General features: G+C 34.6%; 54 protein-coding genes (2 of these 54 cut by a window edge). 24 read left to right on the top strand and 30 right to left on the bottom strand.

The annotated features are described in order from the left end of the window. Both FNW17_RS11175 and FNW17_RS11170 read left to right on the top strand, forming a co-directional pair. On the top strand, positions 1–1068 hold the 3' portion of the coding sequence (locus tag FNW17_RS11175; RefSeq protein ID WP_144071671.1) for an outer membrane beta-barrel protein. 1698 nt of this gene lie to the left of the window's left edge; only the last 1068 of its 2766 coding nucleotides appear in the window; the start codon falls outside the window, past its left edge; its stop codon occupies positions 1066–1068. 73 nt (positions 1069–1141) lie between these two features. Next, a complete protein-coding gene (locus FNW17_RS11170; RefSeq protein ID WP_143389517.1) occupies positions 1142–1606 on the top strand; it encodes a hypothetical protein in 465 nt (154 codons plus the stop codon). Positions 1607–1673: 67 nt separating this feature from the next. Here FNW17_RS11170 and FNW17_RS11165 read toward each other — a convergent pair whose 3' ends face one another. The 10 genes from FNW17_RS11165 to FNW17_RS11120 all read right to left on the bottom strand — a co-directional run bounded on the left by FNW17_RS11165 (position 1674) and on the right by FNW17_RS11120 (position 10947). Beyond that, positions 1674–2846, bottom strand: a complete 1173-nt coding sequence (locus FNW17_RS11165; RefSeq protein ID WP_144071670.1) for a chromate transporter — start codon at positions 2844–2846, stop codon at positions 1674–1676. An 89-nt stretch (positions 2847–2935) separates the two neighbouring features. Then, complete coding sequence (locus FNW17_RS11160; RefSeq protein WP_143389519.1) at positions 2936–3676, bottom strand: DUF2490 domain-containing protein; 741 nt, start codon at positions 3674–3676, stop codon at positions 2936–2938. 153 nt (positions 3677–3829) lie between these two features. Beyond that, entirely contained in the window at positions 3830–6385 is a 2556-nt protein-coding gene (locus FNW17_RS11155) for a TonB-dependent receptor (RefSeq protein ID WP_144071669.1), read from the bottom strand. Between the two features lie 321 nt (positions 6386–6706). Further along, positions 6707–7120 carry an RrF2 family transcriptional regulator gene (locus FNW17_RS11150; protein WP_143389521.1) on the bottom strand — a complete coding sequence of 138 codons (414 nt, stop codon included), beginning with the start codon at positions 7118–7120 and terminating at the stop codon, positions 6707–6709. Between the two features lie 47 nt (positions 7121–7167). Further along, a complete protein-coding gene (locus FNW17_RS11145; RefSeq protein ID WP_143389522.1) occupies positions 7168–8046 on the bottom strand; it encodes a TPM domain-containing protein in 879 nt (292 codons plus the stop codon). Beyond that, the gene (locus FNW17_RS11140; protein WP_144071668.1) at positions 8046–8483 is read right to left on the bottom strand and encodes a TPM domain-containing protein; all 438 of its coding nucleotides are present in this window, start codon (positions 8481–8483) and stop codon (positions 8046–8048) included. The genes FNW17_RS11145 and FNW17_RS11140 overlap by 1 nt, the downstream gene beginning before the upstream one ends. Before the next feature lie 48 nt (positions 8484–8531). Next, positions 8532–9119 carry a LemA family protein gene (locus tag FNW17_RS11135; protein WP_144071667.1) on the bottom strand — a complete coding sequence of 196 codons (588 nt, stop codon included), beginning with the start codon at positions 9117–9119 and terminating at the stop codon, positions 8532–8534. Between the two features lie 107 nt (positions 9120–9226). Beyond that, the gene (locus FNW17_RS11130) at positions 9227–9559 is read right to left on the bottom strand and encodes a MerR family transcriptional regulator (protein WP_143389525.1); all 333 of its coding nucleotides are present in this window, start codon (positions 9557–9559) and stop codon (positions 9227–9229) included. 71 nt (positions 9560–9630) lie between these two features. After that, a complete protein-coding gene (locus FNW17_RS11125) occupies positions 9631–9891 on the bottom strand; it encodes a hypothetical protein (RefSeq protein ID WP_143389526.1) in 261 nt (86 codons plus the stop codon). A 78-nt stretch (positions 9892–9969) separates the two neighbouring features. Further along, positions 9970–10947 (bottom strand): M23 family metallopeptidase, encoded by a 978-nt coding sequence (locus tag FNW17_RS11120; protein WP_143389527.1) that lies wholly within the window; start codon positions 10945–10947, stop codon positions 9970–9972. A 537-nt stretch (positions 10948–11484) separates the two neighbouring features. On the opposite strand from FNW17_RS11120, the gene alaS reads away from it, so the two are divergent. The 6 genes from alaS to FNW17_RS11095 all read left to right on the top strand — a co-directional run bounded on the left by alaS (position 11485) and on the right by FNW17_RS11095 (position 17393). After that, positions 11485–14115 (top strand): alanine--tRNA ligase, encoded by a 2631-nt coding sequence (gene alaS / locus FNW17_RS11115; protein WP_144071666.1) that lies wholly within the window; start codon positions 11485–11487, stop codon positions 14113–14115. Between the two features lie 232 nt (positions 14116–14347). Continuing rightward, entirely contained in the window at positions 14348–15136 is a 789-nt protein-coding gene (locus tag FNW17_RS11110) for a hypothetical protein (RefSeq protein WP_144071665.1), read from the top strand. A 24-nt stretch (positions 15137–15160) separates the two neighbouring features. After that, positions 15161–16120: a GSCFA domain-containing protein gene (locus FNW17_RS11105; protein ID WP_143389530.1), complete on the top strand. Its 960-nt coding sequence runs from the start codon at positions 15161–15163 to the stop codon at positions 16118–16120. 119 nt (positions 16121–16239) lie between these two features. Next, the gene (locus tag FNW17_RS16555; RefSeq protein WP_235892924.1) at positions 16240–16473 is read left to right on the top strand and encodes a hypothetical protein; all 234 of its coding nucleotides are present in this window, start codon (positions 16240–16242) and stop codon (positions 16471–16473) included. After that, positions 16386–16724: a response regulator transcription factor gene (locus FNW17_RS11100; protein ID WP_235892925.1), complete on the top strand. Its 339-nt coding sequence runs from the start codon at positions 16386–16388 to the stop codon at positions 16722–16724. The genes FNW17_RS16555 and FNW17_RS11100 overlap by 88 nt, the downstream gene beginning before the upstream one ends. Positions 16725–16772: 48 nt before the next feature. Further along, positions 16773–17393 (top strand): DUF4230 domain-containing protein, encoded by a 621-nt coding sequence (locus FNW17_RS11095; RefSeq protein ID WP_144071664.1) that lies wholly within the window; start codon positions 16773–16775, stop codon positions 17391–17393. An 8-nt stretch (positions 17394–17401) separates the two neighbouring features. Here the strand turns inward: FNW17_RS11095 and FNW17_RS11090 are convergent, their stop codons facing one another. Together FNW17_RS11090 and FNW17_RS16345 are read right to left on the bottom strand one after the other, a co-directional pair. Continuing rightward, entirely contained in the window at positions 17402–19384 is a 1983-nt protein-coding gene (locus FNW17_RS11090) for a urocanate hydratase (RefSeq protein ID WP_143389532.1), read from the bottom strand. A gap of 46 nt (positions 19385–19430) precedes the next feature. Beyond that, positions 19431–19607, bottom strand: a complete 177-nt coding sequence (locus FNW17_RS16345; RefSeq protein WP_185964768.1) for a DUF5522 domain-containing protein — start codon at positions 19605–19607, stop codon at positions 19431–19433. A 27-nt stretch (positions 19608–19634) separates the two neighbouring features. On the opposite strand from FNW17_RS16345, the gene FNW17_RS16550 reads away from it, so the two are divergent. From FNW17_RS16550 to hemL, 4 genes are all read left to right on the top strand, one after another. Further along, entirely contained in the window at positions 19635–19961 is a 327-nt protein-coding gene (locus tag FNW17_RS16550) for a hypothetical protein (protein ID WP_143389533.1), read from the top strand. An 87-nt stretch (positions 19962–20048) separates the two neighbouring features. Next, entirely contained in the window at positions 20049–20951 is a 903-nt protein-coding gene (locus tag FNW17_RS11080) for a 1-aminocyclopropane-1-carboxylate deaminase/D-cysteine desulfhydrase (RefSeq protein WP_144071663.1), read from the top strand. Then, positions 20948–21754, top strand: coding sequence for a glucosaminidase domain-containing protein (locus FNW17_RS11075; RefSeq protein WP_144071662.1), 807 nt, complete (start codon positions 20948–20950; stop codon positions 21752–21754). Before FNW17_RS11080 ends, FNW17_RS11075 begins: the two co-directional genes overlap by 4 nt. 165 nt (positions 21755–21919) lie before the next feature. Next, positions 21920–23206: a glutamate-1-semialdehyde 2,1-aminomutase gene (gene hemL / locus FNW17_RS11070; RefSeq protein ID WP_143389535.1), complete on the top strand. Its 1287-nt coding sequence runs from the start codon at positions 21920–21922 to the stop codon at positions 23204–23206. 140 nt (positions 23207–23346) lie between these two features. On the opposite strand, the gene FNW17_RS11065 is transcribed toward hemL, so the two are convergent. Further along, positions 23347–23817: a Spy/CpxP family protein refolding chaperone gene (locus FNW17_RS11065; protein ID WP_143389536.1), complete on the bottom strand. Its 471-nt coding sequence runs from the start codon at positions 23815–23817 to the stop codon at positions 23347–23349. 170 nt (positions 23818–23987) lie between these two features. Between FNW17_RS11065 and FNW17_RS11060 the strand changes: the two genes are divergently transcribed. The 7 genes from FNW17_RS11060 (at position 23988) to FNW17_RS11030 (ending at position 30834) form a co-directional block, all read left to right on the top strand. Then, positions 23988–24461 carry a c-type cytochrome gene (locus FNW17_RS11060; RefSeq protein WP_143389537.1) on the top strand — a complete coding sequence of 158 codons (474 nt, stop codon included), beginning with the start codon at positions 23988–23990 and terminating at the stop codon, positions 24459–24461. Between the two features lie 31 nt (positions 24462–24492). Beyond that, positions 24493–26469 (top strand): Sec-dependent nitrous-oxide reductase, encoded by a 1977-nt coding sequence (gene nosZ, locus FNW17_RS11055; RefSeq protein WP_144071661.1) that lies wholly within the window; start codon positions 24493–24495, stop codon positions 26467–26469. A gap of 122 nt (positions 26470–26591) precedes the next feature. Further along, the gene (locus FNW17_RS11050) at positions 26592–27608 is read left to right on the top strand and encodes a nitrous oxide reductase accessory protein NosL (protein ID WP_143389539.1); all 1017 of its coding nucleotides are present in this window, start codon (positions 26592–26594) and stop codon (positions 27606–27608) included. A 45-nt stretch (positions 27609–27653) separates the two neighbouring features. Next, positions 27654–28883: a nitrous oxide reductase family maturation protein NosD gene (locus FNW17_RS11045; RefSeq protein ID WP_144071660.1), complete on the top strand. Its 1230-nt coding sequence runs from the start codon at positions 27654–27656 to the stop codon at positions 28881–28883. Continuing rightward, positions 28880–29587: an ABC transporter ATP-binding protein gene (locus FNW17_RS11040; protein ID WP_144071659.1), complete on the top strand. Its 708-nt coding sequence runs from the start codon at positions 28880–28882 to the stop codon at positions 29585–29587. Before FNW17_RS11045 ends, FNW17_RS11040 begins: the two co-directional genes overlap by 4 nt. Before the next feature lie 96 nt (positions 29588–29683). Continuing rightward, positions 29684–30451 (top strand): ABC transporter permease subunit, encoded by a 768-nt coding sequence (locus FNW17_RS11035; RefSeq protein ID WP_144071658.1) that lies wholly within the window; start codon positions 29684–29686, stop codon positions 30449–30451. A gap of 11 nt (positions 30452–30462) precedes the next feature. Further along, positions 30463–30834, top strand: a complete 372-nt coding sequence (locus tag FNW17_RS11030) for a group III truncated hemoglobin (RefSeq protein ID WP_144071657.1) — start codon at positions 30463–30465, stop codon at positions 30832–30834. Between the two features lie 217 nt (positions 30835–31051). Here FNW17_RS11030 and FNW17_RS11025 read toward each other — a convergent pair whose 3' ends face one another. The 3 genes from FNW17_RS11025 to FNW17_RS11015 all read right to left on the bottom strand — a co-directional run bounded on the left by FNW17_RS11025 (position 31052) and on the right by FNW17_RS11015 (position 33492). After that, complete coding sequence (locus tag FNW17_RS11025) at positions 31052–31600, bottom strand: fasciclin domain-containing protein (RefSeq protein ID WP_143389544.1); 549 nt, start codon at positions 31598–31600, stop codon at positions 31052–31054. A 66-nt stretch (positions 31601–31666) separates the two neighbouring features. After that, entirely contained in the window at positions 31667–32863 is a 1197-nt protein-coding gene (locus FNW17_RS11020) for a hypothetical protein (RefSeq protein WP_144071656.1), read from the bottom strand. A 35-nt stretch (positions 32864–32898) separates the two neighbouring features. Continuing rightward, on the bottom strand, positions 32899–33492 hold the full coding sequence (locus FNW17_RS11015) for a Crp/Fnr family transcriptional regulator (RefSeq protein WP_144071655.1): 594 nt from the start codon (positions 33490–33492) through the stop codon (positions 32899–32901). 122 nt (positions 33493–33614) lie between these two features. Here FNW17_RS11015 and FNW17_RS11010 point away from each other — a divergent pair, with 122 nt between their 5' ends. From FNW17_RS11010 to FNW17_RS11000, 3 genes are all read left to right on the top strand, one after another. Next, positions 33615–34010, top strand: coding sequence for a hypothetical protein (locus FNW17_RS11010; protein ID WP_235893273.1), 396 nt, complete (start codon positions 33615–33617; stop codon positions 34008–34010). Between the two features lie 172 nt (positions 34011–34182). Further along, positions 34183–35022 (top strand): hypothetical protein, encoded by an 840-nt coding sequence (locus tag FNW17_RS11005; RefSeq protein WP_144071654.1) that lies wholly within the window; start codon positions 34183–34185, stop codon positions 35020–35022. Positions 35023–35081: 59 nt separating this feature from the next. After that, the gene (locus FNW17_RS11000) at positions 35082–37079 is read left to right on the top strand and encodes a TonB-dependent receptor plug domain-containing protein (RefSeq protein ID WP_144071653.1); all 1998 of its coding nucleotides are present in this window, start codon (positions 35082–35084) and stop codon (positions 37077–37079) included. Here FNW17_RS11000 and nadB read toward each other — a convergent pair. Next, positions 37069–38595: an L-aspartate oxidase gene (gene nadB / locus FNW17_RS10995; protein ID WP_144071652.1), complete on the bottom strand. Its 1527-nt coding sequence runs from the start codon at positions 38593–38595 to the stop codon at positions 37069–37071. The two genes, FNW17_RS11000 and nadB, sit on opposite strands and share 11 nt — an antisense overlap. Then, a complete protein-coding gene (gene nadA / locus FNW17_RS10990) occupies positions 38595–39524 on the bottom strand; it encodes a quinolinate synthase NadA (protein WP_144071651.1) in 930 nt (309 codons plus the stop codon). Before nadA ends, nadB begins: the two co-directional genes overlap by 1 nt. 226 nt (positions 39525–39750) lie before the next feature. On the opposite strand from nadA, the gene FNW17_RS10985 reads away from it, so the two are divergent. Beyond that, positions 39751–41565 (top strand): hypothetical protein, encoded by a 1815-nt coding sequence (locus tag FNW17_RS10985; RefSeq protein ID WP_144071650.1) that lies wholly within the window; start codon positions 39751–39753, stop codon positions 41563–41565. A 354-nt stretch (positions 41566–41919) separates the two neighbouring features. Here the strand turns inward: FNW17_RS10985 and FNW17_RS10980 are convergent, their stop codons facing one another. The 11 genes from FNW17_RS10980 to ric form a co-directional block, all read right to left on the bottom strand. After that, positions 41920–44028, bottom strand: a complete 2109-nt coding sequence (locus tag FNW17_RS10980) for a response regulator (protein ID WP_144071649.1) — start codon at positions 44026–44028, stop codon at positions 41920–41922. Between the two features lie 182 nt (positions 44029–44210). Next, positions 44211–44648: a response regulator gene (locus FNW17_RS10975; protein WP_143389553.1), complete on the bottom strand. Its 438-nt coding sequence runs from the start codon at positions 44646–44648 to the stop codon at positions 44211–44213. 6 nt (positions 44649–44654) lie between these two features. After that, the gene (locus FNW17_RS10970; protein ID WP_144071648.1) at positions 44655–45746 is read right to left on the bottom strand and encodes a sensor histidine kinase; all 1092 of its coding nucleotides are present in this window, start codon (positions 45744–45746) and stop codon (positions 44655–44657) included. Between the two features lie 40 nt (positions 45747–45786). Further along, a complete protein-coding gene (locus tag FNW17_RS10965) occupies positions 45787–49392 on the bottom strand; it encodes a response regulator (protein ID WP_144071647.1) in 3606 nt (1201 codons plus the stop codon). Between the two features lie 11 nt (positions 49393–49403). Further along, positions 49404–49970: a chemotaxis protein CheB gene (locus FNW17_RS10960; protein WP_143389638.1), complete on the bottom strand. Its 567-nt coding sequence runs from the start codon at positions 49968–49970 to the stop codon at positions 49404–49406. Beyond that, a complete protein-coding gene (locus FNW17_RS10955; RefSeq protein WP_143389556.1) occupies positions 49970–50815 on the bottom strand; it encodes a CheR family methyltransferase in 846 nt (281 codons plus the stop codon). The genes FNW17_RS10960 and FNW17_RS10955 overlap by 1 nt, the downstream gene beginning before the upstream one ends. Before the next feature lie 745 nt (positions 50816–51560). Continuing rightward, positions 51561–51992: an RrF2 family transcriptional regulator gene (locus FNW17_RS10950; RefSeq protein ID WP_126563177.1), complete on the bottom strand. Its 432-nt coding sequence runs from the start codon at positions 51990–51992 to the stop codon at positions 51561–51563. A gap of 24 nt (positions 51993–52016) precedes the next feature. After that, complete coding sequence (locus FNW17_RS10945; RefSeq protein ID WP_235893272.1) at positions 52017–52733, bottom strand: anaerobic ribonucleoside-triphosphate reductase activating protein; 717 nt, start codon at positions 52731–52733, stop codon at positions 52017–52019. Then, positions 52690–52860, bottom strand: a complete 171-nt coding sequence (gene nrdD, locus FNW17_RS10940; RefSeq protein WP_108723451.1) for an anaerobic ribonucleoside-triphosphate reductase — start codon at positions 52858–52860, stop codon at positions 52690–52692. Before nrdD ends, FNW17_RS10945 begins: the two co-directional genes overlap by 44 nt. A gap of 79 nt (positions 52861–52939) precedes the next feature. After that, positions 52940–55051, bottom strand: coding sequence for a ribonucleoside triphosphate reductase (locus FNW17_RS10935; protein ID WP_144071646.1), 2112 nt, complete (start codon positions 55049–55051; stop codon positions 52940–52942). 35 nt (positions 55052–55086) lie between these two features. Next, positions 55087–55818 (bottom strand): iron-sulfur cluster repair di-iron protein, encoded by a 732-nt coding sequence (gene ric / locus FNW17_RS10930; RefSeq protein WP_235893271.1) that lies wholly within the window; start codon positions 55816–55818, stop codon positions 55087–55089. A gap of 399 nt (positions 55819–56217) precedes the next feature. On the opposite strand from ric, the gene FNW17_RS10925 reads away from it, so the two are divergent. Continuing rightward, positions 56218–57147 (top strand): glycerophosphodiester phosphodiesterase family protein, encoded by a 930-nt coding sequence (locus FNW17_RS10925; protein WP_218043866.1) that lies wholly within the window; start codon positions 56218–56220, stop codon positions 57145–57147. Positions 57148–57212: 65 nt separating this feature from the next. On the opposite strand, the gene lysS is transcribed toward FNW17_RS10925, so the two are convergent. Next, positions 57213–57671, bottom strand: the end of a protein-coding gene (gene lysS / locus FNW17_RS10920; protein ID WP_144071644.1) for a lysine--tRNA ligase. Its footprint extends 1251 nt past the window's final position; only the last 459 of its 1710 coding nucleotides appear in the window; the start codon falls outside the window, past its right edge; the stop codon is at positions 57213–57215.

Raw genomic sequence — 57671 nt, 5'->3', positions numbered from 1 at the left:
AACAATTTTACTTTCAATTTGAATTCGAGTACATCAATTATTGATTTTGACAATCATTCATTATACCTTAATAAAATTACCGATTTGAATCAAAAATATGTTTTGCCTTATGGAAGAGCACAAATACGATATAAGTTGGATCGCTCCAAATTCCTTACTTTGAGATACGATTATTCCAATAGCCTTCCTTCTTCAACTCAATTGATGTCAGTAGGAAATTTGGCTAATCCATTAAATACGATTATAGGAAATCCAAATTTGAATCCAAACGAAAAAAATAGTGTCAACATCAATTACAGGAATTTTGATATGCGAACTCGTTCAGGTTATAACTTGTATATGCGAGGAGATTTTTTCAATAGCGAAGTAGTTTCGACTTCGGTTTATGATGAAAGTGGAAAAAGAACAACAACTTATAAAAACGTTTCTGGAACATACACCACATCCTTGGGAGGAAATTGGAATCAAACTGTAAAAAGTGAAGCTCATGTATTGCGTTATGGATTGAGCCTAAGTGGAAACTATTCATTGGACAAAGGATTTACCAATACTGTTTTGTATGACGCAAAATCGTTAGGGGTTACTCCAAGAGTCTATTTTTCTTATGATTATGGCGAGTTGCTTACCATTGCACCTTCGTATAATTTGTCTTATAATGAGTCCAGATATACGAATTCATCCCTTAAAGCCAGTTCGAATGTGGTGCACAGAATCAATTTGCAAACTACCAACTATTGGCCTAAAAATTGGATTTTCGGAAATGATTTTGGTTATGCCTACAATTCGAATATTTCGGACGATTTCAAAAAAGATTTCTATTTATGGAACACAAGTTTGTCGTATGGATTTTTCGATAAAAAAATGACTTTGAAAGTAAAAGTCTATGACGTTTTGAATCAAAACCTAAGTGCTACCAGAACCATTTCGCCAACGACTATTCGCGATGAAGAAAATACCGTTTTGAAACGCTATGCAATGTTTTCGTTGGCATATAAATTAGGAAATTTTGGAGGAAAAGAAAATCGTTCCCGAGGATCAAGAAATAGAGGAATGGATAATGAGGATTAATGTTCTTAATTTTGGATTAAACCATTTCGATATATTACAGTCTTATAAACCTAAACTTAAAAATGAAAATAGAATGAAGAAATTAATTATCGCAGCATTATTGGTTATAGGCATTTCCTCTTTTGCACAAGAAACCCAACCAGAGAAAAAATCAAACAAAGGACAACAAAGAGAAAAAATGTCCCCAGAGCAAAGAAATCAGGTTTCGTTAGATAGAATGACGACCGAATTGAAATTGGATGCCAACCAACAAGAGCAAATCAAACCGATTATTGCAGAGCAAAGTGCCCAACTTCAAGCTATGAGAGACCAACGAATGGCTAGCAATGCCAAAGAGTTGACCAGCGAAGAGCGCAAAGCCCTAATGCTGAAAAGAAACGAAGAAAAAACAGCAACCGACACCAAATTAAAAGCCATATTGACTCCTGAGCAATTCAAAAAAATGAAAGAAAATGAAGCTGCCAATAGAGAAAAAATGAGAGAAGCTAGAGAAAGCAGACAAAGTGGTGAAGGTAGAGGAAATCAACCACAAGAATAGTTAGTTTTTTCGGAACAAATTAAATAAAAATTCCCAAACGCAATCTTATCTCGTGTTTGGGAATTTTTTATAAAATCATTTTGATTGTGATACCTAAAACAGCTGCAATACCAATAATGTGGGGTTCTTGTATTTTTTTAATATAAATTAAAATTAATACAGTTCCTATGGCAATTAGTGCTGTTGGAAGATCTACAATTGTCCTGACTGCAATTACAATTACTGCACCCATCAAAGCACCAATTACTCCAGCAGTTATTCCGTCAACAAATGCTTTGATACTTTTGTTTTGGGAAATTTTTTTGAAATAAGGAGCAGGTATAACCGTAAATAAATAACAAGGAAGAAAGGTAGCTAATGCCGCAATGCAAGCCCCTGTAAATCCTGCCACTAAATAGCCAATGAAACCCACGGTAATCACAACTGGGCCAGGAGTAATCATAGCCACCGCCACCGCATCGACAAATTGATTTTCGGTTAACCAGCCGTGTTCATTTACAACTCCGGCGTGTAAAAAAGGAACAATAGCCAGCCCACTACCAAAAACAAAAGCTCCAGCTTTAGTGAAAAACCAGGCAATGTCGCCTAATTTTCCAAGTTCGATAGTCGAAAAACCAGCAGTGGTAAGTATAAACATGGAAGCTGTTTTTGGTCGTTTAATCCATTCAGGGGGTGCTTTTACTATCATATAAATGAATCCCAAAGCTAGAAACAACAACATTTCTTCTTTTTGAGTTACGACCGTAAGAATTGTTGCAGTGATATAAAATACCCAAAGCAGCCAATTATTTTTTATGGATGGAACTTCAAATTTGCCAATGGATTTAATTGTGAGTTTATAAGAACTTAAAATAATAATGCCAATTACTGCTGCACTTATTCCGTAAAAAATGGCTTGCATCCACGGTAAACCGCCGTAGGCTTGGTAGGCCATTCCTAATAAAACTACCATTATAAAAGAGGGAAGAACAAAGGCTAATCCCGAAAGAGTTGCGCCTAAAACTCCAAAGTGAACAAAACCAATATAAATCCCCAATTGTGCGGCCAATGGGCCTGGAGCTAATTGTGATAGAGCTAATCCTTCCTTGAAATCGGAATCGTTAATCCATTTTTTATCCTCAACCAAGTCGCGATGCATATAGCCAACCAAAGCCACCGGGCCTCCAAAACCCGTAGTGCCCAGTTTGAGAAAATATTTTATTAAATCTATTAAGGTGTAATTAAGTTTTTCTATACTCATATTCGTAATTTTTAAAAGAAAGACAAACTAAAAACGAACCAGGTAATTTAAACATTGGAATATATTCCTTATATCCTTGGTTTTTTATGTTACTCCTTTTTGTAAAGGTTTATTTTGTGAAATAAGGTAAACCTAATAATATCCCGATTGAAATAATCTACACCGCTCGCACGCTGCTGGAAACTTTTTAAATAACCCAATTCCAAAGCAATATTTTTGTTGACGCCAAACTGTAAAGCGGCATAAATTCGGTTTTGGTCAAAAGTATTTTTAGCTACATTTTTTCCGCCATTAATCATCAATTCATCATTAATAATGGCTTTTAAATACTGGTTTTCCTTTTTCCAAAAGCTATATTCTCCTTGAAGCCGGTATCTAAATCTCCAAAAAAAAGTTGTTCCTGGAAGTAATCCTTCTTTATTGGCATTATGAAAAAAGCGTTCTTCTACCTTAAATCTTTGGTTCAGCGTAAATTTGCCGTGTTCTTTTTTCCAAGTGAGATCCTGCTGTCCTCTGTATTCTGGTACATTAAAGCCATAAGTAACCTCTGGGTCTTGAGTTGCAACCGAAAAATAAACATATCCAGCACCTATTTCTATTTCAGGGTTTATTTTGTAGCGTCCTTGAATTCGAATTACATACAAATTTTGTTCAAAAGAATTTAGGAAAACCCGATTGTCAAATTCGCTATGTAATGACCATTTGTTGGTTATATTCAAAATATTGTAATAGCGTGTCCAAAGCAAACTTTGGTGATCTACATTTTTTTTGGTTTGGGCATTTAAAAAACCGCAAGCTAAAAATAGAAAAAGGGTATATATAAATTTCATTAAGTTCAATTCAAATTTTGGCAAATTTAAACAAACTTAATTTAAGAGGGATTTATTTTTTATATGCAAATTTGATCGTAAATTATATAGATGTAGAAACGAAATACCTGTTAAAATAAACTTTATGGGTTTGATAATCAATAGTTATAAGTCTTACAAAGCATATTTTAAAGTGATTCCAATCGTTCTTTGATCTCCTAATACTCCGGCATAGTGTCCTGAATTTCCACCAGCAGGTAATAACTGTTCGTAATAATCCTTGTTTAAAATATTACGTCCCCAGAAGTAAACAGACGAACCTTCGGAAGTACGAAAACCGAAACGGGTATTAAAAATAGCATAGCCATCTACAATTAAATATTTTGAAGCGGAAGGACTTGAAGAAAATTTTGAACGAGCATAACCATCTACTGCTACAAAAAACTTACCTGTATTTCCAAAGAATTTCGCAGTTTTAGTGTATTCTCCTCCTAAAGATCCAGCCCATTTTGAAGCACCGGGTAAATCCGTTCCTGAAACATCTTTGAACGATACTGTAGATCCAGTTTCTTCTAACGGAAGTGGTGCATTGGTAAATTTTACATATTTACCGTCTGTATATGTTGCAGCTCCATTAATGGTAAAATGATGGTTGATTATAATACTAGCATCTAACTCAGCACCTTTGACACGTACTTTGTTAGCATTGGCAAGATAGCCACGATTTATACCCAATTCTGCTGCTTGTACGTTAGTTTGAAAGTCATTAATTTCGGTGTTAAACAAAGTCAAATTCAAAATTGAGTTTTTGAAAGGAGATGTTTTTATACCCAATTCATAATGATTTACATCTTCGGGTTTAATTACGGCAAGATCAAGTGCTGGTTGACCTGAGACAGTTGGCAACCCTGCTACATTCACACCAATTGGTTTATAACTTTTTGCATAAGTGGCATAGGCATTGATTTTATCGGTTGCTTTATAGGTCACAGTTAAATTTCCAGAAAAGTCAGTATCATCAGCGCCAGCTACAAAAGATTGGTCGGTATAAACCAATTTTTTTAAAGCAATTAGAGCCGGATCATTAGTTTGAAGACCACCATACGTTTTACGGTCGTAATCGGCATCTTTATTATCGTAATTATATCTTAAACCCGGTAATACGTGCAAGCGATCGGTTATAGCCCAATCCAATTGACCAAATACTGCCGCGCTTGTTGAATGTATTTTTGCATTGGTATGAATTCCGTATCCTTCAAATAGGCCAGGTGTTTTCCACAATGCAGTATTGGTAGTACTTTGAGAAAAACGCCATTGCGCATTTCCAGATTCTTCTGTACCATCGATTTTGACAGTTTGGTCAATGAAAAATACACCAACAACACCACTTAATTTTGAGCTAAGTTGTCCTGCATAACGAATCTCTTGTGTAAATTGTTTGTGTTTTGCAGGGTTTTGTGATTTTGCAAGAACTTGTAAGCCTGTAAAATCCCTATCATTTGATGGATCCCAATTCCAGAATCTCCAAGCGGTTGTTGAAGTAAGAGTTCCTATTCCAATTTTTGTATCAACATTAAGAGAAACACCACCTAAATCTTGTCCCGAACGCCAAGGTGTATCTTGATCAATTTTGCGATCAAATGCGTTCAAGCTTGGAAGCTGGTAATTCAAATCGGCAATAATAGCATTAAATTGGCGGTAAGCTGCCCTATTTGTAGGAGCAACTCCAGCAACTACTTGCGCATATCCATCAGGGCGTTGCGTTGTAATATCTGCTGCCAAAGTAATATTGGTGTTTTCCGTTGGAGTAAAAAGGATTTGCCCTCTGATTCCTTGATTATTAAGCGTGTTTGTCGATTTTCCGGTTGCTATATTTTCAATTAAACCATCACGTTGCGTACCTGAAAAGGATAGACGACCCGCAATTTTTTGACTCAAAGGTCCTGTAATTGAAGCTTTGGCTTGAAGGTATTGGTAATTTCCATAGCTCACTTCAAAATCAGCTCCCGAAGTAAAACTTGGTTTACGGGTTGTTATGTTGAAAGCTCCCGAAGTCGTATTTTTTCCAAACAGGGAACCTTGTGGACCACGTAATACTTCAATTCGTTCTATATCAATAAAATCAAGTGTAGTTGCTGCTGGACGAGCATAATAAACTCCGTCAACATAGAATCCAACACCTGGTTCTATACCATCATTTGTAAGTCCAAAAGGAGAACCCAGACTACGAATGTTGATTCCAGTATTTCTTGGATTGGAGGAATATAATTGTACCGACGGAACCAGTTCTTTGATACGATTCACATTGAAAGCTCCAGCTTGTTCAGCTTGTTTGCCTGTTATAACTGAGATCGCAATTGGAACATCCTGTACTTTTTCTATTCTGCGTCTTGAAGAAACAACTACTTCGGATAGAATTTTTTCCTCACCCGTAGTAATAACAATTTGTAATGGACTAGTGGGTAGTTCGGTTATTTTAATTTCTTTAGTGTTAAATCCTGCATATTGTACAATAATTGTAAATGGAAGTTCTTTGGCCTCAATGGTAAATTTACCATTAACATCTGAAGTTGAATTAGTGGTAGTTCCTTTTAGAACTACATTAACACCTTCTATAGGTGAATCTTGTTCGTTTTTCAAGACTCCTTCTAGAGTACTTTGAGAATAAGAGGTGGTGAATATTAATATAAAAGTTATAGTCGAAATTGTTTTTGTATAGATAGTTTTCATCTGTATATAATATTTTTTTTATTGGAAGATGGAACGCCTTTAATCATATCCCTATTTTTTAATGATAATTGTCGTGGGCGTTTCATTATTATATTAATTATATGTAATTAGTAGAGTTTGTATTAAATTTTTTTTAAAAGCAACACGTACACATCATCATATAATCTTGTTTTTTAATTTTTATTAATTCTTTTTCTAAAAAGGCGAATTTGTTTGGACTCATTTTCATACTTTTAAATGGGTAATGTTATTAATGTTTTAAATTCTGGGACAAATATATAATTAATTCTATATAATTAGTAGAGTTTAGAAAATATTTTTTTATTTTTTTGCTAAAGATGCGATAGTAATGCCTTCCATCGCTACTAAAGTTTTTTCTCGAACAGCTATTAATCCCAGTCTTAATAGGCATTCCGACTCCGTTTTGCAATCGTGGCAAGGTTCGTAAAAATTTAATGAAGCACAAGGAAGAAGTGCGATTGCACCATCAAATAATCGATGAATATCGGCCAATGTTATCGTATTTTTCGATTTTATCAGATAATAACCTCCTAATTTTCCTTGCTTGCTGCTCACAAAATGTCCTCTTTTTAACTCCAATAAGATTTGTTCCAAAAACTTTTTGGGGATATTGGCACCTTCGGCAATTTCGATAGTCCTAGCAATGTAACTTTCTTCTTGCTGGGCTAAATAAAGTAGGGCTTTAAGTGCGTATTTGGTTTTTTGTGATAGCATTGGGAATGTTTTTTACAAATATAATAGTTATTTGATAGAATTAAAAATCACCAACTTCCACCAGAACCGCCTCCAGAGAAACCACCTCCGCCAAATCCTCCACCGAAGCCACCTCCACCAGAAGAACCGCCAAAGCCGCCTCCGCCAAAACCACCACCGCCACTGTTTCGACCCAAACTACTCAGGAGAATTACATCCAATAAACTTGGTCCGCCACCAGAATTTCCAGAATTTCCGCCGCCACCTTTTTTATTTCTAGACGCAAGTACAAGAACGATGACAACTATAATTATTATCGGTAAAATTGGAAAATTTTTGTTTTTATTTTGTTTTCTTTCGCCTTTGTATTTTCCTTTGAAAACATCAAACAGCGCATCGGCACCTTTGTCTAATCCTCTGTAATAACTACCTGCTTTAAATTCGGGAATGATGATGTTTCTGGTAATTTCTCCACCAATTCCAGCGGTTAATTTATCTTCCAGCCCATAACCTGGAGAGATCCAAATTTTTCTTTCGGCTTTCGCCAATAGAATAAGTACACCATTATCATTTTCTTTACTTCCTCCAATTCCCCAGGTTTGTCCCCATTTTGGAGTCAAAATCCCGATGTCTTCGCCTTTCAAACTTTCGATGGTAATAACGACGATTTGAGTTGAGGTAGAATCAGAATAGCGAATGAGTTTTTGTTCTAATTGCGTTTTCTCATCCGCGCTTAAAACATTGGCATAATCATAAACCGAAGTTTGGAAATCTGGTTTTGCAGGAATGTCAAATTGGGCAGAAACAACCTCGCAATGCAGAAAAAGAAGGGCTGTTAAATATAATAATAACTTTATATTTAGATAAGGTAACTTGTCTTCTCTTGTTTTTTTACTTCCCACTTCCCACTTCTGACTTCCCACTTCTAACTTCTGACTTATTTTCATTATCCTTTAGATATTTCGTTTGATAATTCATTCGTGTCACCTTCTTGATAAGGAAAGTATTTTTGCAATTGTTCGCCAGCTCTTGTAATGCCGTCAATTAATCCTTGCTTGAAATTCCCGATTTTGAATTCAGCAGCCATTGCCTCTTTGGTACAATCCCAAAAATCGGCAGGAACTACTTCGTTAATCCCTTTGTCTCCGCAAATAACAAAATTATGGTCTTCTACAGCCACATAAATCAAAACCCCGTTTTTGAGTTCGGTTGCATCCATTCCCAATTCGTGAAAAACTTCCAAAGCCCTGTCAAAAGGAACTTTGGAAGTTGTTTTTTCTATGTGAACTCTAATCTCGCCAGAAGTCGCTTTTTCAGCCATACGAATAGCTTCAACAACTGCTAGTTCTTCTTCTTTGGTTAAAAAATCTTCAACTTTTGACATTTATTTTGTTTTTTTTTAAGCCCCTCCTTTGGAGGGGTTGGGGAGGTTTTAGAATTTTACTTCAACAGGTTTATCAGCACCTTCAACCGCTTTGAAATAGGGTTTTTCTTTGTATTTTCCTAAGAAGATACTTTGTGGCATTGCCAAAACATAACCATTATATTCTAAAACCGATTCGTTAAAACGAGTTCTGGCAGTTAGAATTTGATTTTCTGTACTGGCTAATTCGTCTTGCAATTTCAAGAAGTTTTCGTTTGCTTTCAATTCAGGGTAACGTTCTACGGATACTAATAATTTTGATAAAGAACTGCTAACACCACTTTGAGCCGAGTTAAATGCAGCCAATTGTTCTGGAGTTACATTAGCAGGATCAATTGTTACAGATGTAGCTTTTGCTCTAGCTTCGATTACTGCTGTCAATGTACTTTTTTCGAAATCGGCAGCACCTTTTACCGTGTTTACTAAGTTTCCAATAAGGTCATTTCTTCTTTGATAAGCTGTGTTTACATTACCCCATTCTTTATTGACAGCTTGGTCTTTTTGCAAACCTGTATTCATTATTCCCATTACCCAAAAAGCAATGACTAAGATTAATCCAATTCCAATAATCCAAGGTAAAAATTTTTTAAAATCCATTTTTGTTTAATTTAAAGTTTAGTATTTATTTTTTGTTTTTAAAATCTGCAATGCTTCGCCAGTTTGCTGACGCTCGGTTCAAAAATCGTTAATCTACAATCAAAAATCTAAAGTTCATTTTTGATATTCGTCAACTGTACTTTTATGGTTTCCAGTTTGCTGATAATGTCAAATTTGTCCAAGGTTTTCTTTTGTCCTTCTTTCAAATGTGTTCTGGCGCCTTCGAGTGTAAAACCTCTTTCCTTTACCAAATGATAAATTAATTGCAGGTTTTTCACGTCTTCGGGAGTAAACATCCGGTTGCCTTTGGCGTTTTTCTTTGGTTTGAGAATGTCAAATTCACTATCCCAAAACCGAATAAGCGAGGCATTCACATCAAAAGCATTGGCGACTTCGCCAATGCTGTAATATCTTTTGTCTTTAGAAAGTTCAATATGCATATTATTTTAGTTCTTAAATATTATGAAATTCAGGTTTATTTCAACTTATTTCTAACGTGGTAATTTGTTCTCTATCTAGTTTGTTTCAATTCTACTTTTTTGTTGTCAATAAATAATCTGCAACTTACAGTAAAGAAACCTGATATATTTGCTTTAATACTAAGTTTTTCTCCTTGTTTATTGACTAAATTTCCTGTCATATTACTTGGAGTAATAAAATTTAGTTGTTCATCTTGCAATTCATTGTTTATATAAAGTTTTTCACCACTAATCCAACTATTAGTTATTTTAATTTCAGTCTCTTCGTATTTTGTATTCCATTCACTTTTCATTATTTAATATTTTTTAGTTTAGTTTTTCTTTTTTATTAAGCGATTAAATCTGAAGTTTTTCAACTTTAAACCTGAAAACTAGTCAAACGATTGGTTTTCCTGATTCGCCAATTTCGCAATAGCAACATATTCCACCGCCGAAATGTTTCCGTAATAAAAGTTGAGCGGATTGACCACTTTCCCATTTTTATGCACTTCGTAATGCAAATGTGGACCTTCTGATCTTCCGGTGCTTCCTACATAACCTATGATGTCACCCCGTTTTATGTGCTGTCCAGCTCTGCATTTGTACTTGCTAAGATGCGCATATAAAGTTTCATATCCAAAACCGTGTCGAATCACGATATGATTTCCAAATCCCGAAGCTGTATTGTCGGCTCTTGCCACAATGCCGTCTCCTGTGGCATAAATTGGAGTTCCCGTTTTAGAGGTGAAATCCATTCCTTCGTGCATTTTTCTCGCCTTGGTAAAAGGATCCGTTCGATATCCAAAACCCGAAACTCTACTTTTTAAATTCTCGTTTCTCACGGGTTGAATGGCCGGAATAGCTGCCAATAATTTATCTTTTGCCTTGGCCATTTTCAAAATATCGTCCAACGATTTCGACTGAATGGCGAGTTCTTTTCGGAGTACGTCAATCCTTTTTGTCGTATTGGTAACCAATTGCGAATTGTCGTAACCTTCTAAATCCTTGTATCGATCGACGTCCTTAAAACCTGCTTTTCGTTGCTCTTCAGGAATAGGCGAGGCATTAAAATAAACCCTGTATAAATTATTGTCTCTTTCTTCAATCAACCCAATAACATTATCCACTTCGTCCATTTTTTTGTCCAAGATAGCATAACGCAATTTTAAATTCTCGATTTCGCGAGCTTGTTTTTTATTTTTTGGAGTTTCAAAATAGGGAGTATTCAATAAAACAATGAAACTTAAAAGACCAAACAATGCCGAAGCCACTAAAAACAACAAAACAACTCCAATTTTCTTCCTGGTTTTGGTTATTATCTTTCTATAGGCTAGATTTTCGGAATCGTAATAATATTTTACTTTCGCCATATTTTAAAATACCCTATTTTTGCACATCGTAAAAAGGTTAGTCGAACAAATTTAGTAAATGTTTCATTTCTCACACCCTTTTTTCGATAATAAATATTTTAGTTACTGTTTTGAAATAAAGCGTCCAAATTTAGCGACGTTAGTTTGTTCTTTTTCAAGGCAAAAAATAGTTTAATAGTTTTTGCTATTGAAATATTTTTTAACAAAGAAAAAGGGCAAATGAGCAAGATAAATAGGATGGTTTTTAAAAAAATAGTAACTTAATGTGCCTTTTCCAGCTATTCGTTGCAAGTTCTCGTCTTGTAATCTTTTTTCTAATGAGCCAGCAGTAGCTTCCTTTGGTCGCTCTGCCACCTCAAGAAAAAATAGATTCCAAAACTTCGAAGCTTTCCACTGCAAACACAAAGTGTTCAGTGAACTCCGATGACAATAAGAGCGTGTGAGATAATCTGGGGCAAAAGTTGGTTCGTTGATTGACTTTTCGTAGATGCGAAAACCAATTAATCGATTAACCAAATAACCGAATAAACAATAAAAATGAAATCACAAGACGTACGCAAACAATTTCTAGATTTTTTCGAAAGCAAAGGACATCTAATCGTTCCTTCAGCGCCAATAGTTCTCAAGAACGATCCAACCCTGATGTTCAACAACTCAGGAATGGCGCAGTTCAAAGAATATTTCTTGGGTAACGCCACGCCGAAAAGCAAAAGAATAGCCGATACTCAAAAATGTCTTCGTGTTTCAGGAAAACACAACGATTTAGAGGAAGTAGGAATTGATACTTACCACCACACGATGTTCGAAATGTTGGGCAACTGGTCGTTTGGCGATTATTTCAAAAAAGAAGCCATCAACTGGGCTTGGGAATTGCTGACCGAAGTCTACAAAATACCAAAAGACATTCTGTACGTTTCCGTTTTTGAAGGAAATGCAGAAGAAAATGTTCCTTTCGACCAAGAAGCATATGATATCTGGAAAACCTTAATCGATGAAGACCGCATTATTCTTGGAAACAAGAAAGACAACTTCTGGGAAATGGGCGATCAAGGACCTTGCGGACCTTGTTCAGAAATTCACGTGGACATTCGTTCTGCCGAAGAAAAAGCCTTGGTTTCTGGAAAATCATTGGTAAACAACGACCATCCACACGTTGTCGAAATTTGGAACAACGTATTTATGGAATTCAACCGTAAAGCCGATGGTTCTTTAGAAAAATTACCAGCACAACACGTCGATACTGGAATGGGATTCGAACGTTTGTGTATGGTTTTGCAAGGTGTTCAATCCAATTATGATACGGATGTTTTTACACCATTAATCAGAGAAATCGAATTAATTACAGGAGCAAAATACACCATCAAAGCTTCCAACGAAGAAGAAGATAAAGTGAATATTGCCATTCGTGTCATTGCCGATCACGTTCGTGCCGTAGCTTTCTCTATTGCCGATGGTCAATTACCGTCGAATACGGGAGCGGGTTATGTAATCCGCAGGATTTTGCGTCGTGCGATTCGTTACGGTTTTACCTTTTTGAATACCAAAGAACCTTTTATATATAAATTGGTCGAAACTTTGAGCAACCAAATGGGAGATTCTTTCCCAGAAATAAAATCACAAAAAACACTTTGTACTAACGTGATTCGGGAAGAAGAAAATTCTTTTTTAAGAACATTAGATCAAGGTTTAGTTTTGTTAGAAAATATAATTACCAATTCAAAAGAAACTGTTATTTCGGGCAAAAAAGCTTTCGAATTGTATGATACTTATGGTTTTCCAATCGACTTGACGGCTTTGATTCTTTCGGAAAAAGGACTGAGTTTAGACGAAGCTGCTTTCGAATCGGAATTGCAAAAACAAAAAGAGCGTTCTCGTGCCGCTTCTAAAGTGAAGGCTGGCGATTGGCAGATTTTGTTAGATGATGAAGAACAGGAATTTATTGGCTACGATTATACTGAAGCCAAAGTGAAAATTACCCGTTACAGAAAAGTGGTAAGTGTAAAAGACGGAGAAATTTACCAATTGGTTTTCAATATGACGCCTTTTTATCCAGAAGGAGGAGGGCAAGTAGGAGATGCAGGAGTTCTAGAAACAGCTAATGGTGATGTGATTTATATTATTGACACCAAAAAGGAAAACAACCAAATCATTCATTTTGTAAAAGAGTTGCCGTCTAATTTGACCGAGATTTTCAAAGTTGTTGTAGCTCCAGATCGCAGAAGAAAATCCGCAGCGAACCATTCTGCTACACACTTGATGCACCAAGGGTTGCGAAGCATTCTGGGAACTCACGTCGAGCAAAAAGGATCTTTGGTTAATTCAAATAATTTGCGGTTCGACTTTTCTCATTTTTCTAAAATGACAGACGATGAATTGAGTCAAGTGGAAAATTTTGTAAATGCTCGAATTCAGGAGCAATTGCCTTTAATCGAGAGAAGAAGTATTCCAATTCAACAAGCTTTAGACGAAGGAGCTATGGCTTTGTTTGGAGAAAAATATGGAGATACCGTTCGCGCTATCAAATTTGGTGAAAGTATGGAACTTTGTGGAGGAATTCACGTGAAAAATACGGCTGAAATTTGGCATTTTAAAATTATCAGCGAAGGTGCAGTTGCAGCAGGAATTCGTCGTATTGAAGCGATTACGAGCGATGCGGTACAAACGTATTTTGAAACCCAAGAAAATATTTTGAGTGAAGTTAAGTCTGTTTTGAAAAACCCTCAGGATGTGGTAAAAGCGGTTCATTCGTTGCAAGATGAAAATGCAAAATTAAAAAAACAATTGGAAGTTTTATTGAAAGATAAAGCCAAGAATATGAAAGGCGAATTAGAACAAGAATTACAAGATGTTAACGGAATCCAATTTTTGGCCAAACAAGTCGATTTGAGTCCAGAAGGAGCAAAGGATTTGGCTTATGAATTGGGAACTTTAGGCAAAAATATTTTCTTAGTTTTGGCTACAGCCGAAGAAGGAAAACCAATGTTAAGCTGTTATATTTCGAAAGAATTAGTTGCCGAAAAAGGCTTGAATGCTGGACAAGTAGTTCGCGAATTAGGAAAATATATCCAAGGTGGAGGCGGTGGTCAGCCGTTTTTTGCAACCGCAGGAGGAAAAAAAGTGGAAGGAATTCAGGAAGCTTTAGACAAAGCGATTGATTTTGTGAAATAAAAAAATAAGTTTTTTAGTTAAAACCCTTTGAGTGCAGTTGTACTGAAAGGGTTTTGTTTTTAATATAAACATAGTTGACATTTTAAAGTGTTGGATGCAGGTTGAAATAGTAGTTCACCCGAAATATTGGGTTTGTAACGGTGAATATTGTAGTTTTTATTTTTATGAAGTTGATTTGCAAGCCAAAGAGAAGTCTTGATATTCAGAAAAGGCAAATTGGTTTTTATGTTTTATGAAAAAAGTAAAAGAAATAGTTTGCATTGTGATAGTTACTTTGATAACACTTTCTTCTTGTACAACCGAAGCTATTGGGCCTGTATTGATGTTAAAAAAGATTGTCGAAGTTTCAGTCGATGGCAGCTCTAGCAACACAAATCTTAATTATAATGGTAATAAAATCGTCAATATTGATAAAGTAGATGTTCTTTTGGAATTTTATTATACAGGAGATTTAATCACCAAAATAGTTGAGTTTAACAAATTAGCTTCTCATAAAAATACCTTAGAATATTCCTATTCAGATGGTAAATTGACCAAAATAATTTCGTCGGATGGTTACGTTATTAATTATATTCACAATAATGACGGCACAATTTCTTATGAAAAGCGTACAAAAGAGGCTGCTAATCTCGAAGTGAAAATCTATCACGGCGTTTTATCTTTCCAAAATGGAAATCTTATTAAAGACGATCAAATTTTAGACAATACAGGGAATGGAATTTTGTCAAAAAAGGAAATTAGTCTAGGATATGATAACACACAGAATCCTTTAAATAACATAGTTGGATTCAGTAAATTATTAAATTACCAACAAGCTATTTCGTTGAATAATAGTGTCGTTTATGTCGAAAGCTCAACGGTACAACTTATCAACGACGATCAAATTATTTCTTCCATAAAAAGAATCGACAGTAAATACCAATATAATTCAAATGGTTATCCAACCGAAATTGTATCAGAGAAAATTATATTTGGCGATACAGATTCTAAACATTTAAAGTCGCAATTATTCTACAATTAATTCTATTTTTGTAAAAAATAATTGATGCAATTCAGAACTAAAATTTCCATTCTTAAAAGCGACTACCCAATTGATTATAATGCTAAAATTATGTCTTTGGGTTCATGTTTTGCTGAGAATATGGCGGAGAAATTCGATTATTTCAAGTTCGAAAACTCTTGCAATCCATTCGGGATATTATTTCACCCTCTCGCAATCCAAAAATTTATTGATTTTGCTGTTTCTGGGAAACAATTTAGCGATGAGGACATCTTCTTTTATAACGAGCGTTGGCATTGTTTTGATGTGCATTCAGATATAAGTAATTCCAACAAGGAGAATTTTATTGCTAATTTGAATGCAATAATCTTATCTGCAAAACAACAAGTGCAAGAAGCTTCCCATATAATTATCACTTACGGAACTTCGTGGGTTTATCGTAATTTAGAAAGTAACGCTATCGTTGCCAATTGTCATAAAGTTCCGCAAAAGGAATTTAAAAAAGAACTATTGTCAGTTGAAACCATCAAAAAATCGATGCAAAATACTTTGGATTTAATCCAAAAAATCAATCCAAACGTCAATTTTATTTTTACGGTTTCACCAGTTCGTCATCTTAAAGATGGGTTTGTTGAAAATCAATTGAGCAAAGCCCATTTAATTACTGCTATTTATAAAATCTTGCAATCTGAAATCTGCAATCTGCAATCTGCAACCTATTTCCCTAGCTACGAAATAATGATGGACGAACTTCGCGACTATCGATTTTATGCCGAAGATATGATTCATCCCAATTCCGTTGCGATAGATTATATTTGGCAACGATTTTTTGAAACTTGTATTTCAGAAGAAAGTCATTCGATAATGAAAGAAGTCGAAACAATTCAAAAAGGATTGCAACACAGACCTTTCAATCCAAATTCTGAAAGTCACCAGCAATTTTTATCGAAACTCCACGATAAAACGGTGAAACTTCAAAATCATTTTCCTCAAATTCAATTTTAAAAAATACGTATTTCGTCGTATTGTTCCAATTGAGATAGATACATTTCTTTGTGTTTTAACTTTAAATAAAAAACACAATAAAAAAATTAATTCTAGCCACTTTAACCATCGTGGTTGCTTTGAGCAGTTTTGCACAAAATGCAAACGACCGGAAAAAGAACTTTGATTCTACCATAAAATGGTCTAAAATATCCGATGCGGGCATCCTAGTGGTTTGTACCAAAGAGGCGCTGAACGGAATAAATCCGGCTGACGGTAAAGAAATTTGGAAAGAAGTGAACCCAAAATATTTGCATCAGGGAATTATAGAAACGATGAATGGTGGTGCCACAATGCCCCCTTCGATTGGATAAAAACCCTGAAATTATTTCGAAATCCAACCGTTTTCGAAAATATTTTAGACCAAGAAGAATACAATTTAACGCCACTTGAAATCGAAGTTTTAGAACATTTGAGTAAAGGGCTAAAATACAATGCCATTGCCGAAAACCTATTTCTATCTTCAGGAACCATTCGCAAACACATCGAAAATATTTATACTAAATTGCAGGTTCACAACAAACTCGAAGCCATGCAAACGGCAAAGAATAATAAGTTGATTTAGATTCCTGTTCCATTCCGATATTTTTTTTACTTTTATGAAAAAATTAAAATGCTAAACAGAATCCTTATCGTAATTGTTGCAGTAGTGTCTATTTTTCTACTTTTTAAGTTTTGCGAATTCAAAAAAGAAGACGACGCAATACTAGATTATAATACCAATCTTATCCAGCAACAAATCGTAAACGTAGGAAAAATAGTGGTTACCGAAGGTCATTTTGCCGAAGTGATTACCTATAAAGATCAAGATGACTATTTGATGGGTGTGGTTTCTTTCGAAAAGAAAGCCATTGTAATTGTCAATGCCGATGTGACCGTTGCTTATGATTTGCATCAAATGAAATACGATATCGACGAAAAAAACAAAACCATCACCATTACAAATATCCCAAAAGAAGAAATAAAAATAAGTCCAGACATTAAGTATTATGATGTAGAACAAAGTAAATTGAATCCCTTTACAGGTGACGATTACAACAAAATAAACAAAATGGTTAAAGACAATCTAGCCAAAAAAATAGAAAAATCTTCCTTGAAATCCAATGCTAAAAACAGATTGATTTCAGAACTTTCGAAAATGTTGATTCTTACCAATACGATGGGTTGGAAGCTACAATACGAAGGAAAAGTGATCGAAAATGAAGCTGATTTTAATCAAAAAATAAAGGGATAACACCCGTTTTAACTTTCAAACAAATCATCGTTTACCAAATTAGGCAAAGTAACTTTCAGCAAAGGCTGAGTTTCCATGGCTCTTTTTATGGCAAAAATTGCACCTTCATTTCGCGCCCAACTTCTTCTGGAAATTCCGTTGTTGACATCCCAAAAAAGCATAGATTCTATGCGTTTTGAAGTTGCTGCAGAACCATCTAGAACCATCCCAAATCCACCATTAATCACTTCGCCCCAACCAACTCCTCCGCCATTATGAATCGAGACCCAAGTAGCACCTCGAAAACTGTCGCCAATCACGTTTTGAATCGCCATATCAGCAGTAAAACGGGAACCATCATAAATATTTGAAGTTTCTCTATAAGGCGAATCTGTACCCGAAACATCGTGATGATCGCGACCCAAAACTAAGGTTCCAATCTCACCTTTGGCAATAGCCTGATTAAAAGCCTTGGCGATTTTCATTCTTCCTTCAGCATCGGCATACAAAATTCTGGCTTGGGAACCAACTACTAATTTATTTTCCTGTGCGCCTTTTATCCAATGAATATTATCAGCCATTTGTTGCTGAATTTCTACAGGTGCATTTTGTTGAATTTCTTCCAAAACATTGCAAGCAATCGCATCCGTTTTCTTTAAATCTTCCGGTTTTCCCGAGGCACAAACCCAACGGAAAGGTCCAAAACCGTAATCAAAACACATTGGCCCCATAATATCCTGAACATAACTCGGATATTTGAAATCAATTCCATTTTCGGCCATAACATCAGCTCCAGCACGGGAAGCTTCCAATAGAAAAGCATTTCCGTAATCGAAAAAATACGTTCCTTTTGCGGCGTGTTTATTAATTGCTGATGTATGTCTTCGCAAAGTTTTTTGAACTTTTTCCTTAAATACTTCGGGATTATTGGCCATCATTTCATTGGCATCTTCAAAAGAAAGTCCAACTGGATAATAACCTCCAGCCCAAGGATTGTGTAACGAAGTTTGGTCGGAACCCAAATCGATATAAATATTTTCTTGGTCGAATTTTTCCCAAACATCGACCACATTTCCTAAATAGGCAATGGAAACAATTTCGTTATTGGCTTTCGCCAAAGCAACTCTTTCAACCAATTCATCAAGATTTTCAATGACTTCGTTTATCCAACCTTGACTGTGACGAATATGTGTAATTTTCGGATTGACTTCGGCACAAACTGTAATGCAACCTGCTATATTGCCAGCTTTTGGTTGTGCGCCACTCATTCCACCCAATCCAGAAGTGACAAATAATCCGCCTTTGGGATTGGTTTTTATTTTTCGGAAACCGTTCAAAACGGTGATAGTGGTTCCGTGGACAATTCCTTGCGGACCAATGTACATATAACTTCCAGCTGTCATTTGTCCGTATTGTGATACTCCCAGTGCATTCATTCTTTCCCAATCGTCCGGTTTCGAATAATTTGGAATTACCATTCCGTTTGTCACTACAACACGCGGAGCATCTTTGTGTGAAGGGAATAATCCCATTGGATGTCCGGAATAAATAGTAAGCGTTTGTTCTTCGGTCATTTCAGACAAATATTGCATGGTCAATAAATATTGCGCCCAGTTCTGAAAAACAGCACCATTTCCGCCATAAGTAATTAGCTCGTGTGGATGTTGCGCCACAGCATAATCCAGATTGTTTTGAATCATTAGCATAATGGCTTTTGCTGGCTCACATTTTCCAGGATAATCGACAATTGGGCGAGCATACATCACATAATCGGGTCGAAAACGGTACATGTAAATCCGACCGTAAGTTTCTAATTCTTTAGCAAATTCCTTGATTAATTCGGCGTGATGTTGCGGTTCAAAATAGCGAAGGGCATTGCGTAGCGCTAACTTTTTTTCGTCATCCGAAAGAACATCTTTTCGTTTTGGTGCATGATTGATGTTGACTTCAAACGGTTTTGGAAGTGGTAATATAGTTGGAATTCCTTGTTGGATTTGTTCTTTGAAAGTCATTTTATTTTATAGTTTATGTAAACTGTAAACTGCGACTGAATACTGCTCACTTTTTAATTTCCCCCGTTTTTTTATCGAAACCATACGGGCAATGGCGACAGCCACTTTTACAGCAAAATCCCTTTTTTAGATGGTACTTTTCGGTAAAACATTTATAACCTTCTGGCGTATAATAAAAATCTTCGCCTTCGATTAACTTTTTTTCATTACTTTGTTCATTCATACAGCAAATTTATACACTTTATAACTAATGTTTCTAATTGTTACCAAATATTTAATTCCCAAAGGGTATCGCGGATTGGCATTTTTCCCATTTGTGTTTGTGAAATATAGATTGGATAAAGAAAATGTAACTTTTGTAAATCACGAACGAATTCACTTGCGGCAACAATTGGAACTGCTTATTATCCCTTTTTTTATTTGGTATTTTCTTGAGTTTTTTTTGAGGTTGGCCCAATATAGAAACAAAGACTTAGCTTATAGAAATATTAGTTTCGAGAGAGAAGCTTACGCAAATGAAAAGGATCTTGACTATTTAAAAAATAGGACTTTTTGGGATTTTTTGAAATATATTTGAGCGTAAATAGCATAGATTCTTCATTCGCTTCTGCTACAAACAATACAATCATTTTGTGTTGTATATTTGTACCAAATAGTAGTTGTTTTGCAAGAAATTCTAACCCAAGAAATAAAATTATCCAATCCAAATTTCTCTTTGTTTATAAGACGGGAGGATTTGATACATCCATTTATTTCTGGGAACAAATTCCGAAAACTAAAATATAATTTGGTTCAAGCTAAAGCTGAAAACCACCATACACTTCTCACTTTTGGCGGAGCATTCTCCAATCATATTGCCGCTTCAGCGTTTGCTGGAAAAGAAAACGGCTTGAAAACCATCGGAATTATTCGAGGAGATGAATTAGAGAGTAAAATTCAAGATAATCCAACCTTGAAATTCGCTCAGGAATGTGGCATGAAGTTTAAATTTGTGACCCGAGAAGACTATCGCCATAAAACAGAATCCCCATTTATAGAAAATTTAAAAAACGAATTTGGCGATTTCTATTATGTCCCAGAAGGAGGAACCAATGAATTTGCTGTGCAAGGTTGCGAAGAAATTTTATTCAAAGAAGATGCTGAATATGATTTTATATGTTGCGCAGTTGGAACAGGAGGGACAGTAAGCGGTCTTATAAATAGCAGTTTGCCACACCAAAAAGTTTTGGGATTTCCAGCTTTGAAAGGTGATTTTTTAAAAGAGGAAATTCGTAAATTTGTACACAAAGAAAATTGGGAATTAATAACGGATTATCATTTTGGTGGATATGGAAAGGTGAATCCTGAATTAATCGCTTTTGTCAATCAGTTTTATGTAGAAGATCAAGTTCCTTTGGATCCTATTTATACAGGAAAGATGGTTTTTGGCGTTATAGATTTGATTGATAAGAATTATTTTCCCGAAAATTCAAAAATATTACTCATTCATACAGGCGGAATTCAAGGAAATGCTGGAATGAATTTGAAACTGAAAATAAAAAAATTACCTATAATAAATTTTCAATGACACGAATATATGCTCTCTTAATAATGGTTCTTTTTTTCGTAAGTTGTAATACGAAGAAGTCGGTAATACAAACCACTAGAAATGGGTCTTATTCTTCAGTTTCCCAAAACAAAAACAATTCGTCTAATAAATCTCAAACTATTGAAGCGTCTCCACGAGTAAAAGTGACCAACGAATTGATTCTGAATTATATCGAAAAATATAAAGATGTTGCACAATCGAATATGATGAATTATGGCATTCCGGCAAGTATAGTTTTAGGTCAAGCTTTGCTAGAATCAGGTTATGGAGTTTCTTCTTTGTGTATTCAAGCAAATAATCATTTTGGTATAAAATGCCACAATGATTGGTTAGGAGAATCGGTTCGATATGATGATGATTCCGCTGGGGAATGTTTTCGAAAATACAATGACCCTAAAGATTCGTTTCAGGATCATGCTTTTTTTTTAACATCACGTTCAAGATATTCATCACTTTTTAAATTAGATTATAAAGATTATAAAGGGTGGGCCAAAGGACTAAAAGAGGCAGGCTATGCGACAGATCCACAATATCCAACCAAATTAATTAGTTTAATCGAACGTTACGAATTGTACAAATACGATATATATATCAATAAAAAGGATATTGTTAGATATGCAAACAACAGAATTTCAAATGAAACGGAACGCTACGTGGTTTCAAAAGGGGATACTTTGTATTCTATATCAAAAAAATATAATATTCCTGTTGAAGAATTAAAAAAGCTAAATAATATTTTTGACAATTCAATTTCAATTGGGCAATCCATAATAATTAAATAGTAATTTAAAAGTTCAAAGTTTAAAATGGTTTAAAGTTTAATGGCATAATCTAATAAACTATAACGAAAAAAATCAATAGTAATTTCAATTTTCAATTCCTAACTTTAAATTTTTAAATTTTTAAACTCTTAAACAATTTTAAACCCTTAAACTCATAATTTTAAAATGTTATATCAAAGAAGCAGTCAGCTTTTTGCTGAAGCAGAAAAAGTAATTCCAGGTGGTGTAAATTCTCCAGTTCGTGCTTTTAAAGCTGTTGGAGGAACGCCTATTTTTGTAAAAAGTGCCAAAGGAGCATATTTATTTGACGAAGATGGAAACAAACTAATAGATTATATCAATTCATGGGGGCCAATGATTCTGGGTCACGCTTTTCAACCCGTTGTAGATGCCGTAATCGAAAAAGCCAAACTAGGAACTTCCTTTGGAATGCCAACAGAGTTAGAAACTCAAATCGCAGCATTAGCAGTTTCTATGGTTCCAAATATTGATAAAATAAGATTCGTAAATTCAGGAACTGAGGCCTGTATGAGTGCTGTTCGTCTTGCTCGTGGATTTACCAAAAAAGATAAAATTATCAAATTTGCAGGATGTTATCACGGACATTCAGATTCATTTTTGATACAAGCAGGAAGTGGTGCGGTTACTTTTGGTTCGCCAAACAGTCCTGGAGTAACTGCCGGAACTGCCAAAGATACTTTGCTCGCAAAATACAATGATTTAGAAAATGTTTCGACTTTAATAGAAGCCAATAAAAACGAAATTGCTGCTATAATTGTGGAGCCTGTTGCAGGAAATATGGGTTGTATTCCACCCAATAAAGGTTTTCTTGAAGGGGTACGCCAATTGTGTACTGATAATGGAATTCTCCTGATTTTCGATGAGGTAATGACCGGTTTTCGTTTAGCAAGAGGAGGAGTTCAGGAATTGTTTAACATTAAAGCCGACATAGTTTGTTTCGGAAAAGTAATTGGTGGTGGATTACCAGTAGGAGCTTTTGCAGCCAGAAATGAAATTATGAATTATTTAGCGCCTCTTGGACCTGTGTATCAAGCCGGAACTTTGTCTGGAAATCCGTTGGCAATGGCAGCAGGATTGGCCATGCTTCAAGCATTGGATAATGATCGAGCAATTTTCAAAAGATTAGAAGAAAAAACAGCCTATTTAGCGGCTGGAATTGGCAAAGTTTTGAAAGCAAATAAAGTCGAATTTACTATTAACACAATAGGTTCCATGATTTCGGTACATTTTGATGCTGCTCCAGTTTTCGATTTTCAATCTGCTGCAAAAGGAGATAATGAAACCTTCAAAAAATTCTTCCACGGATTGTTGAAAGAAGGAATTTATATTGCGCCATCAGCTTATGAAACTTGGTTTATCACCGATGCACTTTCATATGAAGACTTGGATTTTACCATTCAAGCAGTAGATAAGGTTTCAAAGACATTTTAGTAATTAAATTTTCCTTCTCTCTCTCCTTTGCTTCGCCAGTTCGCTGTCGTTCGTGTGGAGAGGGTTGGGGTGAGAAAAAAAAACTTCCGGTAACCAGCCGGAAGTTATGCAAATCAACCAATTCTACTAACTATTAAATTTTAACCTTGTCTTTGACCTTGATGTTTTGCTTCACGTTTTCTTGGTTGATTTTCTTCACGATTTCCTTCACGATTTCCTTTATGTTCTTCTTTTAGCGAAGTCCATTTTTCAAATTGCCTTGCATTTAGGATTTTTTGCATACTTTTTTTTGCGGCAATTTGTTCGTCAAGCATTTTCATATGCATTGCAAAACGTTCGTCATTGGTGGGTTTTATTCCTTTTTCTTTCATCGCTTTCATCTCGGCTTTATGAGCTTCTTTTTTAGCTATTTTATCAGAAATAAATCCGCTCATTTCTTTTTGTTGGGCATCATTCAAATCTAATTCTAAAGTCATTTTTTTTAACATCAATTGATTTTTTTGCTCTGGAGTAAATTGCTCCATTGCATTTCCTTGATGTTTCCTGTTTCTCTCTTGTGCCATTATAGTTGTGCCAACTAGTAATAATGCTAAAACAAATAATCTTTTCATTTGTATTATATTTTTTAAGTTATAATGATAAGACTTGGATATGTTTTAAAGGTTTAATTCTTAACAAAATTTTAATTATATATAAAATACTTTTTTAAGTATGATTGCAATCATAATCCTTTAGCAAACGGATTCAGAAATTTGTACAAGAAATTTAAAATCCAATTTTTATGTACAAATTATCATTATTTATTGTTGCAATAGCAATGTTTACTTCTTGCGGAAAGAAAGAAAAAGATACCGAAGATTTTTCAACTGGTTCAGCGACTACCGAAGCTGATGCAGGAGATTCTTCTTACGATCCTAATAGAGGTTTAGGAAAGCACACATCTATAGATTTAGGGGATAAACTAGATGTTGCAATGGCAGCTGAAGGCGAAAAAATCCAAGCGGTTAAATGTTCTGCTTGTCACAAATTGACAGATGAAAAATTAGTAGGTCCAGGATGGAAAGGAGTTACTGAGCGTCAAAAACCAGAATGGATTATGAATTTTATTACCAATCCAGATCCTATGATTGATAAAGATCCAGAATTACAAGCACAATTAGAAATTTGTTTAGTGCGTATGCCAAATCAATCTCTTACTGATGCAGATGCTAGAAATATTTTAGAGTATATGCGTCAAAATGACGGTGTTAAATAAGAAATTTAAAAAACCAAAAAACTAATATGTTATGAATAACCAATTTATAAAAGCGGGTTTGGCCATCGTTTTGGTAGCCGCATTTTTTAGTTCTTGCAAGCCTAAAAATTCAGGGGATGTTGTTAGTGGTGATGCAGCCCAAAAGGCGTATGTTGCCCCAGGAAAATATGATGAATTCTATAATTTCGTTTCTGGAGGTTTTAGTGGTCAAGTGAGCGTTTATGGCTTACCAAGTGGAAGACTTTTAAGGGTTATTCCTGTTTTTTCTGCCGATCCTCAAAGTGGTTATGGCTACAATGAAGAGACAAAACCTATGCTAAACACTTCTCACGGTTTTATCCCTTGGGATGATCAACATCATACTGAATTGTCTCAAACGAATGGGCAAGTTGATGGCCGTTGGCTTTTTGCCAATGCCAATAATACACCTCGTATTGCACGTGTTGATTTGAAAACGTTTACTACAAAAGAAATTATCGAATTGCCTAACAGCGCAGGAAATCATTCTTCTCCTTTCATTACAGAAAATACGGAATATGTGGTTGCTGGAACTCGTTTTAGCGTTCCGCCGGATAATGTAAACGGTGACGTTCCAATTAATACCTATAAAGAAAACTTCAAAGGATATTTGAGTTTTGTAAAAGTGGGAAAAGCAGGTGAAATGGATATAGCTTTCCAAATAGAAGCTCCAGGCGTAAATTTCGATTTAAGTCATGCCGGTAAAGGAAAATCGCACGGTTGGTTTTTCTTCTCTTGCTACAATACAGAACAAGCCAATACGTTGCTTGAAGTGAATGCTTCCCAAAAAGACAAAGATTTCATTATGGCAGTCAACTGGAAAAAAGCCGAAGAATATGTAAAAGCGGGTAAAGCCAAAAAAGTAACTACAAAATATGCTCACAATATCTATGACGAAAAAACCCATACTGCAAAATCTGAAATCAGAACGGAGGTTTTAGTATTAAGTGCTAAAGAATTAAAAGACATATGTTATATGATTCCTTGTCCAAAATCGCCTCACGGTTGTGACGTGGATCCAACAGGGGAATACATTGTAGGTTCTGGAAAATTAGCTGCTTTGATTCCTGTGTTTAGTTTTGACAAAATGCAAAATGCTATCAAAAACAAACAATTTGATGGTGAATATGACGGAATACCAGTAATCAAATACGAAGCAGCCTTGCACGGCGAAGTTCAAAAACCTGGTCTTGGACCATTGCATACGGAATTTGATGGAAAAGGAAATGCGTACACTACCTTCTTCGTTTCTTCTGAAGTGGTGAAATGGGACATCAAATCATTGAAAGTTTTAGACAGAGTTCCAACCTATTATTCTGTTGGACACCTTTGTATTCCTGGTGGCGATAGTAGAAAACCTTTCGGGAAATATTTGATTGCTTACAACAAAATTACCAAAGATAGATATTTACCCACAGGTCCAGAACTAGCTCAAAGTGCCCAAATATTTGACATTAGCGGTGATAAAATGCAATTGATTTTGGATTTTCCAACCATTGGAGAACCACATTATGCACAAGCAGCACCAGCTGATTTGATTCGAAATAACGGCCAATTGAAATTCTATAAAATTGAAGAAAACAATCATCCTTTCGTTACCAAAGGGGAGAAAGAATCAAAAGTAGTTCGAAGCGGCAATAGAGTTGATGTTTATATGACTTCGATTCGTTCTCACTTTGCACCGGATAATATCGAAGGAATAAAAGTGGGTGATGAGGTTTATTTCCACGTGACTAACTTAGAGCAAGATTGGGATGTTCCTCACGGATTTGCCATAAAAGGAGCCGATAATGGCGAGCTACTTATTATGCCAGGAGAAACCTCTACACTAAAATGGCTTCCTAAAAAAGTAGGTATAGTTCCTTTCTATTGCACCGATTTCTGTAGTGCTTTGCACCAAGAAATGCAAGGTTATGTGAGAGTATCTCCAGCAGGAAGCAATGTTCCATTAACGTTTAGCTTAGGAACAAATGTGCCAGCAACTAAATAATTAATTCAAGGTTAACTTTTTTTCGAACCATTAAGAAAATTAAGAATATTAAGTTACACATCTTAATCAACTTAAATTTCTTAATGGTTCATTTTTTAAACCATTTATAATTAAAAAATAGTATGATTACTTCAAAAATATCATTATTTTCAAAAGTAGTTCTTTTGGCTGTGAGTGCCTTATTTTTTGCCTCTTTGTTTTTTCCAATGTGGAGAATAGAGCTCGAAGCACCTCAATATCCCGAAGGATTGGTGCTACAATTACACGCAAACAAAATAGGTGGTGATGTAGATATTATCAACGGATTAAATCACTATATAGGAATGAAAACTTTGCATACCGAAGATTTTCCAGAATTTAAAATCTTGCCTTATATCTTTGGCTTTTTCGGATTGTTTGCCTTAGCAATGGTATTCATAGACAAAAGAAAGGGCGTACTAATTCTTCTGGCATCTTTCATGATTTTCGGTATCTTGGCAGGTATTGATTTTTACAGATGGAACTATGAATACGGCCATAATCTCAATCCAAATGCCGCAATAGTGGTGCCAGGAATGGCCTATCAACCACCCTTAATTGGATACAAACAACTGCTTAATTTTGGAGCGTATTCCATTCCAGATATTGGTGGATGGATGTTGGTCGCAGCTGGAGTTTTGCTACTTATTATCGTGGTGAAGGAAACTAAACTTTTGAATAGATTTAGAAAACAAAACATTCAGCCTGCGCTATTTTTACTTTTATCAATTACTGTTTTTTCTTGTGCCAATGACAAAGCGGTTCCGATTAAATTAAATGCTGATAATTGCGATTTTTGCGGAATGAGCATTGCCGATGGAAAATTTGCAGCCGAAGTGATTACCGAAAAAAGAAGAGCCTATAAATTTGATGATATTTCGTGTATGATGAATTATTGCAAAGAAAATTCAGAGACTAAAATGGGCGCTTACTTTGTAAATGATTTTGCCCAAGACAATGTTTTAATACCAACAAATACAGCGTTTTTCCTTTCAGGAGGAACTATTCAAAGTCCTATGAGAGGTGGGATTATTGCTTTCTCCAAAGAAACGGATGCGAAGGAATTTGGAATAAAATTGAATGCCCAGCCGCTTTCTTGGGAAGCAATTTTATCAAAATAATTTTTTGTTAAGCTTTAAACTTTTCAATAGTTAGTTATTACAAAAATGAAAAACATCATCTTTTTTTTTCTGCTATTTTCATTCTTTCTTCAAGCTAAAGTGATTGAAGTAGGGATAAATAAACCTTTAAAATCTATTAAAAAAGCAATTGCTTTGGCCAAAGTTGACGATACAATTTTAGTGTATAAAGGAATTTATAAAGAAGGAAATATTAGTATTAATAAAAAAATAACTTTTCTAGGCATAAGTTATCCAACATTAGACGGCCAAAAAAAATATGAAGTTTTGTCTATAAAAGCCGATGGTGTCATAGTTCAAGGTTTTAAAGTAATCAATTCAGGCTATGGAACTCTTGAAGATCCTTGCGGAATAAAAGTCTATAACCGAAAAAATGTTGTGATACAAAACAATATTCTCGACAATAATTTCTTCGGGATTTATATTCAAAACGGAACGAATTGTATTATCAAAAATAATAAGATTAAAGCCTCCGGAAAGCAAGAACAACTAATTGGTAACGGAATTCATTGTTGGAAAAGTGATAGTCTTCAAGTTACTGCCAATACTATTTCAGGTCATCGAGATGGGATTTATTTCGAATTTGTCACTAATTCGGTAATCTGGCGAAATATTTCTACTCATAATGTTCGTTACGGATTGCATTTTATGTTTTCTAATGATGATGCTTATATTTCTAATGTTTTCAAAAATAATGGTGCTGGAGTGGCGGTTATGTTTACCCGAAGAGTGAAAATGTTTAATAATTATTTTGAAGAAAATTGGGGCGATGCAGCTTACGGATTGTTCCTAAAAGAAATCTCAGACAGTTACATTATTGGGAACAAATTTTCTAGAAATACATCAGGAATTCATATGGAAGGAACAAGCCGAATTTTAGTCGAAAAAAACATTTTTGAAGCCAATGGTTGGGGAATGAAAATTCAAGCGAGTTGTATGGAAAACATCATTAAAAACAACAATTTTGTTGGGAACACTTTTGATATTAGCACTAACGGAAGTCTGGTTTTGAATACTTTTGATGGCAATTATTGGGACAAATATGAAGGCTATGATTTAGACAAAAACGGAGTTGGTGATGTGCCATTTCGACCCTTGAGTTTGTTCGCAGTTCTTACTGAAAATAACCCTTCAGCGATGTTACTTTTCAGAAGCTTTATGATAACACTTTTAGATAAATCTGAGAAAATATTACCCAGTATCACACCTGATAATTTTATCGACAAAACACCATTAATGCACTCATTATCGCTATGATTGAAATTAAAAATATATATAAAAAATTCGGAAAGTTAGAAGTTTTAAGTGATGTCAATCTTACTTTCAATAAAGGAAAATGTGTCGCACTAATTGGTCCTAATGGTTGTGGAAAAACCACTTTGATAAAAAGTGTTTTGGGAATGGTGATTCCTAGTAAAGGCGATATTTTGTTTGACCAAAAATCGATACTCAATAAATATAAATATCGGGAACAAATTGGTTATATGCCGCAAATAGGACGTTATCCAGATTATATGACGGTGGGTCAAATCATCGAAATGATGAAAAAAATTAGAAATTCAGATGCCGTTTTGGATGAGGATTTAATCAAAGCTTTCGAACTCGAAAAAATATTCGACAAACAAATGCGGACGCTTTCAGGAGGAACAACCCAAAAGGTGAGTGCTACATTGGCTTTTCTGTTTAATCCCGATGTGTTGATTTTAGATGAACCTACAGCGGGTTTAGATCCTTTGGCTTCGGAAATATTGAAAGAAAAAATAATAAAGGAGCGAGAAAAAGGAAAACTCATCCTGATTACTTCCCATCTATTGAGCGAACTCGATGATTTGATAAGCGAAATTATTTTTATGCAAGACGGCAAAGTTCATTTTCATAAAACAGTTCACGATTTATTGCAAACAACAAACGAACAAAGAATTTCAAAGGCAATTGCAAGTATTTTGAAATCAAAACAATGAAACTTAATTTTGAACCATTATGAAATTAAGTTTCATTAAGTGTTTTCTTAATTTTCTTAATGGTTTGAAAAAGAAATAAAACTTAATTTTTGTATTATGAACAGAATCATAAAAATTATATTTCTCGACATTCTAAAAAACAAGATTGTGTTGGCTTACACCTTGATTTTAGCACTACTTTCTTGGAGTTCTTTTGGGTTAGAAGACAATTCTGCCAAAGGATTGCTTACTATTTTGAACGTAATTTTATTTACGGTTCCACTAGTTTCAATCCTTTTTGCCACTATTTATTTATACAATTCCTCGGAGTTTATTGAGCTTTTGTTGAGTCAGCCTGTAAAACGGAAAAAGATTTGGTTGAGTTTATTCCTAGGATTGTCATTGTCAATGGTTGCTGCTTTTTTTATTGGAGCAGGAATTCCGCTATTGGTTAATGCGCCTGACAGTGTTGGAATAATGATGGTAATTGTAGGTTGTTTGATTTCCATAATTTTTGTGGCTTTGGCGTTTTTAAGTTCGATTCTCACCAGAGATAAGGCCAAAGGAATTGGCATTGCCATAATGACTTGGTTGTATTTTGCTTTACTTTTTGATGGTCTGGTTTTGTTCTTGTTATTCCAATTTTCGGAATATCCAATCGAAAAAGCAATGGTAGCGGTAACGGCTTTTAGCCCAATAGATTTGGCACGAATTCAAATTTTATTGCAGCTTGATGTCTCAGCAATGATGGGTTATACGGGAGCAATATTCAAAGACTTTTTTGGAACCGCAATAGGATTGATGGTGTCGTTTATGTTTTTGTGTTTGTGGGCAATTATTCCGTTTTATATTTCGCTTAAAAAGTTTAAAAATAAAGATTTGTAAAAAGTATAAAAATGAAAACAGATATCAAAAACAGGTCAGACATTGAAAAATTGGTAACTACTTTTTACGGAAAAGTACAAGAGGATTTGGTAATCAGTTATTTTTTTAACGATGTAGCCAAAGTAAATTGGAACCATCATTTACCTAAAATGTGTGATTTTTTTGAAAATATTTTATTTTCGTCTGGAAATTACGACGGAAATCCAATGCAGGTACACGAAGAATTGCATAAAAAAAGTGAAGTGAGACTAGAACATTTTCAACATTGGAATACCTTGTTTGATACTACTGTCGATGAATTATTTGTAGGTGCAAAAGCAGAAGAAATCAAACAAAGAGCGACCAATATCGCAGCGGCAATGATGCATACGGCACACAGATAATACCAACCACTTTTTTAAAATAGTCTAAATCGATTTGGTGTAATACCGATATATTTTGAAAACAATCCAATTTTTATTGAACAATATTGACCCGAGCCTCAGCGAACAGGCGAAGCAATTTATAATCGGTATAATTGCATATCCATTCCATAAAAAAAGCGTGAGTTACTGCAACTCACGCTTTTTTTGTTTAACCTATGAAAGCGAATTAATAATCTTATTTTGGAAGCAACACATCGCCAATCACATGAATAATCCCGTTAGATGTTGGTATTGATGCTACAATTTCGGAACCATTTACATACGTTTTGTCGCCTTTTTTAGTGATTTTCACTTTTCCGCCAAAAACCATATCATACTCTTGACCGTCATTCATATATTGTGTTTTCAATGTTCCCACATAAGTGTGGTAGCCCAAAATATTTTCTAAATCCCCTTTTTTCTCAGGTTTCAACAATCCTTCAACAGTTCCAGCAGGAAGTTTGTCGAAAGCGGCATTTGTTGGGGCAAAAACGGTAAATGGTCCTGCATTGCTCAAGGCATCTACTAAGGAAGCTGCTTTCACGGCAGCCACAAGAGTAGTGTGATCTTTACTTCCTGAGGCAACTTGAACGATGTTTGGTGCCGAAGTTTCGTCTTGAACTGCAGATTGTCCTGCTCCAGGAATTTCTGTGTTCTCGGTTTCAGTTGTAGCTTCGCTATTTTGTTTGCATCCGAAAAAGGCAACAAAACAAGCAATTAACAAAAAGTGAATTGGTTTTTTCATAATTAAAATACTTTAGTTTTATAAAGCAAAGCACTTAATTTTTGAACCTTTATTTTATGAGTACAATCATAAAGGAGGATTATTTTTAACTTTTTTTATGGAAAAATACGAAGTGATTACAATTCCAATAAATAAAATAACTGCAACTGCAAAAAGTATTTCATTTACAAACGGAATCACAGTGTAGCTTAATGATGCAAAACCTTGAACAGCCAATACAATTTCGTTTAACAAGACGCCAATCGAAAATAATACTATTCCATATTTTATTTTCCTGTTGATGAAAATCAAGTGATTCGCATAAATATAAAAAAGTATAAACAAGGTGATTATTGCCAATAAAACCAAGTGCAAATAAGCAATGACAATAGGTCTAAATTCAAAAGCCAACTGACTAATAACTGGAATTGTAGAACCCAATTGAAGCAAAAGTTTTATACTCAAGGCAAAACCAACAAACAACAAGATAAAGCGCAATAATGGAGCATGATTTTCTAAAGAATTCCTTTTTGTTTTTAATAAAATTACCAAAAGTTTAAACCAAGCAAAAACTTGGATTATCGCAGCAAGAACCGTAAGTACATAAAGCCAAAGAGGTAAGTCCAACCAAAGAGTTGATAAAAAATACCCAGGAATACAAGCTGCTGCAAACAATTTGAACGATTTTTCATAAAAGGAATGTTCGGATTTCCGTAGGTTTATAAAGCCAAATGCCAATCCCATGCAAGCAAAGAAAAACCAACCGTTATATTGAAAATGCAGATAATAATATATCGACGAAAGATACCAATCCTGAACCACATTTTTGCTCGCCATCATATAGGCTAAATAAAAAGTGCCGAAAGAAGAAATTACATTGAAAAACAGCGCAGCCTTAAACCAGCTTTTCGCCAACAAATCATCATTCAATAATTTTAAATCCTTGATAAATCGATAGGCAAAAATATAAGAAACTAATATGGAAGCTGTAGAAAGTGTTATAGAAACCAAACCGTAGCCTTCGATAATAAAGGAAACAAGCATTCCGTAAGAGCAAATCAAGTTGGTAATAATGATTTTTTTGTATTTATTTCCTTGAAATTCGGCAATTTTACTCTGAAGATAATATATCATTAACACCATTAAAGTATGACTTATCCAGCCAGAAAAAGCAAAATGAGAGTGGGAGTGCTGCAAATGTTTTTGGTCTAAGTATGGGAATTCAAAACCTATTTTATACCGCATCAAAACGCCAAGTAATGCAACTAAACATAGGTTTAGCAACGAGATTTTTAACCAGAATTTCGTGTTCAATACCATTAATAATATATTTTGTGATGGATGATTTCTACTTTATTAGCCTCGTGCATTTTTGCAAAAACCCGAATAACCGTTTCCACTCTCAATCCCGTATAATTGGCAATTTCTTGACGAGTGTACGGAATAAGTATTTTTTCATTGGTACATCCTGATTTTTTCTTGAACGAATTTAAAAAAGCGATGATTCTAAACTCAGGTTTTTGGTTGATGATTTCTTTTGAAGTCTTAGATTTGGAATGAATTTTTTGAGCTAGTAAAACCAAAAAATATTTTTGAATGGACGGATATTCATCGAGGATTTTTAAAAATTTATCCTTTGATAATTTTAAAATGGTACTGTCCAGAATCGTTATTGCCTTTGAAGGATAGGTTTCATTTATAAATAAAGGTGGCTCTCCAAAACCATCTCCTTCGCAAAAAATACCTTGGGTAAACTCCTTTCCTTCATCATTCGAATTGTATAATCTGACGCTGCCATCTAGAATTTGATAGTAAAAATTAGCTGTTTCATCTTCATCAAAAATAATTTCATTTTTCTTGTATTTTTTGGCTACTGCACCCCAAGAATAAAGTAAATCTAAATCTATCTGCATAACTGATTTCTAATAATTTATGTATTTTTTCGAAAATTACTTGGCAAATACAAATTATAGCCACAAATTTAAGTTGCATAAAGTTAATTAAAATATGACCAAAATCATAAAAATAATTTTAAATGGAGTGCTATATTTGCATCGTGAAAAAGATACTATTCCTTTTAGCGTTATTTATGTTACTAAAACCGATACTTCCGGTTTTAGAATACGTCGTTAATTATGAATATATTTCTAAAGTGCTTTGTATCAATAAAGCCAAGCCAAAAATGCAATGCAACGGTAAATGTCATTTAATGAAAGAAATGGCCAAAGCTTCTGAAAAGGAGGCTCCAATTTCTTCAGATAAAAAAATGGCTCCCCAACAAATAGAAGTGTTGTTTTTTCAAGAAATAAAATCATTCAAAATCGCATCGATTTACTTTTACAATAAGCAAAATATAAACAGCAACTATTCGAACTTATACTACTATTTGAATAGTGCTTCGGTATTTCATCCGCCCACCTTCATTTCTTAATTTTCCGGTTTTTACAATTACTTTTTTCGATATAAATTATATATCGGAACACTATTTATTATCCAAATTTTAAAAAAATATAAAATGAAACGCCTATGACAGTTATCATTGACACACAGCGAAATGATTATAGGCGTTTCATCTTCCAATAAAAAACAATAAATATAAACAGATGAAATTTTTAAGAATATTACTATTGGTTATAGTGACCATTTTTGCTTCATGTACGTCAAATAATGATGTGCCTGCATTGAATGAATTAAACGGATTGACAAAGGTCAAAGAGATTACAAATACGACTCACACCATAGAATTATACAAACACATGGGCAGTTTAGAGCAAGGATTCAACGAGATTTCTCTGAAAATAAAAGACAATACAACCAATCAATATATAAATAATGCTACCATTTCTTGGATGCCAGTAATGCATATGGCAATGATGACTCATTCTTGTCCTAAATCGCCAGTGACAAAACTTTCTGTGGATGGATCAGTTTATGAAGGGTATATTGTTTTTCAAATGGCTCAAAATACTACGGAATATTGGGATTTAAAAATAGATTATACTATTGGTGGGAAAGCTTACACAATGACTTCAGTTATTGATGTTCCCGCATCGGCAAAACAAAGAGTGACTACATTTACAGGTTCAGATAGCGTAAGGTATATCGTAGCTTATGCTGATCCACATCATCCAAAAGTAGGGATAAATGAGATGGTTGTAGGGGTTTGGAAAATGCAAGATATGATGAATTTTCCTGTTGTAGATAATTATAAATTAAAAATTGACCCAAGAATGCCAAGTATGGGAAATCATAGTTCGCCCAATAATGTAGATTTAACTCAAATTGTTGCTGGGGATTTATACAACGGCAAACTATCGCTGACTATGACTGGTTATTGGAAAATTAATCTCCAATTACTCAACGCAACCGGAACAGTTTTGAAAGGCGAAGCCATCACTGATGCTGTTTCAGCAAGTAGTATTTACTTCGAAATAGAGTTTTAATTCATAATCATCTTTGCCAGAGTTTTGAGCTTTGGCAAAGGTATTTCACAATTTTAAAAATGAAAAACTTTATACTTTTTACAGGATTGTGTTTCTCCATTTTCCAAATTAGTTTTGCTCAAGAAAAACCAATAGATACTATAACTCCAAAAGATTTGAAGGAAGTAATTGTAATTGGAAAAAAATCACAATTGTTTCAAAATCAAGCCAAACCATTGGCTACTATTGATGAATATTTGCAACAATCCACCAAAGTCGATATGATACGTCGGGGCAGTTATGCTTGGGAACCCATGATTAATACTATGACCACCGAAAGGACGTTGATTACCATCGATGGAATGCGAATTTTTAGTGCTTGCACAGATAAAATGGATCCGATAACTTCCTATGTTGAGGTTTCTAATTTATCCGAAGCCACTATAAAATCAGGGCAACAGGGTAGTTGTCACGGAGCAACTATTGGTGGCTCTATTGATTTACAAAGAAATAGAAGTGGTTTCTCAAATTTGGGTTGGGACACTTCTGTAAATGCTGGTTTTGAAACCAACAGCAAGCAAAAAATTATTGGTTCAGCCATAAATTATGTCGAAAGATCGTTTTATATTGACACCGATTTTATGTTTCGAGAAGCCGATAATTATACCGATGGAAAGGGTCAGGAGGTTTTGTTTTCGCAGTTTCGAAAATTCAATATTTCATCAACTTCTGGGTTTGCTTTTGATACAAATAAAGTGCTCGAAGGTTCTGTTATTTACGATAAAGCTACCAATGTTGGTTATCCTGCTTTGCCAATGGATGTCTCTTTGGCCGAAGCCTTAATCACATCGTTGAAATTTGAATACGTTCCTGAATCGTCCAAAATCGAAAACTGGGAAACCAAAATCTACTACAATACCATCACTCATAAAATGGATGATACCAAGCGACCTTCAGTTCCAATTCATATGGATATGCCAGGTTGGAGCGATACTTTTGGATTTTATTCCAAAGTAAAAGGAGTTTTAAGTAGCCATCATTTTATTGCCGATTTGAATTCATTTTACAATCGTTCCGTAGCTGAAATGACGATGTATCCAGCCGATTCTAACGAAAAATTGATGTTTATGTACACTTGGCCGGATGTAAAAACGTTTTATACCGCCTTGTTTTTTGAAGATAATATCGCTCTGAATTGTCATTCGAGTTTGAAATTTTCTACCAGTTTAGCCAATCATTATAATCAGGTTGCCAGTCCATTAGGTTTAGAGAGTTTGCGGATTTTTTATCCTAATATGAAAGACAGCAAAAATAGGGTTTTGCCAAGTATTTCTTCGAATTATTCTTATGATGAAAATGGATTTTCGTATGGTTTTGGATTGGCTTTCGGAGAACGAGCTCCCTCGGTTTCTGAGGGCTACGGATTTTATTTATTCAATAGTTTTGACCAATTCGATTATATTGGAAACCCGGAATTAAGAAATGAAAATTCCCTTGAAGGAAGTGTCACAATTGGCTATAAAACTCATAAATGGAGTGCAAAAATGTCGTCTTCCTATTTTTATATTTCCAATTATATTGTTGGAAAACCAGAAGAAATATTGGTTCCAATGACCATTGGAGCAAGTGGAGTAAAAATCTATACAGCCCTTGATTATGCGACCATTTTCAACGCCGATTTGAATTTGGAATGCCAGTTTTCAGAGGTTTTGAAATGGAAAGGACAATTGGTTTACAGCTACGGTAAAGACTTCGAAGACCAGAATTTGCCTTTCATAAGTCCGTTGCGTTATTTCTCTTCTTTGAATTATAAAAAAGGAAAATTTACATCAGAAATTGCGGTTCAAGGAAATGCAACTCAAACGCAATACAGCCCTTTTTATGGTGAAGACAGAACACTGGGTTTTGCTGTTTTGAATTTTGATTCGGGCTATTCTTTTGCTTTCGAAAAAGTGAAATGCAATGTGAAGATTGGAATCGAAAATATTTTCGACACTTATTATTCCACTTTTTCAGACTGGAATAACATTCCTAGAAAAGGGAGAAATTTATTTTTGAATCTAGCATTTAACTATTAATCTTTACAAAACCACCACAATTATCCTCACGTTCGATAGATTGATGAACGATTAAAGTTCCAATAGTTATCAAATTTTGCAGTTCACACAAATCAGCATTAATTTGATAATTATTTATTTTTTCTTCGATTTCATTTTTCCAAAGCTTGAGTTTTTCTTTGGCTTTAAGCAAATCGGCGTCATTGCGTACAATTCCGCCATTTTGACGCATCAAAAGTTGTAAATCGGCTTTTCTTTTGGCAACATAATCTGGATTTATCGCTGGTTTTGAAACCAATTTCCAATCAGTAACCTTGCCTTCGAATTGGCCTTTGTCGAAAGAAGTATTGGCCAAATAGTTAAAGATTTTATCCGAATAAACCAAGGCTTCTAATAGGGAGTTTGAAGCCAAACGATTGGCTCCATGCAAACCAGTTCTGGAACATTCGCCGCAAGCAAATAAATTTTCAACAGAAGTTTTCCCGGTTTTATCAACCACAATTCCGCCGCAAAGATAATGTTGAGCAGGAACCACAGGAATCCAATCTTTAGACAAATTTATTCCAATGCTTTTGCAACGCTCATAAATCATTGGAAAATGCTTAATAAAACCCTCCATTTCTAAATGGGAACAATCGAGATAAACACAGTCATCACCAGATTTTTTGAGTTCTAAGTCGATGCTTTGTGAAACAATATCACGTGAGGCCAAATCGCCTCGCGAATCATAATCGAGCATAAATCGATGCCCGTTTTTCGTTCGTAAATAGGCACCAAAACCACGAACAGCTTCCGAAATCAAGAAAGATGTTCCTGTAGAAGCATCGTATAAAGCGGTGGGGTGAAATTGAATAAATTCCATTTCTTTGATGTCTGCATTGGCTCTGAAAGCCATTGCAATTCCGTCGCCGGTGGCAATCACTGGATTTGTGGTATGACCATAAAGATGACCAATTCCGCCAGTAGCGAGCAAGGTAAAATCAGATTGAAATGTTAGAATTTCATTCGTTTTTTCGTCTAAAACATAAGCTCCTAAACAACGATTGTTTTCTGTAATTAAATCAATAGCGAGATGGTAATCTAAAACTAGTATATTTTCTTTTAGGTGAACTTGAGATAAAATCGCACGTTGAATTTCCTGACCAGTTTGGTCTTTATGATGAACAACCCTGTTTTTTGAATGGCCGCCTTCTTTGCCTAAATCTAAAGTTCCTTTACTGTTCTCATCAAATTTTGCGCCCCATTCGATCAATTCTTTTAATCGTTTCGGGCCTTCAGTGATTACCATTTCTACCACAGATTCATCGCACAATCCGTCGCCACAAATTAAGGTATCTTCGATGTGTTTTTCATAAGAATCTTCTATGATATCTGTAACAATGGCAATGCCTCCTTGAGCATATTTGGTATTAGACTCGTCCGCATTTGCCTTGGTAACTATGCAAACTTTTTTTTCTGGAAATTGGTTGGCAATTTTTAATGCAAAAGTCAATCCAGCAACGCCAGAACCTATAATTAAGTAATTTGTTTGGATCATTATTTAGATAATTCAAGCATTCGTTCAATAGGAATTAATGCTTTTTTCATAATATCATCGGGAACCGAAATTTCGGGAGTTTCATTTAATAAACAATCATACACTTTTTGTAAAGTGTTCATTTTCATATAGCCACATTCGCTGCACGCACAAGTGTTGTCTTCGTTTGAAGGTGCTGGAATTAATATTTTATCAGGAACTTCCTGTTTCATTTTGTGAAGAATACCAGCTTCGGTAGCGACGATAAATTTGTTGCTAGGATTAGTTTTCACATAATTTATCATCCCTGCAGTTGATCCAATATAGTTGGCAGTTTTTAGAATATGCGTTTCAGATTCGGGATGCGCAATAATTTGAGCATCTGGATTTTTTTTGTACAAAGCAATAAGTTTATCCAATGAAAAAGCTTCGTGAACCACACAAGAACCGTCCCAAAGTAGCATTTCTCTACCCGTTTGTTCCATTACATATTTTCCTAAATTTTTATCTGGAGCAAAGATAATTGGTTTGTCTTTTGGAATAGATTCCACAATTTTCACAGCATTTGCAGAAGTGACCACAATGTCAGTTAAGGCTTTAACCTCGGCAGAGCAATTCACATAAGTGATGACGACATGGTCGGGATGCGCCTCTGTAAATTTCTGGAATAAATCCGCTGGGCAGGATTCAGCAAGGGAACAACCTGCTTTCAAATCGGGAAGAAGTACTTTTTTGGTGGGGTTTAATATTTTTGCAGTTTCGGCCATAAAATGTACGCCTGCAAATACAATAATATCGGCATTTACTTTCATTGCTTCTTGCGATAATCCAAGGCTATCACCCACATAATCTGCTACATCTTGAATATCGGCCTCTTGATAATAGTGCGCTAAAATAACCGCATTTTTTTCTTTTTTTAGATCTAATATTCGTTCTTTAAGACTTTTCATTCCCAAATCAATTTTAATTTCTTTTATAGAATTTATTTTCACAAATATACACTTATTTAAAAAACAAAAAACTCAAATAGCATTGTGTTTTAAGTGATTTAAACAGTAATAATCATAATCAATACAAAAGTATTACAAAGCTCTTGGAACATATGATAATTATCAGGTTATGTCTAAATTTCTTTCCCGAAATTTGCTGATTATAGTAAACAAAATATTTTAGCAAATGAAGACAAATAAACAGTTACATACTTTTCATATTCCGGTGATGGGATTGGCTTTCACGATTGACAGCCCAATTCGAGTAGCCAAGTACGGAATATCATCAGTTATTGCACTTGCCGATGATGAGCTTATTGAAAAAATGAGAGCTTTTTACAGTGAAAAATTCGATATTCCTTATCAAGAAATAACCAAGAAAATTCATGATTATCGTGCAGAACGAATTACTTCTTATTTAAATTTAGTCGATAAAATTGTAAAAGAAAAATTCGAAAATTTCAAAACAGAATTGTCAGAAAGCAAACATGCATTAGAAAATTATATTGCAATGTTGCCTAACAAATCCGAAATCAAACAAGGATTAGAGCGCTTTTTGGAAGATGGAATTGCGTTGAAAGAAAACGTTAAAAAATATCTAGAAGAAAATCTTTATTCAGGTGAAATCGATGTGAATATTATGACTAAGCTTGATAAGGAAAATTTCGTTAAAAACGAACAATTGCCTGTAGAGTTTAATGATGCGCACGCTGCTCTTCGTGGATTTGCTAATAGCAATTTGTCTTCTTCGATTGTCTTATCGGCAGGGATGAACCCAAGATTATTTGCTTATTTCGAAAGTTTCCCTTGTTTCTTTCCAGATGCAAACAATCTTTTGGAAAAGAAAATTATTCTGAAAGTAAGTGATTATCGTTCGGCAATGATTCAAGGAAATTTCTTGGCCAAAAAAGGACTTTGGGTTTCTGAATACCGCATTGAGTCAGGTTTGAATTGTGGTGGACATGCTTTTGCTACCGATGGTTTTTTGTTGGGTCCGATTATGGAAGAATTCAAACATAAAAAAGAGCAATTGGTACACTCGGCTCATGATATTATGGTGAAAGCCTTGGCACAAAAGGGAATGAATATTCCTAAAACGCCTTTAGATTTAAAAATCACCGTTCAAGGCGGAGTAGGAACTGCAGAAGAACATGATTTTATGTTGGATTATTACAATGTAGATGCTGTGGGTTGGGGAACACCTTTTTTATTGGTTCCTAGCGCCACTTCTGTAGATGCTGAAACAAGGGAATTATTGCGAAATGCCAAAGAAAAAGATTTGTATTTGAGTCATATTTCGCCTTTGGGAGTTCCGTTTAACACTGTTAGAGGAACTTCAAACGAAATGTTCAAACAACAACGGATTGACGATGATAAAGCAGGTAGTTCTTGTCCTAAAAAGTTTTTGGCTTTGAGCAAAGAATTTGGTTCTGAAGGAATTTGTACTGCCTCGAAGAAATATCAAGACGTAAAATTGGGAAAACTTGATGAGATAAAAGAATCTTTATCAGCAGAAGCTTTCAATAAAATGAAATTCGATATTACCGAAAAAGCTTGTCTTTGTGTAGGTCTTGCCAATGCTTCATATCTTGAAAATGATATTAAAATCACAGGACAATCTCAAGGTGTAATCATTTGTCCGGGACCTAATATGGCTTATTTTGATAAGGAAGTTTCGCTTTCGGAGATGGTGCGACATATTTATGGCAATTTTAATGTGATGACGGATATCAATCGTCCAAATTTATTCATCAAAGAGTTGAAAATGTATATTGATTATTTGAAAAATGACATCAAAAACATTTCGACTGAGATTAATGCTTCGCAATTGAAAAAAACAAAAGCTTTTAAAAGCAATTTGCTAGAAGGCATTGCCTTTTATCAAAACTTTTTTGCAAACACAAATTATTTCGAAAATAGCATCAAAGAAATTCAAAACCAATTAGAATTTTATACCAAAGAATTGGTTGGAGTAGAAGTGCCGGAATTAGTTGTAGCATAAACACTTTTTTATAGAAAATGAGCTCGCTTAAATTTTAGGCGAGCTTTTTTTGTTTCTTGTGAGTGTTAGTAAAATAGTTGTTTCACAGACGTTTGAGACTATACAGTTGTTGGTAGTTTTGGCTTAAATATTTCGATATGATAACTCCTCTTTCCTCGCTGGTAGATTACAAAAACTACTTTAATGTAAGTTAGTTGTATTTTTTATTTTACAAATATCGTCACATTATTCCTATTGGCATTTTAGAAAAGCCAAAGCCATTGAATTAAATGAAAAAGGACTAAATGAATTGTTTGATTTAAGTGATTCTCAATTGAAAAAAAAGTCAATTTTTAAAATTTAAACCCAATGGGTTCAATTTATTATATCTTTGTTAAAATACTTGTTTATTAGCATCAAAAGTTCATTTTTTACAATGGGTTTTGAAATAAAATCATTGCATCCTGCATCTATTGCCTCTTTTCTGTCACTATCAAAGGCATAGGCTGTTTGTGCAATTATAATCACGTTTTTATTGAATTGGCGTATTTGCTTGGTGGCTTCGTGACCATTCATGTTAGGCATGTTAATATCCATAATCACTAGATCGATGTCAAGATTATTTTTACAAGCTTCAAGGGCTTCAACTCCATCTATTGCTTCTATAATTTCTTTGCTAAACACTTTAATTGCTTTTGTAAGCAGCATTCTGGATATTTTGTCGTCTTCGGCAATTAATATTTTCAGGTTTTTAGCATAATTATTTGCCTCATCAAGATCCGGGATAAGATTTTCAACAAGATTTTTCTCTTCCGATTCAGTATGGTATGGAATGGTAAAATAAAAGGTTGATCCTTTTCCTTCTTCACTTTCTACCCAGATTTTGCCCCCTAATATTTCTACATATGCTTTTGAAATGGATAGTCCCAATCCTGCTCCTTGATACGCCATTTTATCAGTAATATCGGCTTGGATAAATCGTTCAAAAATCGCTTCCTGCCTGTGCTTTGGAATCCCAATGCCTGTGTCTTTTACAAAAAATTCCAATTCTGTAGGTTTGCTGTCCGTATTTATACAATATCCATATTCTATAAACCCTTCATCAGTATATTTAATGGCATTTTTAACAAGGTTAGTTAGAATTGCATAGATTTTCTCACGATCCGTTTTAATCACGGCTTCTTTCGAAGCCAAAGATTTTTTAAAGAAAAGTTGCATTCCTTTTTGTTCAACTTCAGGTTTAAAGAAGGTATAAATATATTCGATTTGCTCATTTATATTTGATTCTTTCAAATTAACTTCAGTCAGTCCCGCTTCTATTTTGGAAATATCAACAATATCGTTAATGATATTGAGCATTCGAAAACCGCTTTTCTCTATTATTTTAATATACTCCTTCTGCTGCTTGCCAGTAAGATTAGGCTCTTTCAATAAGTCGGCAAAGCCTAAGATGCCATTCATTGGAGTCCTTATTTCATGCGACATATTGGCAAGAAATGCAGATTTTAGGCGGTCACTTTCCTCTGCTTTTTCTTTGGCAATGACCAACTCTGCTGCTCGTTTTTCCTTTTCATTATTTTGAAAGGCAAGTTCCTTGTTCGCAATTACCAGTTCAGCTGCACGTTTTTCTTTCTCGTCGTTTTGAAAAGAAAGTTCATTGTTTATTTTAATATATTCCTGGTTTTGAGCCTCAATTTGTTCATTTTTTTTGTTGAGATTTATTATTGACAGCTTTCGGTCAGTGATATCGCGAATGAATGCAATAAATTGTTTCTTGGATTGCAAAAAACCCATACTGACTTCGATATCAAAAAAAAGACCGTCTTTAGATTTGTGTTTGCTTTCAAACTGATTTGTACCGAATTCCATGACCTTTTGTATGTGTTCGGCAACTTCTTCTGGATTATCAATTGCTTGAATATCGGTAACCGAAAGATTTAATAATTCTTCTTTGGTGTATCCAGACATGCCGCAATAGGCGTCATTTACATCCAATAGTTTTCCTTTCTCATCCGTAAGCATAAAACCAAACAAAGTGGCAGATATCATCGTGCTGTATTGCTCTAAATATTCTTTCATTACCTTTTCATTGCGCTTCCGCTCTCTTTGTTGTGCTACCTCTTCCAAAGCACGACGGACAGCAAGGGCAAGCCTGCCCATATCTTTAAACACATAATCGGTAGCTCCCTGTTTAAGCAATTCAACTACATTTTCTTCACCAATGGTACCGGAAACAATAATAAAAGGAATGTCGGGAGATTTTTTTTGTTTGATGTGGAAAGCGGCTAATCCGTCAAAAGAAGGAAGAGAATAATCGGACAGTATTATATCCGGTTTAAAGCTGTCAAAGGCGCTCTCATAAGATTCACGGGTTTGGACAATTTCCGAAGTAAACCTAAATCCTGATTTTTTCAACTCGCGTTGAATCAAATCAGCGTCATATTGATTATCTTCAAGGATAAGTATTTTTAGATTGTCATTCATTACTTTATTGTATTTTGATAGCAATTATTAAATCGTACTTGTTTTCTTTTAATGCCTTTATAAAAGCATTCTTATTTCAAGCTCTTAAATAGCTAAAGTTAATGTTTTCTTTTCAGAAATCTGAAAGCAAATCGACATCTGTTTTAGATTCTCTACCTGTAGTGTTTTTGGTATATTGTCCATTATCGTGGAGGTTGATTTGATATTATCCAGTACAATCCCAGTTCGGAAACCGATTTAACGAATTCTTCAAACTGTACAGGCTTCACCACATAACTGTTCACTCCCAAACGATAACATTCCTGAATATCGGGGTCTTCTTTGGATGAAGTGAGTATTACGACAGGGATTTTTTTTGTGCGCTCATCTGCTTTTATTTTTTTAAGCACCTCAATGCCGTTTACTTTTGGCATTTTTAAATCGAGTAATATTACTTTGGGGATATTTTCAACTTTCCGACCGGAATAATTTCCCTCCGCAAATATGAAATCAATTGCCTCTGCACCATCTTTCAGATGCACTAATTTGTTTGCCAGATTATTTTTTTTCAATGCGCGGATGGTTAATTCCGCATCGTTCTTGTTGTCTTCTATCAAAAGAATTTCTATTTCGTGATTCATAGTTTTTTAGTTTTTTATAATTGAGAAATAAAACACTGCTCCTTCGTTCACTGTTCCTTCGGCCCAACTTTTGCCTTCGTGCCTGGAAATTATTCGTTGCACTATCGCCAGTCCCACTCCCGTTCCTTCAAACTCATCCTGCGAATGCAGGCGCTGAAACACGCCAAATAATTTATCCGCATATCGCATATCGAAACCTGCCCCATTATCCTTTACCGAAAAAATAATTTCACCATTCTTTTCTTCCGACGATATTTCCACAACAGGATTTTTTTTCTTTGAAGAGTACTTAACTGCGTTTGAGATTAGGTTAATCATTACCTGACGAAGCAAACCGTAATCAGCTTTCACTTCATGCAGTTTGCCAATTTTTATTTTTGCATTATGTGTTGTTGATTTATTTAATTCAACCATCACTTCTTCTATCATTTTATTCATGTCAATTTCCGTCATCTGAATCTCTTTCCTCCCAAGCCGTGAGAACGAAAGTAGGACATCAATCAGGATTCCCATTCTAGTAGCGTTATCGCGGATGATATCTATAATGCGTTTCCCTTCATCATCCAGTTTAGACCCATAATCTTCATTGAGTATTTCGGCATAGCCGTTTATCGCGCGAAGAGGTGCCCGTAAATCGTGAGACACAGAATAACTGAATGCCTCCAACTCTTTATTTGAGTTTTGTAACTCCTCATTCAACTCATATAAAGCAACTTCCTGTTGGTGTTTTTCAATAAAAAATTTAACTTTATTTATTAATATTTCAGGCTGAAAAGGTTTTGTTATAAAGCTGAATGCACCATTTTCATATCCTTTAAAAATAAACAGATTATCCTTATAAACCGCGGAAATAAATATAAAAGGCAGGTGCGCAGTTTTTTCTTCTTCACGCAGTATACCGGCCAGTTCATAACCATCCATTTCTGGCATTTGAATATCTATTAATGCCAAAACAAAATCATGGCGCAAGGTAGCTTTAAGCGCATCATTTCCACTTGTTGCTTCTACAAGTTCAATGTCCAGATCTTCAAGAACTTTTCTTAAAGCTTTTAAATTTTCGGGCTTATCGTCTACTATTAATATTTTGGGTTTACTCATGTCTGATCGGTTTAAAATTAAAACACTTAACTCATAACACTTATTTACCTAACCATACACGCATCAATGATAGTAATCGTTCTACATCAACAGGTTTTGCGATATAATCGTTGGCTCCTGCTTCAATACATTTTTGTTTATCATCATTCATAGCTTTTGCTGTGAGTGCAATTACAGGTAAATTCTTATGCTTTATTTGTAGTCGTATTCGTTTAATCGCTTCATAACCATCCATTTCCGGCATCATAATATCCATCAATACCATATCAATGTCAGCATGTTTATCCAACATCTCCAAAGCATTTTTTCCGTTTTCTGCTTTTATGATTTCCATTCCACGTTCTTTTAATATTTTTGATAATGCGAATACATTTCTCATATCATCATCTACCAATAATATTTTTTTTGAATGAAAAACAGCTTCTTTATCATACAAGTTGTTGATGATCATTTGTTTTGATTCCGGCAAATTACTGATGGTTCTGTGAAGGAAAAGTGCAGTTTCATCTAACAATCGTTCTTCAGATTTTACTCCTTTAATGATAATGCTCTCTGCGTATTTCTGTAGTTCATTGTTTTCTTCTTTTGTAAGTTCCTTACCAGTATAAATAATAATAGGCGGAATGTCTTGGTCTTTTAACCCCTCAAGTTTATAGATAAGATCAAATCCGGTCATGTCGGGTAACCCAATATCCAGTATAATGCAATCGATTTTATTTTCCTGATATAAAGCAAGTGCATCTTTACCTGTTCCGGCCTCAAGACATTTCACATCCCCATTTCCAATAAGTTTCCGCATGGCTTTCCTGGCATTTTCATTATCTTCAATAATGAGCAGGTTTTTCATTTTTCTGCTAATGAAATTTTCAATTCTGTTAAATGCTTCTTCTAGATCATTTTTATTTACCGGTTTCATCAAATACTCAATTGCTCCTTCTTTTATAGGTTCCAGCGAACGTTCATTTGCCGAAATAATATGCACAGGTATATGCCTTATGGATGGATTTGTTTTTAATTCAAGTAACACTTTATGTCCATTGATACCGGGTAGTTCCATATCAAGAATAATGGCTTGGGGTTTGTATTTTGTTGCTAACAATAAACTATCTTCTCCGGTTGCTGCCGCCAAACATTTGAATCCTTTTTTGTTGGCTTGCTTTAAAAGTACCGAAGCAAATTTCAGATCGTCTTCAACGATGAGTACTACTTTATCATCCTTTGTTATGGTATCTCTGTCATCTTGAATGGAAGGATAATTCAAATATTTTGTGTCATTCTCATCCTGATGGATATTGGAATGAGGTTTATACAGAACCTCCTCTTCTAATGTGTTTGTTCTTAGAGATTCTTGTTCAGGATGTATTTCCAGAGGAATAATGATTGAAAAAGTAGATCCTTCGTTTAATTTGCTGCTTAATTTTATTTCAGCTCCTAACAAATTTGCAAGTTCACGTGAAATGGAAAGGCCTAAGCCCGTACCGCCATACTTTCTGGAAGTACCCCCATCTGCTTGTTGAAAGGCTTCAAATATGTCAATTTGCTTGTCTTCCTGTATTCCAATACCTGTATCGGTTACGGAGATGATTACTTTACTTTGGGTATATCGGTCAATACTTAGGTTCACACTTCCGTTTTCGGTGAATTTTATGGCATTGGATAAGAGATTTTTCAATATCTGATTCAAACGTTGCAAATCGGTGCGGATGGATTCGGGTAATGCTGCATTCAGTTTTGAAGTCAGCTTCAATCCTTTTTGTTCAGCCTGATGTTTAAAATTACGAAGGAGTTCATCTGTAAAATTTCTAAGTGATACTCTTTCTACATTTACCGACATTTTTCCTGCTTCTATCTTGGAGAGGTCAAGAACTTCATTAATTAAAATAAGCAGATCATGGCCGCTCTTATAAATAATTTCGGCACTTTCTACTTGGTCCTCATCCAGATTTTTATTTCTATTTTCAGATAAATCTTTTGACAGGATTAGCAAGCTATTAAGTGGTGTCCTTAATTCATGCGACATGTTTGCAAGAAATTCGGATTTATATTTGCTGCTTATTTCCAGTTGTTTTGTTTTCTGTTCAATGTCGTATTTTGAAGCTTCAACTTCTTTGTTTTTTTCTTCTAATGACTTGGTCTGTTCTTCCAATGACTGGGTCTGTTCCTCCAGTTCTTCATTAGACATTTGTAATTCTTCTTGCTGTTGTTTCAGATTTTGCGCCTGTTCTTCTAACTCTTCATTCATTTGTTCCAACTCTTCATTCATTTGTTTCAACTCTTCCTGCTGCGTTTGAAGTTCTTCTGCCTGCAGGGCCAGATTATATGCTTGTTTTGTGACGAGAGTTACATCTGTTGAGAATTTTAATATTTTATACGTGTTTCCCTGTTCATCAAATATCGGGTTATAATTGCCTTTAATCCAGACTGTTTCACCGCTTTTAGAAATCCGTTTAAACTCGCCCATCTGATACATTCCTTTTTTTAAATTATTCCAGAATTCGGTATATTCTATTGAAGTTTCATATCCTTTCTCAACAAAAATACTATGGTGTTTGCCGATGATCTCACTTTCCTTATAGCCCATAATATCTAGGAAGTTATCGTTGACTTTTAAAATAATACCGTTTAAATCAAATTCTATTATAAGGTTCGACTTATATATGGCAGTAGTAATAGCGTCTATTTCAACCTGCTGTTTTTTTGCAAGGGTTACATTCGTTGCAATTTTTAAAATCTTTATTGGTTTACCGGATTCATCTAGGATCGGGTTATAGCTACCTAGAAACCACACAGATTCTCCGTTTTTATGAATCCTTTTAAATTCTTCTTGCTGAAATTCGCCTTTTCTCAAATTATCCCAGAATTGACGATACTCTTTTGACGCTGCATGGCTCTTCTCAACAAAAAGGCTATGGTGTTTCCCCACAATTTCATTTTCAGTGTAACCCAGCAGATTCAGAAAAATTTCATTGACACTTAAAATTATTCCGTTTAAATCGAATTCTATTGTGGCACTCGATCTATTTATAGCACTAATCTGATTATTTAATTCCTTTTCTTTACTTTTTAACTGGGAAACCAGGTTTTCAAGATTTTTTTTTGCAACCACTGCATTAATACTAATCGCAATAGGTTCAGAAATCTCTTTTAATAAATTATATTGCATAGGAGAAAAATCGCCAAACTTTCCCAATTCAATTACGGCCATGGTTTGATTGTTAAAAACAGCAGGTAAAATGGCAATAATGTCGGGTTTTTCTTTGCCTAATGAAGATTCTATTTTGAAATAATTTTCAGGTAATTGATGGAGTATATTCAATGACTTTCCTACTGCTGCCTGCCCCACTAATCCTTCACCCATCCGAAAAGAACTTGTAATCTTCCCGTTTATACCGTACGAATGCTGTAAATGAAGGGCATCGTCTTCAAACACATATACAGTGCCTATCTGTGCAGAAGTATATGAAACAAGAAAATCAATAATTTCTTTTGATAATTCTAACAAGGTTTTTACACTGCTTAGTTTTTCATTCAGATTATTTTTACCTGTCTGCAACCATGTTCTTTCGGTATGTTCTTCCGACACCTTTTTCAGGTTAGTTTGCATCTGTTGTAAAGCCACACTTAAATCATCTGTTTTATTTTCCATTTATTATAATATTAATTTGAACATAATTTTATGAGCAATGCTGTTATCTCCTCCAGCGATAAAATATAATCCGGTTGAATAGCAGCTATAGCAGATCTAGGCATATAAGCAGCTTCGGCTGTTTTCGGATCTTGCACAATCGTTAAGCCACCACATTCTTGTATTCTTTTTATTCCATTTGTTCCGTCACTATTAGAACCGGTAAGTATTATTCCAATCAATTTATTTTTATACGCTTCGGCAGCCGATTCAAATAATACATCGATTGATGGTCTTGCATAATTTACCCGCTCATCAATTGTAAGTGAAAAAGTTTTATCCTTTTCGATCAATAAATGATAATTAGGTGGCGCGAAATATACTTTTCCGTCTTCAATTTTTTCTTTTTCATCAGCTTCTTTTATATCTATAGTATAGGTATCATTTAACAATTGTATCCATAGGCTATCTGAATGTGCACTAACATGCTGCACAATAATAATCGGAGTTTTGAAACCCTTTGGCAAATGCGAAAAAATTATTTTCATCGCTTTCAATCCTCCTGATGAAACTCCTATTACAATTGCTTCGTAACTCATCATTCCAAACCTCTAGCTAATTGATATTTCTTTTTAAATATTTTTTGTTTTTTATCTGCCTCGTTGTACTGCTCATAAAAATCTGTAAAGCGTAACCCTTCTTTTGAACCCAAACATAAAATACCGCCATTAATGAGACTATTGTAAAAAAGCTTTTGCACTTTGTTTTGTAAATCTTTTTCAAAATAAATAAGCACGTTTCTGCATAATATCAAGTGTACTTCTGCAAATACACTATCAGTAACTAAATTATGATTTGCCCAAACAATATTTTTTTTCAAAGATTGATTCATAATCACATTGCCATAATTGGATGTATAATAAGCTGATAAAGATTCTTTTCCCCCTGATAATTGATAATTCATAGTGTATTCTTTTATCTTTTTATTCGAAAAGATTCCTTCTTTCGCTTTGTTCAAGGCATGTTGATTAAAATCTGTTGCATATATCGTGGTTCTGTCATACAAACCTTCTTCTTGCATAATGATGGCCATTGAATATGCTTCTTCGCCTGTAGCACACCCAGCATGCCATATTTTTATAAACGGATAGGTTTTTAAAATTGGTATTACGTTTTCTCGTAATGATTTGTAAAAACTGGAATCACGAAACATTTCTGTTACTGTTATTGATAGATCCTGTAAAAGCTCTGAAGCAAATATTTCGTCATTGAGCACCTTAGATTGCATTTGAGAAACATCTTCTAATCCAGACATCACGATCCTGTTCATGATTCTACGTCTGATGTGTGCTTGAGAATACTGCCTGAAATCATAACCGTATTTCTCATAAACAGTCTCCAATAATAATGAAATTTCCGATTCCTGTATGTCTTTATCTTTCATTTTGTAAATAAATACTTATTATTTTCAAATAAGGGAAGCCAATTTTGTTCTTAGAATACTAACACTCACTCACTCACTAAATTTAAAAGGGGAAAATATAAAGTTACCCTAATGAAAACGCTTGTGTTTTTCATTCATAATAATTCAATTAATAAATTGATTTTGAGGATTAGCTTTGAATTAATAGCAAAAAGAGATATTTTTTCTATGCCATCTTCTTATATTTGACCAGACTAATATATAAAATTCCTTATAAACTTTGATATAAGTAAGTCGAAAGTTTTAAAGTCAAAGGGGTAAAAACAAATTTAAACAATAAAATCCAACACTTTATATGATTTTTGTATAATTTCAAAATACGACATTGTATCGCTTTTACTACTTATATAATGTTTGTATTTATTTATGAACAGCAATATGTTTTTAAGAACATGTAGATTTGGCTCTTTTGACTTTACCCTTGAGTTGGCTAAAGGTGCGGTTCGAGCAGTATTTTCAACCCCATGGCAATTTCTCAATTAATCTTAATTGTGGCAATCTACCTCCGGGATATTCTGAATTAGGATATTCCTCACTCTATTTTTCAAGATTTTTATTTAATAATAAACCAACCGCTATCATCAGTTTGAACCTTTGTTAATTTCTTTTTTTTTTCGATGAAATTATCGTCGGTTAAAATTTTTTAGATCATTTTATTTAGGCTTTTTCTTGCTTTATTTCTTTCGTAAACATAAGATTGTAACTGTCACTTCAAAAATGATTCCCCCAAAGAAATGTCTATAGCCAGTTCTTCAAGATTTGTATAGTTGAGCATATCGACTATTTCGCTTCTTATTTCTTTGAATTTTTCGTGAACTGAGCAATGATGAATTTCTGCGCATTTACCCAATCCCAAACCACAGCAAGTGAAAATGGAATCCCCATCAATGGCGATTACAATTTGCGAAAGCTTGATATGATTCATAATCTCTTTTGGGATTTCAAAACCACCGCCTATTCCTTGAACGGAATGAACAAGATTATTTTTGGCTAAAATTTGGAGAATTTTGGCCGTAAAGGACTTGGGAGAATCAATCTTCTCGGAAATATTCTTAACGGTAACCCTTTTGTTATGAAAGGATTGTGTGGCTATGAAAATACAAGCTCTAATCGCGTATTCGCAGGTTTTTGAAAACATTTTATTAAATATTAGAAATTAGTTTTATTCTCTTAAAACAACCTTTATAGTTGGTGTGGAAAGTTTTTCGCAATCAATTTTATTATTGGACCGTTCTAGTTTTGAAAGTGTTTCTACATTGTTTTTGAAATATTGGATGTAGTAATTGCCTGAATAGTTCTTGTTTTGCAAAAACTGAATCATAGTTTCCAAATCGTCATCTAAAAGTAATTCAGAATGGTAGGTGGTTCTGACTTCACAAGGAATTTTGGCTTGTAAAATGAGGTCTAATGTTTTTTCAAAAGGATCATATAAATCCGATTGTGTTATCGCTTCAAATTTCGATTTGGGGGCTTTATAATCTAATGCGATGTAGTCAATAAGGTCTTTGTTTATGAGTTTTTGCATTACTTCGGGCGAACTGCCATTGGTGTCAATTTTGACTAAAAAGCCCATTTTTTTAACTTCGGAAATCAGCGGAATGATATTTTTATGCATCACACATTCGCCTCCACTGAAAACAACAGCGTCTAATAAATTCTTTCTTGAATATAAAAATGAAAGTATTTTCCCGAAAGAAAGACTTCCTTTTCCGAGTACAATCTCAGGGTTGTAACAATACAAACAGCGCATATTACAGCCTGCAAACCAAAGTATGCAAGCTGATTTATGCGGATAATCTAATAAAGTGAAAGGTGTTAAGCTGTAAATAGGGGTGCTAACATTTTCCTTCAGTGAAATGAGTGCGTTGTTTGTGTTCACCTTTTTTGCCAATATTAAAACTTTCTACGGGTCTGTGATAGCCCATTACTCTCGTGTAAACCAAGCATTTGGTTCTCAGATGCTGGTTTTCTTCCAAAATTGGATTTGTTTTAGTTTCTGTTTTCATATTTCTTTTTTTAGTTTAAAATTGTTTAAAGTTTCAGGTTTAAAGTTTCAGGTTTTAGACAGTTGCTCAACTTGAAACTTTAAACCTGAAACTTTGAACTTTTTTCTTTTTCTTCTATTAATTCATCATCGCATTTTGGGCAATATTCGTGTTCTCCATTCAAATAGCCGTGAATAGGACAAACGCTAAACACGGGAGTCACTGTGATATAAGGCAATCTAAAGCTCGACAATACTTTTTTGACAAATTGCTTGCACGCTTCTGGAGAGCTCATTTTTTCGCTCATATATAAGTGTAAAACAGTTCCGCCGGTGTATTTGCACTGTAATTCGTCTTGCAAAAGCAACGCTTCAAAAGGATCTTCGGTATGATCTACAGGAATCTGGGAACTGTTAGTATAATAAATGTTATCATCTTGTCCGGCTTGGATGATATTTGGGAAACGTTTTTTGTCTTCTTTGGCAAAACGATACGTAGTTCCTTCGGCTGGTGTGGCTTCAAGATTGTATAAATTACCTGTTTCTTCCTGAAATTCTTTCATTCGACCCCGAATATGTTCCAAAATTTCGGAAGCAAAATCAATTCCTATTGAAGATGTTACTGTGTCTTTTCTACCTGTAAAATTGACAATCATTTCGTTGATTCCGTTTACACCAATAGTCGAAAAGTGATTCCTAAAATGTTGTAAATAGCGTTTTGTGTAAGGATACAAACCGCGATCGTACATTTCCTGAATGAACACACGTTTTTTCTCCAGAGTCGATTTAGAAATATATAATAATTTGTCTAATTGCTTGTATAATTCAATTTTGTTTCCTCTATATAAATAGCCTAAACGAGCCATATTGATGGTCACAACGCCAATACTTCCGGTCATTTCGGCACTTCCAAATAGTCCGTTTCCGCGTTTCAATAATTCACGCAAATCGAGTTGCAAACGACAACACATACTACGAACCGCATTGGGTTTATAAGCATTTTCGTTTTCTACTTTTTCGCCATTTTCGTCTAATTTATATTGGCTTCCAATGAAATTTTGGAAATAAGAAGAACCTATTTTGGCGGTATTTTCGAAAAGTAAATCGGTATTTTCTCCATTCCAATCAAATTCTTCGGTGATATTCACCGTTGGAATTGGGAAAGTAAAAGGCTGTCCGTTAGCATCGCCTTCGGTCATTACAGTATAATAAGCCTTGTTGATGAGGTTCATTTCTTTTTGAAAATGTTCGTAACGCAAATCGGTAACTTTATTAACTCCTCTTTCTTTAGCTCTTTCCAAAAGCTCTTGATTTGAATTGTTTTCGAAAAAATGAAGATCATTTTTTGTGGGGATTTGTATTTTTAAATCTTCTGGAACTATCCAATCCAAAGTAATGTTAGTGAAAGGAGATTGCCCCCAACGAGCAGGGACATTCAAATTATAGACAAAACTACGAATGGCTTTCAAGACATCATCAAACGATAAGTCGTCTTTAAAAACATAAGGCGCTAAATAGGTGTCAAACGAACTGAATGCTTGAGCGCCAGCCCATTCGCTTTGCAAAATTCCCATAAAATTAGCCATTTGGCCCAAAGCTTCTCTAAAATGAGATGGTGCTTTGCTTTCTACACGACCGCGAATTCCGTTGAAACCTTCATTTAGTAAAACACGTAAACTCCAACCAGCACAATAACCAGTTAAACAATCTAAATCGTGTATGTGTAAGTCGCCATTTCTGTGCGCATAGCCTTCTTCTTTAGTGTAAACCTTGTCCAACCAATAATTAGCAATAATTTTTCCAGCCACATTATTGACCAAGCCAGCGTTGGAATAGGAAGTGTTTGCATTGGCATTGATGCGCCAATCTGTTTGTTCAATGTATTCAGCTATGGTTTGTGAACTATCAACATAAGTGGTGTCGTCATTGATTCCCTCAACATGTTCCCGCTGTAATTTTCTTGTGTGACGGTACAACATAAAGGAACGCATCACTTCAAAATACTGTTTCTCGAAGAGGCTTTTCTCGATTAAATCCTGAATTTCTTCGACTGACCAGGTTTCTTTGTATTGCAATTCTTTAATTACATTTTCAAAAACACTTTCGTCAAATGTTATGGTAGCACTTTTAAAACTTTTTGCAATGGCATCTTCAATTTTGAAACTTTCAAACGGTTTATAATCTCCGTTCCTTTTAATGACGTACTTTTCCATAGTGTTTACTGATTTTGGTTTTGTTAGTTGTTTTGTTATTCTTCAGTTGAGAAAAATTTCTCCAAAGCTTTTGCCTTTGGAAATACAATATTGCTTTCTAAGTGAATGTGTTTGTGTAGATCTTGTTCGAATTCCTGCAACATTGCATAGGTTACGCGATAAGTGTTGCAAGCGTCTTCTGGAGGAGAATAATTATTGGTTAATGATGCAATGGCTCTGAATCGTTCCCCTTCGTGTTCGTGTTCGTGCATCATTGCTGAAATGGGATTTTTTACGGTCATAAAAGGTGGTTCATTAACGGAGCCGTGATTTTTTGTGGCAGTTATCATCTCTTTAATGAAAGGAAACAATACCAATTCTTCTTTTTTCATATGAGGAGCTAATTCATTTGCACTACTCTTGAAAAGTTCTGTGATTTCGAATAATTCAGGATGATTGCTTCCGTGAACGCTACACAAGTTATTCAAAAATTGAAGAATTACCGGAGTTTTTTCTTCTACAAAACAGTGGTGGGTTTTCTCAATATAATCGATTAGTAAATCTAATGGCCATGAATTGAAGTCTATTCCAGTATCATTTTTTGACGCCAAAACAGCATTTAAGTCATTCAATAAATTGGCTTCATTGAGGTCTTTCTTTTTGCAAACTTCATCTATAGTTATTTGCCCTTTACAACAAAAATCGATTCCATATTTTGTAAAGACAGCTGCTGTTCTATAATCTTGAGCAACAAAATCTCCAATTGTAGTCATTTCTTGCAGGTTCATAGTTTTGTTTTTAATATAGGTTTAGATGTCAGTGTATTATAAAAAATAATTAGCTCTTTTTTACGAGTATAATTCTACAGTTTAAAAGCTTTATTTCATATGATTTAAATCATATTTCTTTTTTTTTATCATTTTTTTATTAACAAAGGTTGATAAAAAATGCGCCACCAATCCAAAATAATTTTAGTGAAACTAGAATGCGGTTTTTCTAAATAATTTTACTGGCATTCTAAATATGATTGAATATTATTTTTAAACATCAAATTTCAAAAAGGAATAGTTTTGTAAGATTTCGCCGGGTGTAAAATTGTTCCGTTGTTGATTCTTAAAATAATTTTAAGTCTAATTTTAATTTTTGACTTTTGAATTGGCTACTTTTGGCCAATAAAAAAAAACGATATGTTCATCAGATCAAAAAGGTTCTTTCTTAGCTTATTTTTGCTTATTTTCATCAACAGCTTTGCACAACAAAAAGAATATCGGCTGCAATTCAAAACGCCTAAAGAATTGCATCGGTTTTTGAGTCATTCCGATAAATCTATTCCATTAGTGAGTGCGCATCGAGGTGGTCCAGTGAAAGGTTTTCCGGAAAATTGTACGGCAACTTTCAACAATTCAATACAATATAATCCCACAATTATCGAAACCGATATTGCCTTGAGTAAAGATACGGTTTTGGTGATGATGCACGATAATACATTAGACAGGACTACTACTGGAACTGGTAAAATTGACAATTATACCTATCAAGAATTGCAACAATTATTTTTGGAGGATAATGAAGGAAATCAAACTCCCTATAAAATTGAGACCTTAGACGAAGTTCTAAAATGGGGAAAAGACAAGGTCATTTATACTCTCGATGTGAAGAAAGGCGTTCCGATGCAGATGATTGTTGATGCCGTTCGGAGAAATCAAGCAGAGCGTTATTCAGTTATCATTACCTACAATGCGAATCAGGCTGCCGAAGTAGCTAAATTAGCTCCCGACTTAATGATTTCAGTATCTGCCAGAGGAAAAGAAGATGTGGAACGTATGGAAAATTTGGGTGTCAAAGCCGATAAAATGATTGCTTTTGTAGGAACTTCAGAGCCAAAACCAGAAGTGTATCAGTATTTACACAGTCGAAAAATTGCTTGTATTCTGGGAACGATGGGCAATATTGACAAAAGTGCTGCCGCAAAAGGAGATAGTTTGTATTATAAACTGATAGAAAATGGGGCGAATGTACTTTCCTCCGACAGGCATATTGAAGCCGGAATACAATTAAGGAAGTATGCCGATGATAAAAAATTGAAATCGAAACATATTAAAATTAGTAAGATATAATAAACTCAAAAAGCCAGTTTCAAAAATTCGAAACCGGCTTTTTATTTATATTTAGAGGGGAAATTTTATCCCACTATTTCCACAATTTTACTTTCTCCCACCAAACTTACTTTTACCAATCCGTGTTTCGCCAAGCCTTTCATAGCAGCATCCCATTTTTTTCCACTTAACTCGGATTTAATTTTCAATATACCCAATTCCATTTTGTTTTCATTGGTTTGCAAAAGTGCCAGAATTAATTTTTCTTCGTCCAACAATTCAATTTGGACTTGTTTTTTTTCTGGTCGCATTTGCGGGAACAACAATACCTCTTGAATTGAAGCATTATTGGTCAAATACATAATTAGTCTATCCATTCCAATTCCCATTCCTGAGGTTGGAGGCATTCCGTATTCCAACGCTCTCAAGAAATCTTCATCAATAGTTCCCGAAGCTTCGTCATCGCCTTTTTCAGCCAATCGCATTTGATCTTCAAAACGTTCTCTTTGGTCAATTGGATCATTCAATTCTGAATATGCATTTGC

Source organism: Flavobacterium franklandianum, assembly GCF_007097365.1.
Classification (GTDB): Bacteria; Bacteroidota; Bacteroidia; order Flavobacteriales; family Flavobacteriaceae; genus Flavobacterium; species Flavobacterium franklandianum.
The sequence above is the reverse complement of the archived record's forward strand: the minus strand, read 5'-3'. Positions and strand labels throughout refer to the sequence as shown.

Bases quoted from the DNA above. Each gene is read 5' to 3' on its own strand.
- FNW17_RS11170 (WP_143389517.1), top strand. From the start codon at position 1,142: ATGAAGAAATTAATTATCGCAGCATTATTGGTTATAGGCATTTCCTCT.
- FNW17_RS11165 (WP_144071670.1), bottom strand. From the start codon at position 2,846: ATGAGTATAGAAAAACTTAATTACACCTTAATAGATTTAATAAAATAT.
- FNW17_RS11160 (WP_143389519.1), bottom strand. From the start codon at position 3,676: ATGAAATTTATATATACCCTTTTTCTATTTTTAGCTTGCGGTTTTTTA.
- FNW17_RS11155 (WP_144071669.1), bottom strand. From the start codon at position 6,385: ATGAAAACTATCTATACAAAAACAATTTCGACTATAACTTTTATATTA.
- FNW17_RS11150 (WP_143389521.1), bottom strand. From the start codon at position 7,120: ATGCTATCACAAAAAACCAAATACGCACTTAAAGCCCTACTTTATTTA.
- FNW17_RS11145 (WP_143389522.1), bottom strand. From the start codon at position 8,046: ATGAAAATAAGTCAGAAGTTAGAAGTGGGAAGTCAGAAGTGGGAAGTG.
- FNW17_RS11140 (WP_144071668.1), bottom strand. From the start codon at position 8,483: ATGTCAAAAGTTGAAGATTTTTTAACCAAAGAAGAAGAACTAGCAGTT.
- FNW17_RS11135 (WP_144071667.1), bottom strand. From the start codon at position 9,119: ATGGATTTTAAAAAATTTTTACCTTGGATTATTGGAATTGGATTAATC.
- FNW17_RS11130 (WP_143389525.1), bottom strand. From the start codon at position 9,559: ATGCATATTGAACTTTCTAAAGACAAAAGATATTACAGCATTGGCGAA.
- FNW17_RS11125 (WP_143389526.1), bottom strand. From the start codon at position 9,891: ATGAAAAGTGAATGGAATACAAAATACGAAGAGACTGAAATTAAAATA.
- FNW17_RS11120 (WP_143389527.1), bottom strand. From the start codon at position 10,947: ATGGCGAAAGTAAAATATTATTACGATTCCGAAAATCTAGCCTATAGA.
- alaS (WP_144071666.1), top strand. From the start codon at position 11,485: ATGAAATCACAAGACGTACGCAAACAATTTCTAGATTTTTTCGAAAGC.
- FNW17_RS11110 (WP_144071665.1), top strand. From the start codon at position 14,348: ATGAAAAAAGTAAAAGAAATAGTTTGCATTGTGATAGTTACTTTGATA.
- FNW17_RS11105 (WP_143389530.1), top strand. From the start codon at position 15,161: ATGCAATTCAGAACTAAAATTTCCATTCTTAAAAGCGACTACCCAATT.
- FNW17_RS11095 (WP_144071664.1), top strand. From the start codon at position 16,773: ATGCTAAACAGAATCCTTATCGTAATTGTTGCAGTAGTGTCTATTTTT.
- FNW17_RS11090 (WP_143389532.1), bottom strand. From the start codon at position 19,384: ATGACTTTCAAAGAACAAATCCAACAAGGAATTCCAACTATATTACCA.
- FNW17_RS16345 (WP_185964768.1), bottom strand. From the start codon at position 19,607: ATGAATGAACAAAGTAATGAAAAAAAGTTAATCGAAGGCGAAGATTTT.
- FNW17_RS16550 (WP_143389533.1), top strand. From the start codon at position 19,635: ATGTTTCTAATTGTTACCAAATATTTAATTCCCAAAGGGTATCGCGGA.
- FNW17_RS11075 (WP_144071662.1), top strand. From the start codon at position 20,948: ATGACACGAATATATGCTCTCTTAATAATGGTTCTTTTTTTCGTAAGT.
- hemL (WP_143389535.1), top strand. From the start codon at position 21,920: ATGTTATATCAAAGAAGCAGTCAGCTTTTTGCTGAAGCAGAAAAAGTA.
- FNW17_RS11065 (WP_143389536.1), bottom strand. From the start codon at position 23,817: ATGAAAAGATTATTTGTTTTAGCATTATTACTAGTTGGCACAACTATA.
- FNW17_RS11060 (WP_143389537.1), top strand. From the start codon at position 23,988: ATGTACAAATTATCATTATTTATTGTTGCAATAGCAATGTTTACTTCT.
- nosZ (WP_144071661.1), top strand. From the start codon at position 24,493: ATGAATAACCAATTTATAAAAGCGGGTTTGGCCATCGTTTTGGTAGCC.
- FNW17_RS11050 (WP_143389539.1), top strand. From the start codon at position 26,592: ATGATTACTTCAAAAATATCATTATTTTCAAAAGTAGTTCTTTTGGCT.
- FNW17_RS11045 (WP_144071660.1), top strand. From the start codon at position 27,654: ATGAAAAACATCATCTTTTTTTTTCTGCTATTTTCATTCTTTCTTCAA.
- FNW17_RS11040 (WP_144071659.1), top strand. From the start codon at position 28,880: ATGATTGAAATTAAAAATATATATAAAAAATTCGGAAAGTTAGAAGTT.
- FNW17_RS11035 (WP_144071658.1), top strand. From the start codon at position 29,684: ATGAACAGAATCATAAAAATTATATTTCTCGACATTCTAAAAAACAAG.
- FNW17_RS11030 (WP_144071657.1), top strand. From the start codon at position 30,463: ATGAAAACAGATATCAAAAACAGGTCAGACATTGAAAAATTGGTAACT.
- FNW17_RS11025 (WP_143389544.1), bottom strand. From the start codon at position 31,600: ATGAAAAAACCAATTCACTTTTTGTTAATTGCTTGTTTTGTTGCCTTT.
- FNW17_RS11015 (WP_144071655.1), bottom strand. From the start codon at position 33,492: ATGCAGATAGATTTAGATTTACTTTATTCTTGGGGTGCAGTAGCCAAA.
- FNW17_RS11010 (WP_235893273.1), top strand. From the start codon at position 33,615: ATGGAGTGCTATATTTGCATCGTGAAAAAGATACTATTCCTTTTAGCG.
- FNW17_RS11005 (WP_144071654.1), top strand. From the start codon at position 34,183: ATGAAATTTTTAAGAATATTACTATTGGTTATAGTGACCATTTTTGCT.
- FNW17_RS11000 (WP_144071653.1), top strand. From the start codon at position 35,082: ATGAAAAACTTTATACTTTTTACAGGATTGTGTTTCTCCATTTTCCAA.
- nadB (WP_144071652.1), bottom strand. From the start codon at position 38,595: ATGATCCAAACAAATTACTTAATTATAGGTTCTGGCGTTGCTGGATTG.
- nadA (WP_144071651.1), bottom strand. From the start codon at position 39,524: ATGAAAAGTCTTAAAGAACGAATATTAGATCTAAAAAAAGAAAAAAAT.
- FNW17_RS10985 (WP_144071650.1), top strand. From the start codon at position 39,751: ATGAAGACAAATAAACAGTTACATACTTTTCATATTCCGGTGATGGGA.
- FNW17_RS10980 (WP_144071649.1), bottom strand. From the start codon at position 44,028: ATGAATGACAATCTAAAAATACTTATCCTTGAAGATAATCAATATGAC.
- FNW17_RS10975 (WP_143389553.1), bottom strand. From the start codon at position 44,648: ATGAATCACGAAATAGAAATTCTTTTGATAGAAGACAACAAGAACGAT.
- FNW17_RS10970 (WP_144071648.1), bottom strand. From the start codon at position 45,746: ATGAGTAAACCCAAAATATTAATAGTAGACGATAAGCCCGAAAATTTA.
- FNW17_RS10965 (WP_144071647.1), bottom strand. From the start codon at position 49,392: ATGGAAAATAAAACAGATGATTTAAGTGTGGCTTTACAACAGATGCAA.
- FNW17_RS10960 (WP_143389638.1), bottom strand. From the start codon at position 49,970: ATGAGTTACGAAGCAATTGTAATAGGAGTTTCATCAGGAGGATTGAAA.
- FNW17_RS10955 (WP_143389556.1), bottom strand. From the start codon at position 50,815: ATGAAAGATAAAGACATACAGGAATCGGAAATTTCATTATTATTGGAG.
- FNW17_RS10950 (WP_126563177.1), bottom strand. From the start codon at position 51,992: ATGTTTTCAAAAACCTGCGAATACGCGATTAGAGCTTGTATTTTCATA.
- nrdD (WP_108723451.1), bottom strand. From the start codon at position 52,860: ATGAAAACAGAAACTAAAACAAATCCAATTTTGGAAGAAAACCAGCAT.
- FNW17_RS10935 (WP_144071646.1), bottom strand. From the start codon at position 55,051: ATGGAAAAGTACGTCATTAAAAGGAACGGAGATTATAAACCGTTTGAA.
- ric (WP_235893271.1), bottom strand. From the start codon at position 55,818: ATGAACCTGCAAGAAATGACTACAATTGGAGATTTTGTTGCTCAAGAT.
- FNW17_RS10925 (WP_218043866.1), top strand. From the start codon at position 56,218: ATGTTCATCAGATCAAAAAGGTTCTTTCTTAGCTTATTTTTGCTTATT.